The following is a 57,671-nucleotide window of genomic DNA, read 5'->3' as shown; positions in this document are numbered from 1 at the left end:
GCGTCTATGCGCTTCGTCGCGCCTCCATGGCGAACGCTTCGCTTTCGATCTCGATGAAAAGCCGCCCGACCGTGCCGACCGACCGGTAGAATTTGGCGGCTTTCGCGCTTTCGAGATCGCCGAAGATACGCGCGGCCCACGGCTCGACATGGCGTTCGAAGAAGTGCTGCTCTTCACCGCCTGAAATACTGAAGCGATTGCTGGCAAAGCCGCTCATCATCTCGCATATGCTGCCGAGATGATCCTCAGGTTCGCAATGGCCATCGGCGCGCGCGATGCCGAAGCGGATCATGTCGCCGCGCAGGCGCGCAAGCGGCCGCTCGTTGAGGAAACCGGTGAGGTAATAGGACGCGTAGGGAAGAAGCTCGCCGCGTCCCACGCCGATAAACAGCTCGAAATATTCGCGCTTGACCGCCTCCGGGGAGGTCGATGCCGCTGCCTGCGCAAGTGCATTGTGGGCGCGGCCAAGCGGCGTATCGCCGTTGTCTTGCAAGCATGAAAGCCGAGAGAGTTGGCTGCTATCGGGCGGCGTGACCAAAAGCGAGGCGAGAAGGGCGTATTCGTCCGACCGGGCCTTGTCGATGTCGTCGAGAACAGTCGTCGTGCTTACGCCGAAGATCGAAGCATTCGCTTCATCCGACCGTTCTCGTGCCTGACCTAAAGGCAAGTCTGGGTTCATTGTCTGACCTTGACTGCGTTGCCTGCGATTGGGTCACCCATAGTAACCAGACAGCCAGTGAATGCAACAGTCCGGTCTTGCAGGCTATTGCATATGGCTGCATATGACGTCTCTTTGCTATTCTTACCCTCCCTAAATGCCTTCGGCGAATGCCGGTCAGCGCGGCATCGCCCCGCCATGGCGGGGCCGGGCGAAGGGCTCGGGAAGCTGGAATGAACTGCTCCCATCCAGCAAAGGCGGGCGTGCCTCTCCTTCGACCGACAAGCTGACATCTGCTCCCGCGACGACAGGTAGTGGCTCCGCTCCAGGCATCTCATCCGAAGGCGGTCGCTCCGCCGGCGAAACCTCCGACTCCTCGATGGTGGGCGCCGCATCACTGGGTTGTTCCTGCGACGCACCGGCTCCCTGTGCGGCTTCGACCGGTTTCGTAGCGGTATCGATGGCACGCGCCGCTTTCGACAGGAAACCGACGACGGTTTCCTTCGCGTCGAGCGGGCCGAACCCTGCCATCGAGCCTGGCTGGTTGAAGTCCCAGGCATATTCCGATGGGCCGACATAGTCGCGGATTCCAGGGTCGAGCGACCATATCCTGCGCAGGGCAGCCCGCTTCAGCGCCATGGGCACGCCCTTTTTCAGGAAAGCCATAACGTCGCTTTCGGCCGTCAGGTCTTCGACGCGCGGAAGGGACTCCACCACCTCCGCGTCAAGCTCCTCTGCTTCCGTCTCGGACAGGTTGGATTCTGGAACGGGCGTGTCGTCCCCTGCGGCGATCTCGCCTGATGCGTGCTCCGCGTCTTGGGGCGGGGGCGCTTCATCGAGCCGTGTGGACAGTTTGCGGCGCGACCAGCGGGCAAGAATATTGTCGTCGCCACCGGTCATTCCTCGTCGTCCCTGTGATCTGGACCAGGACCTCGCCTGGCCATGGCTTCCGGGTCTGCCCGGTCACGCTTGCGCTTGACGAACGGCCGTTCGACGTGATGCGCCTCCACGAATGCGGCAAGGCGTTGCTGTATCTCGACCGGCATGGGAACGGCATCGACAATGTCCGTGTCGGTCGCCGTCAGCGCCTCGGCTTCGGATGAATCCGCGGTCACCAGACGCACCACGACGCCGGGAGCCGCATCTGTGTGCCGGAGCGCGATCCAGAGGCTGGGCCGTTGCGAACGCAGATTTTCCCTGTACATCGTCGTGTCCGTCCCGAAGAATTCGATCGCGAACGTTCCCGCATAATACCGTACAAGCTTAGCCGTCTGTTCCAGGACCGTCCATGGCGTCGCGGCCGGCGCGCCTAACAGCACTGCGACAGGCACCCAGGCGTGATCGACCCACGGGTTGTCCAGAGTCCGCCGCTCAACGACGACACCGACCTCAGCCGTTTCCCGTACCATGCAGCGCTCCTAGCTCGCAGACGCCGTGGCGCGAAGCGGCAGGCCGACGATGAGATTTTGCGGCTTCATGCGGATCGTTCGGTCGGGCGTCATCGCCAGAATCAGCCAGATCGGCTGCGACCCCACTTCCGGGATGACTTCGCCAATGTCGGAAAAACTGAGCCGAAATAGCGCTATGATATGCTCCGCCGTCTCGGGGTCGAGTTCCTCGCCTCGCCACAGCGCATTGCCGATGCGCGTCGCCTCGGCGTCCAGGCCGACGAACCACGCCCAGTTGTCGTCCTCTATCCGCTCGACCGGTTCGATCGTCACCTCAACGGCGAGCAGATGCCGTATCCAGGCTTGCATCGCAGCAGCGATGGCGAGCCGTGCCGCGCTGTCGGCCGGCCCGAGACGGAGCACCATGTCGAAGGCGTCGCTTCTGCCGAAATAGCTGCCGGCATTTTCCTCCTCGAGGATATCGAGTTCGGTAACGGCTGGCCCGCCGAGCATGCTCAAGAGCGGCGAGGCGTGGCGGTTCTGCTCGTGAACCTCTATGGTTTCCGCATCGGCAAGCAGCAGCGCTCCTTCGTGGAAGCTTGCCCGCTGCGTGCGATAGAACAGTTCGGCCGCACGCAGCACAGCGGGTTCGTTTATGCCGTCGAGCGCATTGCGCAGCACCACCTGTGCAAGCTGGTTCATGAAAAGCGGAGGCGTGTCGGCCGCCGAACCGCGCACCAGTTGCAGATAGGCGGCTTCAAGCGAGGGCGCGGCGATAAGCCGATCACGGAAGGCGATCATAAAGGCCCAGTTCTCCCGTGCGTCCGGGTCGTCCAGCGCGTCAATCTCGCTCTGCCCGACCGGACGGCGCGGATGATGCATCAGAAGTTCATGGTGGAGCCGAAGTTCCGCTTCGCACGCCTCTTCCGGCGGAAGCAGTTCCGACCGCGCCAGATAAGCCTTGAGGAAGGCATCGGTCAAAACAAGCCGGCCTGCCTCATCCCGATCAAGGAGATGGTGGCCCGAAGAAATCCAGAAGTCCTTCACTTAGTGCTTTCCCGCCAACGCCCGGATATCGAGTTCTTCCATGGGACCGTCTTCCTCGTCGATCTCGATGACGCGGAATGCCGTCGCCATATCGAGCCGGCCCACCTTCTGATGAAGGGTACGAAACGACTCCCGGATGCCAGTCTGCTCGCTGGCGCGGTGGAGGGCAAGCAGGGTGTTAGGCGGGTGATCGCAAAGCGATTGCGCAAAAGCGACTTCTTCTTCAGCGGCCGAGCGTGCGGTATCGAGATCGGGCGCCCCGCAATGCGCGACTAGCTGTTCGGCCAGGCGCTCGACTGCCGCCGCGCGTTCCTGCGCGCTTACCTCGGTCACGACCGCGAGGGTGGACCAGCCGAAGCTGTCGATGCCGAGGAAGCCGGCGCGAAAAGCCTGTCGTTCCTTGCCGGTGAGGGTTTCGGGGTCGGTGTTGAAGAAAAGGAATGTGCCGGTTACCGCCCATTCGCCCGGTTCAGCGGCGCGCGAATAGACGAACGTATCGGAAGGGTCGAGGCGAATGGTGCGTGGCAGTTTCAAAGCCATGGCATTTCCGTCGCGGGATCGAGCCAGGAGCAGGACGCAAGCGCCTCCGCCAGATTTTGCCTTGTGGCGGGTACCTGACCGGGTTTCGCCTGAACCAGCCGATCCCCGTTGTCGGCGATCCGCGCATCATGCCCCCCCGGCGACACGCGGTCCAGCCAGCGCCTGGCCAGCGGCGCAAAGCCGGTCTCCTTCCATTCGTCGAACCCGACCATCAGGTGGCGCGAAAAGCTGGCGACGATCCCGCCGGCGTCGATGGCTTCGAAGCCCAGTTCGTCGAGCGCGCCGAACAGCGGCCGCAGACCAGCCTCGTCGATGCGGACGGCCGAAGTGCGGATCATGGCCGAGAAGACGAGCCAGGCCGGTATCTCGACCTCGCCCGTTCCCTCAGGCCAGCCCAGCCGTCCACCGCCAACCAGAACCCCGTCGACGCGGATGGCGTCCGGCCAGTCGAAGGAGACAGGGCGCGACGGCGGCGCATGCGTGGCGAGCGCATCGGCCAGCGCGTTCATGCCGGCATAGATGGCCAGGCGCGCCTGCGCGAGCGGGATTTCGGGCTCCAGAACGACCGCGAATTCGACCAGGTCCTGGCGTCGCACCCAGACCAGTGTTCCTGCCCCCCGTTCTTCGGCAATGGCGCAAGCATGCGCGAAAGCGTTGCCGGATTCGCGCAACGTGATGAGGCTGTACGGCGGCGGCAGGTCGATAGGGTCGTCTGTCACCGAAGCGTGCTGAAACATGATGCCGGTCCATTTCTGATGACGGCGGGCCTTTTGTCCTTATAATGCGTCCCGGGTGGAGACGCTACCGCAGTTGGCGTCGCCGCGATGCGGGGAGGAAAGCCATGAACCCGGACAAACCACGCACGGTCTTCGTTTGCTCCTGTGAACGCAGCATGCCGGACTTCGGCGACAGCGTGGCCCGTGGATGCGCGAGCGCCCAGGTCCAATCCGGAAATCAGTTCTGCGGCGCCGAACTCGAACGCGTCAAAAGCGCGTTGAGCGCAGGCGAAGCCGTTACGATTGCCTGCACACAGCAAGCGCCGCTTTTCCTTGAGGTCGCCCAGGATGTCGGCTTTGCGGGCGAGCTTGCTCTTGCCAACATCCGTGAGACGGCAGGCTGGTCGAAGCAAGGCGCATCCGCCGGGCCGAAGGCAGCGGCACTCGTGGCGATGGCGGCGGAACCGGTCAATTCGCCGGCGCAAATTACGCTTGCCAGCAACGGCGTCGTGCTCGTGTATGGCCGGGACGACGCGGCGATCGAAGCTGGACGGCAACTTGCCGACACGATGGATGTCACGGTACTGCTGACCCGGCCGGACGATGTTGTACCCAACCGCGTGTGGGATTTCCCTGTCGTTCAGGGCACGATCCGCAATGCGCGCGGGCATCTGGGCGCCTTCGAACTGACGATCGACAACTTCGCGATTCCGTCGCCGTCGTCGCGCGAGCGCCTGCGCTTCGGCGTACCGCGCGATGGCGCGCTATCGGAAGCGGAAGTAATTCTCGACCTTTCTGGCAACGCTCCCCTGTTTCCGGCCCACGAACTGCGCGCCGGCTATCTCAGGGCTGATCCGGCTGACCGCGCCGGCCTCGCTGCCGCGATCGCCAAGGCCACCGGTTTCGTCGGGGAATTCGACAAGCCCCGCTACATCGAGTTTTCCGCCGATCTGTGTGCCCATTCGCGCTCGCATATCACCGGCTGTACGCGTTGCCTCGACCTGTGCCCGACGGGTGCGATCACGCCCGCCGGCGACCATGTCGCGATCGATGCGGATGTCTGCGCCGGTTGTGGCAGTTGCGCGGCCGTGTGTCCGACCGGGGCCGCTGCCTACGCATTCCCGGATGCGCAAGCCCAACTCCGGCGGCTGCGCACGCTGCTGCTCACCTTTCGAGAAGCAGGTGGCAGTAATCCGATTGTGCTGTTTCATGATGGCGATCATGGCGAACCGCTCATCGATGCGCTGGCGCGCTTCGGCCCGGGGCTGCCCGCCAATGTGCTGCCGGTCGCCGTAAACGAAATAACGCAATTGGGGGTCGAAGCGTGGACCGCGCCCGTCGCCTGGGGGGCGGTGGCGGTCAGGGCGCTCGCTTCGTCGAAGGCCAAACACGACCTGACTGGCCTCGCCAGAAACGTCACCATCGCCAATCTTCTTGGAAAAGCACTGGGTTACGGAGAAGATGTCTGCGGCGTGATCGAAGCGGACGATCCCAATATTCTGGAAGCGGCGCTGGGCCAGATGACACCGGATGCGCCCCAACGAAAGCCCGCGACCTTCCTGCCGCTCGGTGACAAACGCAGCCTGCTGAAAAGTTCGGTGATCGAACTGTACGAGGCCGCACCAACACCGGTAGCGCGCACAGGATTACCGGTGGACGCGCCGTTTGGCGGGCTCGACGTCAATGTCGAAGCCTGCACGCTGTGCCTTTCATGCGTGTCGGCCTGTCCAACGGGCGCGCTTTCCGACAGCGAGGAAAAGCCGGCCCTGTATTTTACCGAGAGCGCCTGCGTCCAGTGCGGGCTCTGCGCCTCGACTTGCCCGGAAAAGGCCATCACGCTCGAGCCACAACTGGACTTCCAAGCCTGGAAAGCGCCGCGCCGGGTGGTCAAGCAGGAAGAGCCCTTCCATTGCATCCGCTGCGACACGCCGTTCGGGACGAAAAGCACCGTCGAGCGCATCGTGGCCAAGCTGGAAGGCAAGCACTGGATGTTTGCCGGCGAGAATGCAAGGCGGCTCGACGTCGTGCGCATGTGCGATAACTGTCGTGTCGAAGCGGTCATGACCGAAGGTTTCGACCCTTACGAAGCGTCAAGCCGCCCAGCTCCGCGAACGACAGAGGATTATTTGCGGGCGCGCGACGGGTCGGCAAACAAACTGGTCTGAGTTCAGCGGTAGCGGGTTTCGGCCTGCAAACAATTACTGGGGTAGCGGATCGTGAGCATCGCTTTGATTGCACGCCAGGCTGTTCCATGCTCGACTGGCGGCGGCATCCGTTGCAGGAACGAGCCTGCCGGATCGGCCTTACCCGTTCATGTGTTCGAGGCAGTGCTATGATCAAGAATATGGAAACCGATCCCTTCAACGTCTCCATGCGCAAGTTCCTCAAGCAGGTCGGCGTGACCTCGCAGCAGGCGATCGAGAAAGCGGTGGAGCAAAAAGGCCTGAAAGGACAAGGGAAGCTGGTCGTGAAAGCCGTCATCACGTCGGAACCCGCCGGCCTGCATCATGTCGTGGAAGGCGAGATCGATCTCGAATGAGACGAGAGATACCGTTACACCCCGCCTATTTGTAGAACCGGATCTTCCCAGCTGGGCTGGTATCATACCCTGTAAGTTCGACCGCACGGTCGGCGAAGGCCTGTTGCGGCAGGAAATCCAGTAGCGCCTGGAATGACGGCTGGAAATAGGTCCGCTGCCGCAGGAGCAGGTCGAAATTCTCCCACAGCAGCGGCACGAACTCCAGGCCGGCGATGTGTGCGGCGGCGCGCGTGGCGATACCGCAATCCGCCCGGCCGGTCCGCACCGCGGCTGCAAGGTCGGGACCGGTAAGGCAAGGCGGCTCAAGGCGGTTGAGATCGCCATGGGTCGCACCGGCTTCTGTCAAAAGCAGCGTAAGCAGCATATCCGCCCCGGCACCGCGTTGCCGACCGGCCATCCTGGCACCGCTTGCCAGTACGTCATTCAGGCTGTCGAGCGATCTGGGATTGCCCGGAGGCAGCAACAGGCCTTGCTCGCGGCGGACGAAGCCGACCAGTACCGCGTCGTAAAGCCTTGGCATGGCGGCCACCGCCGCGACATTCGCATCGACGGCCTCGCCATGGAAATGGATCGCGGCGGCAACGACCTCTCCCCGCAGCAGCCGCGCAACACCGCCTTCGGTGCCCTCGGCTAGCGTGGCAAGCCCCGAGCCTGACTGGCGAAGGCTCCATTCGAGCATGTCATCCTGGCTCCCCCCGACGATGGGTGGCGGTTCGAGCGGGACCATTCCTGCAGGCCGCGCCAATCCCGACATGACCCAGCGGTCGAGTTCATGGCGTGGAAACAGCCATTTGCCCGTCACCTTGCTGCATGGAATGCGCTCCTCCGCGACGAGTTCGTAGAGCTTGCGCTCTCCCAGGCGAAGATAGTCGGCGGCTTCAGATGTCGTCAGAAGCTTCATCCTGCATTTATATGCATATTTAGGCTTTGATTCAACAATTTGACTTTGATGGAAGAAACACAGGAAAAAGGGAAAAGCGGGCGAAGTGATTTATGTCGGAAACCATCAGTGCGTGGCACCTCATCGCGTCCGGTGATGCGACTTTGTTCGCGATCGTCAGGCTGTCGCTGGCTGTCAGCCTGACGGCCGTCGCCGCCGCGGTGGTCGTCGGCCTGCCGCTCGGCGCCATTCTCGCGCTGACCCGATTTCCCGGCCGCGCGGCAATCGTCGTGGTGTTGAACGGCTTCATGGGTCTGCCGCCCGTCGTGGTCGGCCTGACCGTCTATCTGCTGCTATCGCGATCCGGGCCGCTGGGAGAGTTCGGCCTTCTGTTCACGCCGGCCGCCATGGTCATAGCGCAGGCATTGCTGGTTCTGCCGATCATTGCCGCGCTGACACGCCAGACGGTCGAGGACCTATGGCTCGAATACCGCGAGGAACTGAGCGCGATGGGGGTAGGACAGGCCAGCCGGGTCGCGACGCTTCTCTGGGACAGCCGCTTCAGCCTCGTCACCGCCTTGCTTGCAGGCTTCGGCAGGGCTGCCGCCGAAGTCGGTACGGTGATGATCGTCGGCGGCAATATCGACGGCTTTACCCGGACCATGACCACCACGATCGCGCTTGAAACCTCCAAGGGAAATCTTTCCCTTGCGATGGGGCTCGGCCTCATCCTGATATTCCTCATCCTGCTGATCAATGCGGCGGCCTGGGGCGTGCGGTTGTGGGCCGTGGAAAGGGCCGGTTAGCGATGCGCGCCACCGCAAGCGATCTTCCCCTTGCTTTCGACGACGTGTCGCTGAGCGCCGGCGCGACGACCATACTCGACCGCATAAGCCTGACCATCGGGCCGGGAGCGCCAACCCTTGTTGTCGGCCCTAACGGATCGGGAAAGACGTCGCTGCTGCGGCTGTGCATGGGCTTACTCGGGCCCTCGCGGGGCGCGGTGACGTGGGGTGGGCGGATGGATACCGGCCCCGGACGCCGAGCGATCCTTTTTCAGAAGCCGGTGATGTTGCGGCGTTCGGCTGCCGCGAACATCGCCTATGGACTGGCCCACGCCGGTTGCCCGCGCGGCTTGCGTGCCGGGCGCACGCAGGAATTGCTCGATAGTGTCGGCCTGCGGGATCTCGCTTCGAGGCCCGCGCGCCGCTTGTCGGGCGGCGAGCAGCAAAGGCTGGCGCTCGCCCGTGCCTTGGCGCGACAGCCGGAAGTTCTTCTACTCGATGAACCGACGGCCAGCCTGGACCCCGCGGCCACGCGATTCGTCGAGGAAATCGTGCTGGCGGCGGCTCAGTCGGGCACCAAGATCGTCATGGCCTCGCACGATCTTGGGCAGGTGCGCAGGCTTGCTGGAGATGTCGTGTTCCTGGTCCGGGGCGGCCTCGTCGAGCATGCCGATGCCGCCGATTTCCTGGACCGCCCCGCAACGCCGCAAGCCGCGGCTTTCGTCCGCGGCGACCTCGTCCTTTGATTGACCTGAACGGAGATTGAAATGCTGAACCGCCGCCGATTGTTATCAATCCTTGGAATGCTTGTTATGCTGGCAGGTGCTGCGCCAGCGCTGGCCGAGGGCGAGTCGATCGTCGCCGCATCGACGACGTCCACGCAGGATTCGGGCCTGTTCGATCACATTCTGCCGCTGTTCGAGAAGAAGACCGGCATCGAGGTCAAGGTCGTGGCGCAGGGCACCGGTCAGGCGCTCGACACCGCGCGCCGTGGCGATGCCGACGTGGTGTTCGTCCATGCCAAGGCACAGGAAGAAAAATTCCTCGAGGAAGGCTTCGGCGTCAAGCGCTTCGACGTGATGTACAACGACTTCGTGCTGATCGGGCCGAAAAGCGACCCGGCCAGCATCGGCGGCACGAAGGACATCGCGGCCGCTCTGGTCGCCATCGAAACCAAGCAAGCGCCGTTCGTCTCGCGCGGCGACAGGTCGGGCACCCATTCCGCCGAACTCAAACTGTGGAAGGCCGCCGGCGTCGACATCGAGACGGCGAAAGGGCCGTGGTACAAGGATATCGGGCAGGGCATGGGCGCCGCCCTCAACACGGCATCCGCCATGAACGCCTACGTCCTTTCCGATCGTGGCACCTGGCTGTCGTTCAAGAATCGCGGCGATCTGGCCGTTATGGTCGAGGGCGACAAGCGGCTGTTCAACCAGTATGGCGTCATGCTGGTGAACCCGGAAAAGCACCCGAACGTCAAGGTGAAAGCCGGGCAGGCGTTTGTCGACTGGTTGATCTCGCCGGACGGCCAGAAGGCGATCGGCGCCTACAAGATCGACGGCCAGCAACTTTTCTTCCCGAACACAAGCGGCGAGCGCTCCTGACGTCTGTTGCAATGCGGTCGGCATCTGTCCCATTATCGGGCATGATGCCGACTCCTCCCCCGACCGGTGTGCTGATAAGCCTGGAAGCAGCGCGCACAGCCCTTCTCGACGACCTCGCGCCGGCCGCTCCCCGCTTTGTACCACTCGACCAGGCACTTGGTCGCATCGCTGCCGAGATGCCAGCGGTCGCACCGGCGCAGCCTGCGCGTGACATTGCCGCCACGGACGGCTGGGCATGTCGCGCCCTTGAGCTTACGGGGGCATCTGCCTATTCGCCCGTGGGGCTTGCGGACGCCCCGGCGTGGGTGGAAATCGGCGATGTCATGCCGCCAGGTTGCGACTGCGTGCTCCATGCCGATATGGTCGATTTTGTTGGCCCGATGGCCCAGGCTGTCGGCGAAGCCGCACCCGGCAAGGGCGTGCGCCGCACGGGCGAGGACATGGCGGCATGCCGCTCGCCGACGCTTGAAGGACGGTTGATCTGCGCCACCGACCTGCTGGTCGCGCGCAAGGTGGGGCTTGGCCAGCTTGCCGTTCGCAGTCCGCGCGTCCGCGTGATCGATGTCGCTGCTAGCGACTACGGGACGTTTTCGAAGCGGCTTGTCACGGAGTGTCTGACGGCCTCGAACGCGACAATTGCGGCGATAGAGATCACGGCGCGCGATGCCGCCTCGATTGCTGCTGCGCTTACTGACGAGGATTGCGATGTGCTTCTCCTGATTGGAGGCACTGGCGAAGGCCGCACCGATGTGACTGCCGAAGCGCTTGCGCTTCGCGGTGCCTTGATTGCGCATCGGGTTGCCGTGCGGCCCGGCGGAAGCACGGCGATCGGGCGGTTCGGCAACACGCCATTGGTCGCTTTGGCCGGCTCGCCCGACCAAGCCTTCGCGGGTTTTCTTGCCCTCGTCCAGCCGGTCCTTGACCGTTTGTCGGGTCGGTGCGAGCGGACGGGCACCATCCTGCCGCTCTCGCGCAAGATTTCGTCCACGGTCGGGATCAGCGAGGTCGTCCTGCTCGGCAGAGAACAGGATATGTGGACGCCACTTGCCATCGGCGACTTTTCGCTGGAAGCCATGCGGCTTGCCGATGCCTGGCTTGCAGTGCCGGGCGATAGCGAGGGATATCCCGTCGGCACACCCATCGCTGCCATGCCGCTCCGCAATTCGAACTGAACTGGCCGTCATGATGAAGTCTCCGCCTCCAATCCCGCAGAACGCCGGGCAGGAACAGTTTCTGACGATATTGTCACGCGAAGAAGCCCTGGCGCGCTTTGAAGCCGCGCTGTTTCCTCGGCCGGTACCAGCCGAGGAACGGGCTTTGGCCGACACGCTCGGTCGGGCGCTTGCACAAGACGTAACGGCACAGGTCGATGTTCCCCCATTCGACCGTTCTAACGTCGACGGATTTGCGGTGCGCGCAGCAGACTTGGCCGCCGCTTCCGAACTGCAACCCGTTCGGCTGACGCTCAACGGGGAGACGATTGCCTGCGGCCACGTCCCGCAACTCCCGGTTCTGCCAGGAACCGCCACCGCTATCGCTACCGGCGGGCCGCTGCCGCGCGGTGCCGACGCGATCGTCATGGTAGAGCATACCCACCCGATGGAGGCGGAGGGCATCGAAGTGGGGCGTGCCGTCTTGCCCGGACAATTCATCTCCGGCGCCGGCTCGGACATGGCGCGCGGCGAGGTCGTGCTGCGGGCCGGGACGGTAATCGGCGCGCGCGAGATAGGAATGCTGGCTGCCTGCGGAACCGCACAGGTGACGGTGGCTCGCAAACTGCGCGTGGCGGTCCTCTCCACAGGCGATGAACTCGTGCAACCGGGCGAGCCGCTGCGGCCGGCCGGCATTTACGATGCCAACGGGCCTATCATCAGCGCGGCGATCACCGAGAACGGGGGCGATGCCCATTTTCTCGGGGCGTTTGCGGACGACGAAGCCAGGCTCGAGAAGGCGATGCGCGCGGCACTCGCAGCCCATGACGTGCTGATTCTGTCCGGCGGCACCTCAAAGGGGGCCGGAGATGTCAGCTATCGTATCATCAGCCGCCTCGGAGAGCCGGGCATCATCGCCCACGGCGTTGCGCTCAAGCCCGGAAAACCACTTTGCCTGGCGGTGTGCGACGGCAAGCCGGTCATCATTCTGCCGGGGTTCCCGACCTCGGCGATGTTCACCTTCCACGACATGGTGGTGCCCGTATTGCGGCGCATGGCGGGGCTGCCGCCGCGTATAGATGCGCAGGTGAGTGCGCGGCTTCCTTTGCGCGTCGCGTCCGAACTCGGGCGCACAGAATTCGTCATGGTCTCGCTGGTGCAAGGACGCGATGGGCTTACGGCCTATACGACCGGCAAGGGCTCGGGCGCCATCACCTCCTTCGCCCAGGCCGATGGTTTCATCCGCATCGAAGCCCTGGCCGATCACCTGCCGGCGGGCAAGAAAGTGCCGGTGACCCTATTCACGCCGCAGGTGCGCGTGCCCGATCTCGTTGTCATTGGCAGTCATTGCACCGGCCTTGACCTGGTCATAGGAAAACTCTCGCGCGACGGGGTTTCAGTGCGTTCGCTGGCTGTCGGCAGCCTGGGCGGCCTTGCCGCCGCCAAACGCGGTGAGTGCGATCTTGCACCGATCCATCTCTTCGATCCGGCAACGCAGGCCTACAACACGCCGTTCCTCAGCGATGGCGTCGAACTCGTGCCGGGCTGGCGGCGCATGCAGGGTCTCGTATTCCGTCCCGGCGACGAGCGCTTCGAGGGCCGCAGCATAGAGGAGGCGGTGCAAGCGGCTCTAGCCGATCCCGAATGCATGATGGTCAATCGCAACCAGGGCGCCGGCACGCGCATCCTAATCGACCAATTGCTCGGCCCTTCACGCCCCGATGGCTACTGGAACCAACCGCGCTCGCACAATGCCGTCGCTGCCGCGGTCGTCCAGAAGCGCGCCGACTGGGGCGTCACGATAGAGCCGGTGGCGCATGCGGCCGGGCTCGGTTTCATACCGCTGATGCAGGAACACTATGATTTCGCGCTGGTTTCGGACCGCAAGGAGCAGCCGGCGGTGCAGGCATTCCTTGCCGCCTTGGTGTCGCCCGACATGAAGGAAGCGCTGGAGCGGGCGGGGTTCGGTCGGGCCATTTAACGATCGGCCAACAGCGCTGCAAGTCGCTCGGTTCGGCCAGGTTGCCCAGGATTCCGGCATAGGCCGAATAAAGGTGTTGGTTGACGACAGGTTTGCAAGGTGGGCATCATGTCTTTGACCATGACAACGACCATACTCGACCTTACGGGCCTGAAATGCCCTTTACCGGCGTTGAAAACCCGCAAGGCTCTCAAGGGATTGAACCCAGGCGAGCGGCTGGAGGTGCATTGCACGGATCCGCTGGCGATCATTGATATCCCGAATTTGCTCGATGAAATGGGCGAGAGCCTTCAATCGACGAAACGCGACGGCGATCGCTTGGTGTTCCTGATCGAGAAAATACAGGCAGCGACAACATGACAGGGTTGCACAACGGCCTCCTGCGGCGTTTTGATGCTAAGCGATAGGACTCTCGCTGGTCGTGTAATGAATATATCTTGCCTCATGTTCAACACCCTGGCCCGTGCGAAATGTCTTTAAAGGAAACGGGCGTTTCGCTCGGGGGAGATCAGGACATGACGATGCAGGAAAGGCGGCGGAAAGATCGCGGCCCCAAAGGGCGGCCGCTGGACGATTCCGCCCTCGGCGAGATTCAGGGTCTTTTGACCAACCGGGAGCGGCGGCGCGACCTTTTGATTGAGTTCCTGCACCTGATTCAGGACCGCTATGGGCATCTGTCGGCGCGGCATTTGCGAGCGCTGGCGCACGAGATGAAGCTGGCGCAGGCCGAAATCTATGAGGTCGCCTCTTTCTACGATCATTTCGATGTAATCAAGGAAGGCGAAACGCCGCCGCCGGCGCTCACCATCCGGGTCTGCGATTCGGTAAGTTGCATGCTGGCCGGAGCCGAGACGCTGGTCGCCGCTTTGCAGAAGGGCGCGGATCCATCCGCGGTGCGCGTGGTGCGTGCACCTTGCATGGGCCGATGCGCGGGCGCGCCTGCTGCCCGCATCGGCGACAGAGAGGTTGACCGCGCCACGGTTGAGGGCCTGCTCAAGATGGCGGCAACTGGCGACACCGGGGTGAAAGTACCGACCTATACCGGGCTTGCGGCCTATCGCGCCGAAGGCGGCTACCAACTGCTTGAGCAGATGCGCAAGGGCGAAGTGACAGCCGACGCGCTGATGGAAACCATGCAGAGCGCCGGCCTGCGCGGCCTTGGCGGAGCAGGTTTCCCGGCCGGCAAGAAATGGGAGTTCGTGCGCTCCTATGCCGGGCCGCGGCTGATGTCGATCAATGGCGACGAGGGCGAACCGGGCACGTTCAAGGACCGTATCTATCTGGAGCGCGATCCGCACCGTACCCTGGAAGGCGCGCTGGTCGCCGCCCATGCTGTCGAGGCCGAACGCATCTATTTCTACATGCGCGACGAATATCCGGCGGTGCTGCATATATTACGCACCGAGATCGCCGCGCTGGAAGCGGCCGGCATTGCCGAGCCGGGCTTTATCGAGCTTCGCCGTGGTGCCGGCGCTTATATCTGCGGCGAGGAAAGCGCGATGCTGGAGTCGATCGAGGGCAAACGCGGCCTGCCGCGCAACCGCCCGCCCTATATCGCCGAGGTCGGCCTGTTCGGCCGCCCGACGCTCAACCACAATATCGAAACGCTTTGGTGGATCCGCGACATCGTCGAAAAGGGCGCCGAATGGTTTGCCGGCCTCGGCAAGCCCGGCCATCCGGGCATCCGCTCGTGGTCGGTTTCGGGCCGCGTGAAGAACCCCGGCGTCAAGATGGCGCCGGCCGGCATCACCGTGCGCGAACTGATTGAGGAACATTGCGGCGGCATGGAAGACGGCCACACCTTCAAGGCCTATCTGCCAGGAGGCGCTTCGGGCGGTATCCTGCCGGCTTCGATGGGCGATATCCCGCTCGATTTCGGCGGCGAACTGGCCAAGCAAGGCGCGTTTGTCGGCTCGCATGCCATTGTCGTGTTCTCCGATCACGACAGCGCCAAGGCAGCAACGCTCAACCTGCTTAAGTTCTTCAAGCATGAGAGTTGCGGCCAGTGCACGCCCTGTCGCGAGGGTACCGGCAAGATGGTGGCGCTGTTGCAGAAGGACGGCGCACTTGACGAGACCGCTCTGCGCGACCTCGAATCCGTGATGCGCGATGCGTCCATCTGCGGCCTGGGCCAGGCCGCGCCAAACCCGGTCAACCACCTGTTGACGCACTTCCGTGAGGAGCTCTGAGATGGCGGGCACAATCCAATTCACCCTTGACGGTAAACCGGTCACGGCTGCCGAAGCCGAAACAATCTGGGACGTTGCCAAGCGCGAAGGCAATGAAATCCCGCATCTGTGCCACGTCAACATGCCGGGCTACCGCACCGACGGCAATTGCCGCGCCTGCATGGTGGACATCGAAGGCGAGCGCGTTCTGGCTGCCTCCTGCATCCGCAAGCCGACCAAGGGCATGGTGGTCAAGACCGACACCGAGCGCGCGGAAAAATCGCGCGAAATGGTATTCGAGTTGCTCGCCAGCAATATGCGTCCGGCCAATGACGGTCCCGACAACCAGTCGGCGTTCTGGCAATGGGCCTCATCGATGGGGATTTCGGGCAGCAGCCGCTATCCGTCCAAATTCGACGCCGCCGAAGTGGCCGAGTTCGATATTTCCAACCCGGCCATTGCCGTCAATCTCGACGCCTGCATCGCCTGTGGCGCCTGCGTGCGCGCCTGCCGCGAGGTGCAGGTCAACGACGTGATCGGCATGGCCGATCGCGGTGGCCACACCGTCCCCGTCTTCGACATGCATGACCCGATGGGGCTCTCCACCTGCGTCACCTGCGGCGAATGCGTGCAGGCCTGCCCGACGGGCGCGCTCTATGAAAAGACGCTGATGGACCCCGCCGCCAAGACCCGCGCCATTCAGGCGTTCGACAGGGTCGTGGATTCAGTGTGTCCGTTCTGCGGCGTCGGCTGCCAGACCAAGGTTGCGGTCAAGGACAACAGGATCGTCCAGGTCGATGGCCGCAACGGTCCGGCCAACGAAAACCGCCTGTGCGTAAAGGGCCGCTTCGGTTTCGACTATGCCATGTCTCCCGATCGCCTGACCAAGCCACTGATCCGCCGCGACGACGCGCCCAAGGCCGGCGACATCGACCTGCGCAACGTCGACCCGTTGACCGTGTTCCGCGAGGCAACATGGGAGGAAGCGCTGGAACGTGCCACCGGCGGCCTGAAGAAAATCCTCAAGGAAGATGGCGGCCAGGCGCTGGCCGGCTTCGGTTCGGCCAAGGGCTCCAACGAGGAGGCTTATCTGTTCCAGAAATTCGTCCGCCTGGGTTTCGGCACCAACAATATCGATCACTGCACCCGGCTTTGCCATGCCTCCTCCGTCGCCGCTCTCATGGAAGGCGTCGGCTCCGGCGCGGTCTCCGCACCGTTCATGGATGCCATGAAAGCCGATTGCGTCATCATCATCGGCGCTCGCCCGACCACCAACCATCCGGTCGCGGCGACCTATTTCAAGCAGGCGGTCAAGAAGGGCCTCAAGCTGATCATCATGGATCCGCGCGGTCAGGACCTGATGCGCCACGCCACCCATTTCCTGCAGTTCACGGCGGGTAGCGACGTGGCTATGCTGAACGCGCTTTTGCATGTGATCGTGGAAGAAAAGCTCTATGACGAGCAATATATCCAGGCCAACGTGACCGGCTTCGAAGCGCTCAAGAAGAAGGTCAAGGATTTTTCGCCGGAAGCCATGGCGCCGGTTTGCGGCATCGATGCCTCGGTGCTGCGCGAGGTGGCGCGCACCTATGCCAAGTCCGAGCGCTCGATGATCTTCTGGGGCATGGGCGTTTCGCAGCACACCCACGGCACCGATAATTCGCGCTGCCTGATCGCGCTGGCGCTGATTACTGGCCAGGTCGGGCGTCCCGGCACCGGCCTGCATCCGCTGCGCGGCCAAAACAATGTCCAGGGCGCGTCCGACGCCGGCCTGATCCCGATGTACTATCCCGACTACAGGTCGGTGGAGAACGTCGATATCCGCAGCGAGTACGAGAACTTCTGGGGGCAGACGCTCGACCCCAAGCGCGGCCTCACCGTGGTGGAGATCATTGACGCCATCCATGCGGGCGAGATCAAGGGCATGTATGTCATGGGCGAAAATCCGGCCATGTCCGACCCGGATCAGATTCATGCCCGCGCTGCCCTTGCCAAGCTCGACCATCTGGTGGTGCAGGATATTTTCATGACGGAAACCGCCTGGCATGCCGACGTGATTTTGCCGGCTTCGGCGCACGCCGAGAAACTTGGCACCTACACCAACACCAACCGACAGGTGCAGATCGGCCGCCCGGCGCTCGATCTGCCCGGCGAGGCCCGCCAGGATCTCGACATCATCATTGAACTCGCCCGCGGCATGGGTCTCGACTGGAACTACAGCCATGTCTCGGAGGTCTATACCGAGATGGCGCATGTCATGCCCTCGCTGGCCAACATCTCCTGGGAGCGCATCGAACGCGAAGAATCGGTCATCTATCCGGCGGATGGTCCGGGCGTGCCCGGCAACGAGATTGTCTTTACCTCCGGCTTCCCGACCTCGGACGGGCGCGGCCGCATCGTGCCGGCCGACCTTTCGCCGCCTGCCGAAGTGCCGGACGAGCAGTATCCGCTGGTGCTGACCACCGGACGCATGCTCGAACACTGGCACACCGGGGCCATGACAAGGCGCGCCGGGGTACTCAACGCCATCGAGCCCTATGGCATAGCCGCGATGAACCCCTACGAGATCAAACGGCAGGGTCTTGGCGTCGGCGACATCGTTCAGGTCGAGACCCGCCGAGGTTCCGTCGAGGCGATCCTGCGCGCCGACCGCGAGGTCGCAGACGGTATGGTCTTCATGCCCTTTTGTTTCAACGAAAGCCCGGCCAACAGGCTCACCAACCCGATGCTCGACCCCTACGGCAAAATCCCCGAGTTCAAATATTGCGCCGCGCGAATTATGTCGGCAGCAAAGGCGGTCGAAGCTGCCGAATGACAGCGTTGTGAAAACGTTCCCGGCGGATGCCTGAAAGCCGCCGGGACAGTCGAAGTTCGTGCGGCGTGAATGCCTCGATGAACTGGTTGACCGCGCTCCACGGTGCCGTCATCGGTTTTGTTACCACGGCTTAATGGGTACGCAGAGAGGCCTGCTACGCGGCCATTATGCGGCAAGAATTTCGAACTTCTCGCGCTCAGCCGTTGGCCACGGTCCACCGCTGGGTCGTTCATTTCGCGCCGTTACTGCTTGAACGCTTCAACCGGAGAAAACGTCCGGTCACCGGCAAGTGGATGAAACTTATGTCCTGGTGTGTGGTCGCCGGATGTATCTTTACCGCGCCGTCGACAGCGTGGGCGACACGGTCGAGTTCTTCTTCAGCGAGAAGCGTGACCTGCCGGCTGCCAAACGCTTTATCCGCAAAGCGCTGAAACGTCATGGCCGACCAGATAGCATCGTCATTGACGGTAGCCAGACGAACCGGGAAGCAATCATTGCCTGCGATGGCGAGAGCCTGCTTCGAGACCAACCGCCACGGCTACTGAAGCCGATCCGCATCCGGCAGAGCCAATACCTCAATAACCGGATTGAACAGGACCATCGACGCGTCAAGCACCGGATACGTTCCATGCTTGGCTTCAAATCGACCACCTGCGCTGCGATTATCCTGTGCGGCATTGAAATGGTTCACATGATGCGGAAACGACAGGCGAGGTACGCGCACAATCCCGCACCGTCACTTGTCGAACGGTTCGAAATCCTGGCTGCGTGAAAACTGAGCAGGAAGCCTTTCTGTGTCTCAATTCCGAGTTTGCGACAGGAGCCCCTCAGGGAACGCTGAATGTCGGCTTGAACCAGGCTGGCGCGAGGTTCTTTTCCAGGTCCAGCGAATTGACGTTCTTGCGATCGATCACTTCGACAGGCGGGCCAACATGGCGATAGACCAGCGTTCCCTCGATCGCCCGGATCGCCTGATCGATGGCTATGCGGCCCTGCAGCGAGGGCGAGTCCGTTGGCGCGGCGACGACCTTGTGCCGGTAGATCGCCCGAAACGTGCTGTGTGTGAAATAATCCGCCAGAACCTTCACCTGGTTGTCGCGGCCCTGCGCGCGCAATAGGCTGACGGCGGCGTCGGCGGTGAGAGCGCTGCCGACGATGTAGTCGATGTCGGGATGTTCCTCCAGCGTCTCCTCGAGCAGCAGGAGTTGGATCTCAAAGCCGGTGTCGCCCCATTTGACCGCCACGATCTCGGCGGAACTTTCCTTCAGGGCGCCCAGGAAGCCCGCTTCGACGAATTTGACCCAGCCCGCGCCCTTGGGGCCAGGAAACCACGCGACCTTGACCGGGCTCGACCCACGCGGGTGCTGGCGCGCCAGATAGTTGCCGACCGAACGGCCCATTTCTTCCCAGGAAACGCCGGCCTTCGCCGTTATACCGTCATCCTCGATATCGTTTACGGCGGCAATGACGGGGATACGCCGGGCGATTTCCTTGATCGTGGGCGTGAGGCCACTATACGATACCGTGCCGACGATAAGTACGTCGGCATCGACGCTGCATGTGCGAATTTGTTCGATCTGCGTTTCGAGATTGGGGTAGCCGCCAGCTTCGACGACCGTCAGCCTGACGCCGGTTGCCCTGGCCTGCTCGACCATGCCGTAATTGACGCTGGCCCAATAGGAGTCTTTCAGGTGAGGATAGGCGGCGCAGATACGCCATGGTTTGGCGGCTTTGCGCACCGGCGTGTAGTCTATCGTGTGTGGCGCTTTGGAGTAATCGAATGCAGGCTGCCAGGAATCGAGACGCCAGGTTTCCGTGGACGTTCCGGCCTCGCTGTGTCCAGCCATGAACAGCAGGCAGGCAACGGCGAGCAGGCACAGGCGATGGGCGATTGATTTGGCGAGCCTCATTTGCATAAGGCTAGACATCTTGGGCGGATCGGGCAAACCATGATTGTGCGAAAGGCATTTCGCGGGCTTGGCATAGGCGGAAGGCTGTTCTTCGCCTTCTTGTGCATCACTGCGTTATCGCTTTCGTCGGGCGTGGCCGGCTGGCTGATCCTGCGCCATATCTCGCTGGCCCAGTCCATGGTCAATGCACAGGCCTTGCCGGCGGTCGGGGCCACCCAGCGAACCGCTGAGCTCAGCGCGCGGCTGGTCGCCATGGCCCCCGCGCTTACCGTGGTCCGCTCCCGCCCCGGCTTGCAGGTCGAGCAGGCCAAGCTCTCCAGCCTCGCTCTCGAGATAAGCCAGTCGCTCAAGGACGTCAGGCAATTGTCGATCGCCCCCGATTTGGTCGAGGAGTTCTCCAGGTCGGTGGAAAAGATGCTGGCCAATCTCAAAAGCCAGGAGGACCTTGTCCGTCGCCGCCTCGATCTGGAACGCGCCTATCGCGACAGGGCCGACAAGGCGGCCAATGCCGCACAGTCGATTTTCCTGCTCGCCGAGACGCTGGTATCCAATGCGTCGGCCGGGGCGTCCGCCGTTACGGCGAACCTCTACGATCTGATCGGCGATCCGGCGCGCAAGGAAGATGCCTACCGTGCCGTCGATCGTCTGATCGAACACGACATCTACCTGATGGAGCGGATGTATGAGTTGCGCCACCGCAGCGCCCAGATAAACCTGCTCATCAATCGCCTGACGCGGGCCCAGACGTCGGAGGAGATCAATGAAATAAGTGCCGTCTACCAAGGGAATCTGCGGGTTGTTCGCCGCAGGGTTTCAAGCATCGACGATCCGGTCCGGCGCGCACAGGCCAAAGACTTCCTCGCGGCGATAGAGACCTCGGCTGGCAACACTCCCGTCTCCGGGACCATTTTCGGGCACCGCGAGGATATGGTTGAACTCGCCGGCACGCTGGAAACGCTGACCCAGGCCAATAGCGATCTTTCGGTGAGCCTGAATGCGGTAGCCAGCAAGATTTTGAGGCAGGCGAGCGAATTCGCCGGTGCCACTGCCAGCCGTGCGGATAACGCGGTACAACTCGGCCTTTATGTGCTGCTGACTGCCCTGATCGGTGCGATCCTGGTTTCGGGGGCGATCGTCTGGTTTTACGTCGAACAAGGCTTGGTTCGCCGCTTGCGCGACCTTTCACGGGCCATGCAGCGGTTGACCGCCGGAGATCTCGCCGTCAGCGTGACGGAGACCGGCGAGGGTGAATTGAGGGCGATGGCCATCGCCGTCAATAGGTTCAGGGACGAATCGCAGCAGCGCCTGCGTCTGGAAAACGAGCGCGCGCGCATCACCGAGGAACTGCGGCGGCACCGCGAGGAGCTTCAACAACTGGTAGAGGAGCAGACCGAGCAGATCAGGCTGACCAATACGCGCCTGCGCCGGGAGGTCGTCGATCATGCCGAGGCGCGCGAACACGCCGAGCAGGCAAGCAATGCAAAGTCGGCCTTCCTCGCCACTATGAGCCATGAAATCCGCACGCCGATGACCGGCATGTTGGGGATGGTGAGTTTGCTGGCGGATTCGGAACTTGATCCGGGGCAGCGCAAGCAACTGTCCATTCTGGCCAGTTCCGGCGAGGCGTTGCTGGGTATCCTCAACGCCATTCTGGACTATTCGAAGATCGAATCGGGAACGGTCGTGGTCGAGCCGGTCGATTTTGCGCTCGGGTCCCTGATGGAGGGTATCGCGGCCCTGATGCAGCCGACCGCCGCCGAAAAGGGGCTCGACCTGACGCTTGATCTCGACTGCCGGCTGGCGCCTCTTCATCATGCCGACGTGGGCAAGATACGCCAGATCATCTTCAATCTGGTCAGCAACGCGATCAAGTTCACGGACAAGGGCGGCCTGCGGGTCGCGGTGGAACTCGAAAGCGCGCGCGAGGCTTCTCAAATGGTGCGCGTGACGGTTGCCGATACCGGCATCGGCATTGCCGCCGACCATCTGGACGACGTGTTCCAGCCGTTTCTGCAAGTAGACGCTTCCATTACCCGGCGCTTTCGCGGCACCGGGCTGGGTCTTGCCATCAGCCGGCATCTCGCCAACCTGATTGGCGCGGACCTCACGCTCACTTCGGAGATCGGCCGCGGCAGCATGTTCACCCTCACCATGCCGCTGCAAGCGGCAACTGGCGCGCTGCCGCAGGCAACCGACGGACCCGGCCGAGAGGGGCGCAGCGCTTCGCCTCGAAACATTCTCCTCGTTGAAGATGACGATGCCACGCGGCTGGTTGCCCAAACCATCCTGTCGAAAGCCGGGCACTGCGTGAAATCCGTCGGATCTGGCCATCTCGCCCTAGAGGCGCTGGCGGCGTTTAGCCCTGACATCGTGGTCATGGACATCAGCCTTCCGGACATGAACGGAATGGAGACGGCAAAGCGCCTGCGCATCGCCTCGAACCGTCCGGGGTTGCCGGTCATCGCGATGTCGGCACATGTCTTCAAGGAAGACGTGGAACGGCATCTGCGCTCCGGCATGGATGCTTTCGTCGCCAAGCCGATCGATCGCGAGCGGCTGCTGGAAGCGATTGCGGCGCTGTCGGGCGAACCGCCTTCCCCGGCACCCGTCGCCGCCGCGCTGGATGCGTCGATCTACGCGGCCGATATCGACGCCCTAGGCATCGAAACCGTCAGGCGCTTGCAGGACATAGCCCGCGACAGCCTTCCGCGCCGGTTCCGCTTGATGGGCGAAGCCTTGCGGGTCGAGGATCGGCAGGCGCTCCGGGACCTGGCCCACTCGACACGCAGCGCGGCGGGCTCGATCGGCTTCCTGCGGCTTTTGCAGAGTGCCGAGGCGCTTGAGACAGGATGTGCCCGGCGTCCAATTCCGCAACTTGGCCGGATGGTTGCCGATTGCGAGGAGGCTTTCGCAGAGGGCGTGCGGCAGTGGGAGGAACTGGCTACCCAACCCACGGAAACTGACGGAGCAGTCGGGACCTGCTAGGCTGCGTTCGCTGCGAAAAAGTAGCCTTCGCCGTGAGACGTGACGATGATCCGGGGAGAGCGGGGATTGTCCTTGAGCTTCTTGCGCACGCGTCGCACGATCACGTCGACGGTCCTGTCGCTCGGGTCCCAGTCCCTTCCTGAAATTTCATGCAGCAATCGCTCGCGCGAAAGCACCTGGCCGGGATTGGAGGTCAGGGCGGCCAGCAGTCTGAATTCGGCGCGCGTCATCTCGACATAGACGCCGTCCTCGGCCCGCAAGGTGCGGCGCGAGACATCCAGCGCCCAGCCGTCGAAACAACGCAGGCCCGACGCGCCGCCGCTATGCCGGTTGTGGCCGAGGCGGCGCAGGAGGCCTTTCACGCGGGCAAGAAGCTCACGGTGCTCGACCGGCTTGGTCACATAGTCGTCGGCTCCGATCTCCAGCCCGACGATCCGGTCGATGGTGTCGGTCCTTCCGGTGACGAGAATGATGCCGGCATTCGAGTGCTCGCGCTGTTCGCGCGTCAGTTTCAACCCGTCTTCCCCTGGCAGGTTGATATCGATCAGCAGGAGATCGGCCGGATGGCGCTCGATGATGGCACGCATCTGGCCGCCATCGGCGGCTTCGCTGACGAGATAGCCTTCGGCCGCAAAATAGCTGGCGAGCTTGGACCGCGTCACCGGGTCGTCTTCGACGACGACGATATGATGTTGAACCGGCATGGTGCATCTCTCCCCGACACGCCTGTTAACATATTTTCACAAACCAGACCATAGATTTTACTTAGCCACCGACACCGGTTCACGAGTCCCGGTTATGGTTGCAGGGCTGGGAATGAAACGGACATCCACTGATCCTGGCTGTCCTGCTTGCCGGCGAAGAGGAGCAACAAAATAAGTGGGGAGAACTCGGTGAAGAAACTTATCCGGTCCACATGCCTGGCGACAGCTTTCACGCTGCTTGCGGGGGCGGCATTTGCGGAAGATTCCACGGACGTCATCAAGATTCCGACGCACAACTGGTCAAGCCAGATCGTCGGCGCGCACATTTTCGGCAAGCTTTTGGAGAAGACCGGCGCAACTGTGGAGTATGTATCCTCCGACAGCCAGGTCGTTTACACGGCCATCTGCGAAGGCGATATCCATCTCGCCAACGAAGTATGGGAAGGCGCTTACGGCGTTGCCTTCCAGAAGGTCGTGGATGAAGGCTGCGTCATCGACGCCGGGACTCACGACGCCAAGACCCGCGAAGAATGGTGGTATCCAAGCTATGTCGAGGAAATCTGCCCCGGCCTGCCCGCCTGGGAAGCCCTGAACGCCTGCGCGGAAAAGTTCTCGACGGCCGAAACCAGCCCGAAGGGGCGATTCCTCGGCGGCCCCGTCGACTGGCTGAAGCACGACGAAGAACGGGTCAAGGCGCTCGGCATAAACTTCGAAGTGGTCAATGCCGGTTCGGCGGCCGCTCTGTGGGCGGAACTCGACTCTGCCGAGAAGCGCAAGGAGCCCATCGTCCTTTTCAACTGGACGCCTAACTTCATCGAAGCGCTCTATGAGGGCAAGTTTGTGGAGTTCCCGGCCTTCGATCCCAAGTGCAAGGACGATCCGTCCTGGGGCACCAACAAGGACTTGGCCTACGACTGCGGAAATCCGAAGGACGGCTATCTGAAGATCGGCGTCTGGAAGGAATTCCCCAACAAATGGCCCAAGGCCTACGCGGTTCTTCAGAAGATCAACTTCACCAATATGGACGTCGCCGTTCAGGCCAAACTTGCCGACATCGACAACATGGAGCCGGCTGCTGCCGCCGACAAATGGCTGGCCGACAATGAAAGCCGCTGGAAGGTGTGGCTGGAGGCGGCCAACTAAGGCCACGCCAGCATCGCTCCCATCGGGGCGCCGGCATCCGCGTGCCGGCGCTCCGTTTGGACATACGCCATGAGCCGTCGCCATCGACAGCGGAGACCGTGATGACCGAAGCCAAGATTTCATGCCGCAATCTCTGGAAGCTTTACGGGGGCGACCCCAAGGGCCTGTTGCGGCAGCATGGCGGCAAGCCGTCGGCGGAAGCCATTCGCGCCAGCGGTTATGTGTCGGCCGTGCAGGACGTGTCGCTCGACATCATGCCCGGCCAGATCCTGGTGGTCATGGGGCTGTCGGGATCGGGGAAGTCGACGCTGTTGCGCTGTCTCGCCCGGCTCGTGGAGCCAACGGCCGGCGAGGTGATCTTCGAGGGCAAGAACCTGCTCGCGGCCTCCGACGCCGAAATGATTGAACTTCGCCGGCACAAGATGGGAATGGTTTTCCAGAATTTCGGCCTGCTTCCGCACCGCACCGTGCTCGAGAACGTGGCGTTTCCGCTTCAGGTGCAGGGGATGGGCCGGCAGCAACGCGAAGCGCGCGCGCGCGAGGTCGTGGAACTGGTCGGCCTGCACGGCCGCGAATCCTACTACCCTCGCGAACTCTCCGGCGGCCAGCAGCAGCGCGTCGGCATCGCCCGGTCGCTCGCCGTCGGACCGGACGTCTGGTTCCTCGACGAACCTTTCTCCGCTCTCGATCCCTTGATCCGCCGCGAAATGCAGGACGAGTTCCTGCGCCTTCAGCAGATGCTCGCCAAGACCATCCTCTTCATCACCCACGATTTCAGCGAGGCCATCCGCGTTGCCGATCGCATCGCGGTCATGAAGGACGGCGTGGTTGAGCAGATAGGCACTGCCGAGGAAATCGTCACGCGGCCCGCGACGCCTTATGTGGCGGAGTTCACCCGCGAGGTTCCGCGCGACCAGTTCCTGTCTGTCGCATCCGTCATGGCGCCCGCGACGGGACGGGCGCCGCAGCCCGGCGCGCTCCAGAGCCGGACCCGGCTGGTGAATGTCGCGCGCCAGGTCCTTTCCTGCGATGAGCCGATCGACGTCGTCGACGAACAGGGCGTGCTGGTCGGCGCCCTGGGCAGGCCAGCCGTCATCGATGCCCTTTACGGCAAGGAAATGCATCCGTGACTGCGTTGGCCGCCCCCGCCTCGCGCGCGATAGGCGAAGCCAACCGAATGGCCGGCCTTGCCAAACTGGCGATCGTCGTCCTGCCATTCGTCACTATCCTGCTGCTGATACCGCTTCTGCCCGGTTGGGCGATCCAGGTTCCGGCGGGCTGGGCAATCCCCTTCATCGACTGGATGAACGCGGCTTTCGATCAGATGCGCCGCTACGAGATTCTGGGCCTGTTCACGGTCAGGGATGTCACCCGCGCGGTGGCGGAGGTGATCAACTGGCCGTTGGTGTTCATGGAAGGGCTGCTGGCCACCGGCTTTCCCAAATTCGGCCTGCCGCCGCTGCCGTGGATCATGATCGCCGGGCTGGCGGGTATATTGGGATGGCACCTGAAGGGAGCAGCACTTGGGGTGCTTTCTGCCGGCGGGGTCGTCTATATGGCGATCTTCGGCAAATGGGAGCTTTCGATGATCACCCTGTCGGTGGTGCTTGTCGCAGTGCCTATCGCTGCGATCATCGGCATGGGCCTCGGCATCGTCGCGGTTAAGAAAAAGTGGTTTGAAGGGCTGCTCGTACCGTTCCTGAACGTCATGCAGTCACTGCCGCACTTCTCCTACCTGATACCGATTGCGATCTTCATCGGGGTGGGACACAAAGCGGGAGCGATCGCGACCATCGCTTTTGCCGTCCCGCCGATGGCGCGGCTTACCATCCTGGGCCTCCGGGGTATTCCCGAGGAAATCCGCGAAGCCGGCAGGATGGCCGGCTGCACCCGGCTGCAAATGCTGTTCATGGTCGAGATACCGGCGGCCAGGCAGGCCCTGCTGGTCGGTATCAACCAGGTCATCATGCAGTGCCTGGCCATGGTGGTCATCGCCGCTTTCGTGGGAGCGAGGGGGCTCGGCCAGGACCTGCTCTTCCGCTTGCAATCGCTCAAGGTCGGGCAGGCGCTGGAAAGCGGCATTGCAATCGTGCTGATGGCGATCGTGCTCGACCAACTTAGCCGGGCCGCCGCCTACAAGCAGCCGGCACGGCCGGTCCCCGGTCCGTTCTGGAAACGCTATCCGCATCTGACGCTGACCGTCGCCCTTATTCTTGCAACGGCCGCGCTCGCCTTTCTGGTGCCTTATGCCCGGACATGGCCGGCTGACCTGACGATAAGCACGGCACCGATCTGGGAGGCGATGATCGACTGGTTCACGACCACGTTCTACGCTCCGCTGCAGTTCTTCCGCGATGGGGTGCTGCTTTACGTGCTGATCCCGACCCGGGATCTTTTCCAGCATATTCCGTGGACGGCGCTGGTCGCGTTGGTGGCGATCGCCGGATGGTCGCTGGGCGGTGCCCGGCTTGCGCTGGTCGTTTCCGGGTTCATCCTGTTCGTCGCCTTCGCCGGGTTCTGGGACCGATCGATGATCACCGCCTATATGGTCACGGTCGCCTTGGCGGTCTGCCTGCTGGTCGGTCTGCCGCTGGGCATATGGGCATCGCGCAGCGCGAGGCGCGCGCAAATCGTCAACGGCTTGTGCGACACCCTGCAAACGTTCCCGTCGTTCATCTACCTGATCCCCGTGATCATGCTGTTCAAGGTGGGGGACGTCGCCGCCATTTCGGCGGTCGTGATCTACGCCATGATCCCGATCGTTCGCTATACCATCTTCGGCCTGCGCAACGTGCCCGCCGAGATCATCGAGGCCGGCATCACGTCGGGATGCACGAAGCGGCAGCTCCTGTGGAGCATCCGCATGCCGCTGGCCATTCCCGAAATCATGCTCGGCATCAATCAGACGATCATGTTCGCGCTGTTCATGGTCATTATCGCGGCCTTCATCGGGACCAAGGATCTCGGCCAGGAAATTTTCCGCGCGCTGACCTTCAACGACGCCGGCAAGGGGCTGGTGCTCGGCCTGTGCGTGGCGTTCATGGGCCTGACGGCCGATCAGTTGATTACCGCATGGGCGACGAAACGAAAGCGCCTGCTAGGCCTCGCGTGAGGAAATGGCTGACGGCTGGAAGGCACTGAGGATTGACCTCGCAATCCAAGCGCCCGATGAAGTGGTTGAGTTGCTGGGACCATATAAGGTCGTAGCCGTCGCGCTGGACCAATGCCACTAGCCGACAAGGTGGATCGCAATTCAGCAGGATAGAGCAGCCCGGTAGCTCGCATGGCTCATAACCTAGACCACATGTTCGCCTGAGACTGGGCACGTCCGTCTCGTAATGTGTGGAGGCGAGATCGCCGACACCCCCGCGGCGCTGTTCAGCATCGCAAAGCAGCCGCTTAAAATGCCAACCCAGATGAGCCAGAGCCTCCGCTAAATCGGTCCGTCTAAAGTCTCAAAAACTCTGACGACGAACACTGGAATTGCTCAACACCGATCTTTCGGAGTCACCTGCGACAAAAAGCTTGACGTCAGCAGAGAACGAGTGGATTTTATCCATGGGAAAAAAACAAGACTAACAGGAAAGTGGGCCGCCGCCACCAAGCGCGGAGAAGCCTTGCAACCAATGGGGGATGTGATGAGCGCACACACGGACGTCGCGGCTGTTGGCAGCGGCGACATTCTGCATCGAACGATCAACTGGCACGGTGCTTTCTGGGTGGCGAGCGGCGTGCCTGCCTTGGTCCTCTTCTCGATCGGCGGCATCGCCGGGACCACCGGCACGCTGGCGTTCGTTATCTGGATGGCATCGATCTGCCTCGGCCTGATCCAATCTTTCACCTACGCCGAGATCGCCGGGCTTTTTCCGTCCAAGTCAGGCGGCGCTTCGGTTTACGGCGCGACCGCCTGGCTGCGCTATTCCAAATTCATCGCGCCGCTTTCGGTGTGGTGCAACTGGCTGGCGTGGACGCCGGTCCTGTCGCTGGGCTGCTCCATCGCCGCGGCCTACATCCTCAATGCGCTGGCTCCGATCCCGCTGATCACGGAAGCGACGCCGGACGTCGTCCAGTATCTTGCCGCCAATACCGGTGCCAGTGTGGCTGATGCCATCGCCGCCGTAACGGCAGGCGCCACGCCGGCCATCCGCACATGGACGGCTTTCCAGGGTTCGCTTGGGCCGGTCAGTTTCTCGCTCAACTCGGTGTTCTGGATCGGCGTCGTGCTGATGCTGATCACCTTCGCCATCCAGCATCGGGGCATCCTCGGCACCGCAAGTGTCCAGAAATATATCGGCCTGCTCGTCATCATCCCGATGCTGATCGTCGGCATCGTGCCGATACTTACCGGCCAGATCAACTGGGCGAACTACACGCCGCTGGTGCCGCTTGCTGAAGCCTATTCGCCGGGAGCCGGCACATGGAGCATATCGGGCTGGACGCTGGTGTTCGGCGGCATGTTCATCGCGGCATGGTCGGCTTACGCCTTCGAAACCGCGATCTGCTACACCAGTGAATTCAAAGACCCTGGCCGCGATACCGTACGGGCTATCCTGTATTCGGGCTTGCTGTGTCTTATTCTCTACACGCTGGTGCCATTCACCTTCCAGGGCGTCCTCGGGCTGAACGGCATGCTGGCGGACCCGATCGTCGACGGCTCCGGCGTAGCGCAGGCTATGGCGCAGATGGTCGGCGGCGGCGGCTTCGTCACCAGCGTCATGGTCATGCTGATGATCCTCGCCCTGATGCTTGCGATCATGACGGCGATGGCCGGCTCCTCGCGCACACTTTATCAGGGCTCCGTCGACGGCTGGCTGCCGCGCTACCTTTCCCACGTCAACACACACGGCGCGCCTACCCGCGCTATGTGGACCGACCTTGTCTTCAATCTCTTCCTGCTGGCTATCGCCGCAGCCGACGCGACGAGCTACTTCTTCATCCTCGCCGTTTCGAATTGCGGTTACATCATCTTCAACTTCCTCAACCTGAACTCCGGCTGGATCCATCGTATGGACAATGGCCACATCAAGCGGCCGTGGCGCGCGCCGACCTTCATGATCGCCATCGGCGCCATCCTGTCCTATGTGAACGCCATGTTCATGGGGGCCGGAGCCAAGGTGTGGAACCCCTGGGCGCTATGGGCCGGCCTGATTGCGGCTTCCCTGATCATTCCGGTGTTCTATTATCGGCACTACATCCAGGATGGCGGGAAGTTCCCGGAACATATGCTGGACGATCTCGGTATCCGCCAGGCGGATCTCACCACCAGAAAGGCGGGTATCCTGCCTTATCTGACGCTAGTCGGCGGCTTGGCGGTCGTGCTTTTTGCGAACTGGTTCTTCGTCATCTGAACCAATGGCCTGGGTAATGAAAAAAGGCCGGCGCACGCGCCGGCCTTTTTTCTGTTCGAAGCTTTGTCGTGAAAAGACGAGGCCCGACACATGCCGGGTGCGAAACTGCTCGAACAGCCTGCGGTACACATGCGTCATTGTGTCGAATCGACATGTATGCCTGATGGGCAACAAAGTTTCTTGTAATTCAAGCGACCGTCTGTAGAATGGATAGGCCGGGATACGCGATGTGTCAGGTCACCAATCCCACAGATCGCCCGGCGAGTTGGAGGAGACGACTGATGGCGGATGTTTTGCCCGTGCTTCACCAGGGCCATGCCTCGATCATGCTGCATGAAGCTTTTCACGAAGCGCTGGAGATAGTGGCGGACTGGCCGCGCGACGGGATCGAGCCGACGATAGCCATCGAAGGCAATATCGTGCCGGTGACTGCCATTTTCTCCAGATTGGCGGAATGCACCGATATCATGCCGCAGCGGACCCGGGATGCCCTCAGGGCAGCGGCCCGGTCGATGATCGGCATTCCCCAACTCGCGGAAGAGGATATATATGCGCCGGGCGCGATCCGCATGCTTTCACTGTGCCGTGAGCGGCTGGTCTCGTTTGCGGCATCCGATTATCGGGTGCTGGCCATGCACCAAGCGTAGAAGGTCACGGCATGGTTGGCCGAAACAGAGGAGGGTAATGGAATGACAGCACTGGCGCCGAGAACGCGATCGCTCTACGAGATGGTCGGCTCGGAACAGGGGCTCGATCAACTGGTTCAGGCATTCTACGACATTATCGAGCAGGATCCAGAAGCACACGAACTGCATCTGCTGCATCTTCGAGGGCATGGCGTCGCCCATTCCCGTATCGAGCAATTCGACTATCTGTCAGGGTTTCTGGGCGGCCCGCGCCATTATTTGCAAAGACATGGCCATACGCGCTTGCGCGAGATCCACGAATACATCCCGATCGATCAGAAGATGCGCGACGTTTGGCTGGACTGTATGCGCAAAGCCATTGTCCGCACCGCGATCCCCGCCGAGACGGCTGATGTTCTCATGGCGCACCTGACGCACGCCGCCGACACGACCATCAACATGTAGCCGGGCAGGGCACCTAGATCGCCGTGTGCCCTATCGGGCGCACAAAGGACGATCTAATACTTTGAGTGAGCATCGGAATAATCCGAAAACCGGATTCCACTTTTCGGTCCGATGCTCTAGATAAGGCATCGCGTTTGGCCATGCCGTATTTGGCCTTGGCCACTGGGCGGATGGCCTCGTCGAGGATGGCTTGGGCGCGCTTCTCGCCGATCTCGCGGACCATTCCCTCATAGATGGGAGCGATGATGGCGGCTTCGATCCTGCGGCGCTGCAGGATGCCGATTTCGCCTTCGAGGGCCTGATTTTTGATGGCCGGGGTGTTCATGCTCGTCTGCCTTTATGCCTATCCTGCAAGCCGCGAACGGTAGCCGGATTTCGCGTAAGGTCACCGAATTTCCGGCACCTCGACGCCATATTCGGCCGAAGCATCGAAGATCGTGTGCCACAGGCTGCCGGCGAAGCTCGCAAAGACCAGCAGGTTGAAAACCGGCGAGCCGTCGGCGGCATCCGCCGAACGCCACAGATTGACCGTCGTGTGATCGATCGAAGTGGTCGCTGCCGCGCCGACCGGGAAGGTGTCGTTGTGAAAATCGAGCGACGATATCTTGGCCAGCGTCTTTCGAGCGTCGGTGCCGGAAATACGGATCAGCGCCCGGCCGTCGGATTGGTCGGACAGCGAAGCGATGCCCTTGAACGTGTCATGCAGCCGGTCCAGCGGCAAAATCGCGCCCTGGCGTGGCGATAGCGCCATGACCTGATCGGGTCCTGACCAGATGATCGTTATGTCCTTGCCGGCCACCGCCTTGGGCGCGGATGGGGCGGCAACGCCGAAATCCGCCTTGATGGCCTTGGCCGTCGCGGCCCATTTCCCGCGCCGGGCGAAGATGAGGACGAGGTCGAAAGCGCGCACCTCCGACAGGGTGATCCCCGGCTTTTGCGTGGCGGCGCCGTAGCGGCCGGCAATGGCGGCATGCTGCAACGGAGAGCGGACGGTCCAGGTGAAATCAGCCACGCTGACGGCCTCCTTCCGGGTCGTAGAAAACCGGGCTGCAGATTTCGACTTCGTAATCTTCGCCGCGCAACGGGTCGTGGGCGCGAACGACCTCGCCAATGCGCTCGCGGCCATGCTCGACCAGCCCGAGGCCGATCCACTGGTTCAGCATCGGCGAGTGGCAGACGGAAGTGACGTAGCCCTGATCCGTATCCGGACCGACCGGCGCGCCCTTGGGAATGATGTGGGCGCCCGAGCGCAGCCGCCGCGTCGTGTCGACCGGCTTGAGACCAACCACGACCTGACGGTTCATTGCCACCAGCGCTTCGCGCTCGGCCATGACGCGGCCGATGAAATCCTTTTTCTTCGACACCATCTTGCCGAGGCCAAGATCGCCAGCGGTCGTCGTGCCGTTGAGTTCGGGGCCGGCGACATGGCCCTTTTCGACACGCATGACACCCAGCGCCTCGGTGCCGTAGGGGATCACGCCGAACGGTGCGCCGGCAATCATCAGATTGGCCGCCATGGCTTCGCCGTAGCGGGCCGGAACCGAAATCTCGAAGGCCATCTCGCCGGAGAAGGAGATGCGGAACAGCCTGGCCCTCAAGCCGCCGCGCAACGCGACCTCACGCGCGGCCATGAAGGGGAAGCCTTCGTTGGACAGGTCCTCGGAAGGGTTGACGATGGCGCGCAGCAGGTCGCGGGTCTTGGGCCCGGCAATCGAGAATTGCGCCCACTGGTCGGTGCACGAGGTCAGCTGCACGTCGAGTTCCGGCCACAGCACCTGCCGGCAGAATTCGAGATGCTGCATCACCGGGCCGGCCTTGGCGGTGGTGGTGGTCAGAAAATAGTGATCTTCCCTCAGCCGTGAGGTGGTGCCGTCGTCCATGACGATGCCGTCCTCGCGCAGCATCAGGCCATAGCGCGCCTTGCCGACAGCGAGCGACGAAAAGGCGTTGACATAGACGCGGTCGAGGAAAATCGCGGCGTCGCGCCCCATGACGTCGATCTTGCCGAGCGTCGAGACGTCGCAGAAACCGACACCGTTGCGCACCGCCAGTACCTCGCGGTTGACGGATGTCAGCCAGTCGGTTTCGCCGGCTAACGGATACCACTGTGCGCGCTTCCACAGGCCGGTATCGACAAACACCGCACCGCGCGTCGCAGCCCAATGATGCGACGGCGTCAGCCGCGTGGCATGAAACGCCTCGTCGCGGTGATGGCCGGCTAGCGCGCCGATCGCCACCGGCACCTGCGGCGGGCGGTAGATCGTCGTACCTGTCTGCGGGATCGAGCGCTTGGTGAGTTCGGCCATGATCGCCAGACCGGTGACATTCGAATTCTTGCCCTGGTCGGTGGCCATGCCAAGCGTCGTGTAGCGCTTGAGATGTTCGACCGACTCGAAGCCTTCCCGCTGCGCCAGCGCGATATCGGACGCCGTCACGTCGTGCTGGAAATCGACAAAAGCCTTGTGCTTGCCTGCGACATGCCAGAGCGGCGCGACGGAAATGCTCTCGTCGGCAGCGCTCGGCGCTTCTCCTGCATTGCCGGTACGACTGCACTCCGAAGCCGCTGAAATTCCGGCCTGGTGGCCGTTGCGCAAGCAGGCGGAGAGTGAAAAATCGCCATTGGCCGCACCCACAGAGGTCATTCCGGGGGGAGAGTCGTCCGGCACGAAGGCGGCGATGTCTTCGCGCCATCTAGGCCGGCCGCGATGATGCGAAGACAGGCCGACGGAAGGATTCCAGCCGCCCGACATGGCAAGCACATCGGCTGCGACTTCAGCGCGGTTGCCGTTTGCCAGCGCGACTTCGATGGCGCTTACGCCCTTGGCGCCGCCGTGAACGTCGGCTACGGTGCCATGATGCATGGCAAAACCGCCGCTCTGCGCCAACGCGCGGCAGCGGTCCGGCACAGTGGCGCGCGAATCTACGACTGCCGCGATCTCGATGCCGGCTCGCATGGCCGTCTCCACCGTTTTCCAGCCGTCATCATTGTTGGTGAACAGCGCCAGTCGCTTGCCCGGTGCCGCCGCGAACCGCTCGATATAGGTGCGCACTGCCGACGCCATCATCACGCCGGGTCGATCGTTGCCGGAAAAGACGATCGGGCGCTCGACCGCGCCGGCCGCGACCACGCTGCGCTTGGCGATAATGCGCCACAGACGTTGCCGGACCTGATGTGCCGGCGGCTCGGCAAGGTGATCGTTTACCCGCTCCAGCGCGGCATAGATTCCGCCATCATAGACGCCGAAGACCGATGTCCGGGTCATGATGCGGACGTTCGGCAAGGACTTCAGTTCAGCCAGCGTCGCGACACGCCAGACGCTCGCCGGCGTGCCGTCAATCTCGCCGCCGTCCGAATTCAATCGGCCGCCGGGTACGGGGTCTTCTTCCGCCAGGATAACGCGGGCGCCAGTGCGGCCTGCGGCAAGGGCAGCAGCCAGTCCGGTCGGCCCCGCCCCGACGACCAGCACGTCGCAATGCGCCCATGCCTTGTCGTAGTGGTCAGGATCGGGGACGCCGCTGGTCATGCCGAGACCGGCGGCACGGCGGATGGCGGGTTCGTAGAGCTTTTCCCAGAATTTCGCCGGCCACATGAAAGTCTTGTAGTAGAAGCCGGCAACGAAGATGGGCGACAGTAGCGAATTGACCGCCATCACGTCGAAGCCGAGCGAAGGCCAGCGGTTCTGGCTTTGCGCGATCAGGCCGTCATACAGCTCGATCGTGGTCGCCTTGGTGTTGGCTTCCTTGCGCGCGCCGCTGCGCAACTCGACCAGCGCGTTCGGCTCCTCCGGCCCGGCGGTCAGGATGCCGCGCGGACGGTGATATTTGAACGAGCGGCCAACCAGCTTGACGCCATTGGCGACCAGCGCCGAGGCCAGCGTGTCGCCGGCAAAGCCTGTCATCGCCGCACCGTCGAAGGTGAAGTTGACCGGCGCGTTGCGGTCGATCAGCCCGCCTTTGGCGAGGCGATTGGATTGTGCTGCCATTATTTTGAACCCGCCTTGGCCGCGCCTGCACCGGGCGCAGCCCGGATGGCCGAGATTTCGTGCGACAGCGTATTGCGCTCGACGACGAGCCACGAGCGGCAGCCGCCGCCGTGATACCAGTATTCGCTCATCTCGCCGGCGACGTTGTCGCGCAGGTAGACATAGTCATAAAAGGCAGCCACTTCCGCCGTCGCATCGGTGGTGGCGTCCCGTGCGACCATGGCCGGGCGCTTCGGCTTGGCATCCCCCAGATAGGTGAATTCGCCGTTCTCCCGCTCGCCGCAAAATGGGCATGCAATACGCATTCCTGATCAGCCTTCAGTGCAAATTCGGTTGGGCGCCCTGGCCCTTCTCATCGATCATGGCGCCACGCTCAAAACGGTCGAGGCGGAAGCGCTTGGCTTCCTCATGCGGCGTATCCGTCGCCAGAAGATGCGCGAATACCAGGCCTGATGCGGGTGTCGCCTTGAAGCCGCCATAGCACCAGCCGGCGTTGAGATAGAGCCCGTCGACCGGCGTCTTATCGATGATCGGAGTGCCGTCCATCGACATGTCCATCAGGCCGCCCCATTGGCGCAGGAGGCGTACGCGGCCGATCATCGGCATCAGCGCCATGCCGCCTTCGCACACGTCTTCCATCGTAGGCATGTTGCCGCGCTGGGCATAGGAATTGTAGCCGTCGAGATCGCCGCCGAAGACCAGCCCGCCCTTGTCGGACTGGCTGACGTAGAAATGCCCCGCGCCGAAGGTGACGACCCCGGGAATGAGCGGCTTGACCGCTTCCGATACGAAGGCCTGCAATACATGGCTTTCGATCGGCAGGCGCATGCCGGCCATCGCCGCGACGCGCGACGAACTGCCGGCGACCGCCATGCCGACCTTGCCGGCGCCGATCTTTCCACGGCTCGTCTCGACGCCGGTGACCTTGCCGTTCTGGTCGCGGGTGAAGCCGGTGACCTCGCAGTTCTGGATGACATCGACGCCGAGCCGATCGCCGGCATGGGCATAGCCCCACACGACGGCGTCGTGGCGCGCGGTGCCGCCGCGGCGCTGCATCAGCCCGCCCTGGATGGGAAAGCGCGCGTTCTCGAAATTGAGGAACGGCATCATCTTGCGGATCTGCGCCTGATCCAGTAATTCGGCGTCGATGCCGTTGATGCGCATGGTGTTGCCGCGCCGGGCGAAGGCGTCGCGCTGGGCATCGGAGTGGTACAGATTGACGATGCCGCGCTGGCTGACCATCGTATTGTAGTTGAGGTCCTGCTCCATGCTCTCCCACAGCTTCATCGACAATTCGTAGAAGCCGGTATTGCCGGGCAGCATGTAGTTGGAGCGGATGATGGTGGTGTTGCGGCCGGCATTGCCGCCGCCAATCCAGCCCTTTTCCAGCACCGCAACGTTACGGATGCCGTATTTTTCGGCCAGGAAATAGGCGGTGGCGAGGCCATGCCCGCCGCCGCCGATGATGACCACGTCGTAGTGCGGCTTGGGAGCGGGGTCACGCCAGGTGCGCGGCCAGTTCCGATGCCCGGACAGGGCTGCGCGCGCCAGGGAGAAGATCGAATATTTCATCGTGATTTTTCCGCAGCGCGGGCCGCCGTCAGACGTCCAGGGTATTGTCGCGTTCCCACTGGGTGAAGTGCGAGGCGTAGGCGTTCCATTCTCTCATCTTGAGCTTGACGAAGGCGTCGACAAGTTCCGTACCGAGCATCTCCTTGAACTCCGTACTTGCTTCCAGAAGCCGCAGGGCATCCAGGAGATTGAGCGGAAGCCTCGGCGCATCCTTGATGGTGTGGCCGTCCTCATACATGTTGATGTCGCTGCGCGGGCCCGGATCGAGCTTGTCGCGAATACCGGCGAGACCAGCCGCGAGAATGACGGCCTGCATCAGGTACGGGTTGGCGGCGCCGTCGGGAAGGCGCAGTTCGAAACGCCCGGGGCCGGGGACGCGCACCATGTGGCTGCGGTTGTTGCCGGTCCAGGTCACTGCATTCGGCGCCCAGGTCGCACCGGAGGTGGTGCGCGGGGCATTGATGCGCTTGTAGGAATTGACGGTGGGGCAAATGATCGCCGTCATCGCCGGGGCGTATTTCATGATGCCGCCGAGGAAATGCATGCCCCGTTCGGATAGTCCGTCTGCCGAAGCATCGTCGGCAAAGACGTTCTTCTCGCCGGTCAGATCCCATGCCGAGATATGAGCATGGCAGCCATTGCCGGTCAGGCCGGGGAACGGCTTCGGCATGAATGTTGCGCGCACTCCGTGTCTTTCGGCGATGGTCTTGATCATGAATTTGAAGAAGGAATAACGGTCGGCCGTGATAAGCACGTCGTCGTAGCGCCAGTTCATCTCGAACTGGCCATTCGCATCCTCATGATCGTTCTGGTAGGGTTCCCAGCCGAGGTTGAGCATGGCGTCGCTCGCTTCGGCGATGATGTCAAAGCGGCGCATCAGCGCCTGCTGGTCATAGCACGGCTTGGGCAGGCGATCGTGTTCGTCTGCGATCATCATGCCGTCCGGGGTGGTCAGGAAAAACTCGGGCTCGACGCCTGTCTTGACGCGAATCCCTTGAGCCGCTGCCTCGGCAACGAGCCGCTTCAGCGTATTGCGAGGGGCCTGATCGACCTTCTTGCCGTCCATCACGCAGTCCGATGCCAGCCAGGCAACATCCGGCTTCCACGGCAACTGGATCACCGAATCGGGGTCCGGCACCGCCAGCATGTCGGAGTTGGCGGGCGTCATGTCCATGCCGCCGGCGAAACCGGCAAAGCCGGCTCCGTCTCTCTGCATGTCGGTGATGGCGCGCGTCGGCACAAGCTTGGCCCGTTGGTAGCCAAGCACGTCGGTGTAGGTAATCATGAAGAACTTGACGTCGCGCGCCTTGGCAAAGGCTGCCAGGTCGCTCTGCACGTTCGATTCCGGTTTGGTGTTGAATTCAGTTCCCAAGAATTGTTCCTCCCAATTCGAACGTTTTAAAAGGAGCCCTTGCCGGGAATCCAGTTTGTTCCCGCCAGCGGCACGCCGGCCATGGCGGCCGCCTCTATGGTCAGGGCACAGAGGTCCTCTGGCTCCAGATTGTGCAGATGGCTTTTGCCGCAAGCGCGCGCGATGGTCTGCGCCTCAAGCGTTATCACCTTCAGGTAGTTGGCCAACCGCCGGCCCGCTGCTATCGGGTCGACACGTTTCATCAATTCGGGGTCCTGTGTCGTGATGCCTGATGGGTCTTTTCCTTCATGCCAGTCGTCATAGGCGCCGGCATAGGTGCCGAGCTTCTGATATTCGGCCTCCCAGCGCGGATCGTTTTCGCCGAGGGCGACCAAGGCGGCGGTGCCAATCGACACGGCATCGGCACCCAGCGCCATCGCCTTGGCGACGTCGGCGCCGTTGCGGATACCGCCTGAGACGATGAGCTGAACCTTGCGGTGCATGCCCAGATCCTGCAGCGCCTGAACGGCCGGACGGACACAGGCGAGCGTCGGCTGGCCGACGTTTTCGATGAAGACTTCCTGCGTCGCCGCGGTTCCGCCCTGCATGCCGTCGAGGACCACGACGTCAGCTCCGGCTTTGACCGCCAGCGCCGTATCGTAATAGGGCCGTGCACCGCCGACCTTTACGTAGATCGGCTTTTCCCAGTCCGTTATCTCGCGGATTTCCAGGATCTTGATCTCGAGATCGTCCGGGCCGGTCCAGTCGGGATGGCGCGAGGCCGAGCGCTGGTCGATGCCCTTCGGCAAGGTGCGCATCTCGGCGACGCGGTCGGAAATCTTTTGGCCGAGCAGCATGCCGCCGCCGCCGGGCTTGGCGCCCTGTCCGACAACGACTTCGATGGCATCCGCGCGCCGCAGGTCGCGCGGATTCATGCCGTAACGCGACGGCAGGTACTGATAGACCAGCGTCTTGGAATGGCCGCGCTCTTCCTCCGTCATGCCGCCGTCGCCGGTCGTCGTCGACGTGCCGGAAAGGGTGGCGCCCCGGCCAAGCGCTTCCTTGGCGGGACCCGACAGCGAGCCGAAGCTCATGCCGGCGATGGTGATCGGGATTTTGAGTTCGATGGGCTTCTTGGCGAAGCGCGCGCCGAGCACGACGCTGGTTTCGCATTTCTCGCGGTAGCCTTCGAGCGGATAGCGCGAAATCGAGGCTCCGAGAAACAACAGATCGTCGAAATTGGGGACCTTGCGCTTGGCTCCGGCACCGCGGATGTCATAGATGCCGGTGGCGGCGGCGCGGCGGATTTCGGAAAGCGTGTACTCGTCGAAGGTCGCGGACCGGCGCGGCGTGGTCGGGGGATTCTGGTAAGTCATGCTGTTCTGCCCTCAATACGCGTCGGCGTTGTCTATATTGAAATTGTAGAGCGTGCGGGCCGACCCGTAGCGCGTGAATTCTTCCGGCTTGACGTCCTTGACGCCGGCGCGGTCGAGCAAATCCTGAACGATGGTGATGTGCTCGGGGCGCATTTCCTTCTTGATGCAATCGGCGCCGAGGCTGTGGACGCTGCCGCGCACGAACAGGCGCGCCTCATAGATCGAATCGCCCAGCGCATCGCCCGCATCGCCGAGAACGACGAGATTGCCCGACTGCGCCATGAACGCCGACATGTGCCCTATGTTGCCACGGACGACGATGTTGATGCCCTTCATCGAAATGCCGCAGCGCGACGAGGCGTTGCCTTCGATGACCAGCAAGCCGCCCCTGCCGGTTGCGCCGGCATACTGGCTGGCGTCGCCCTTGATGACGATGGCGCCCGACATCATGTTTTCGCCGACGCCCGGACCGGCCGAACCATGGACGGTGATGGTCGCCTCGCTGTTCATGCCGCCGCAATAATAGCCGACATTGCCTTTTACGTCGACGCTGATGGGCGCATCGACCCCGGCGGCGACCGCATGGCTGCCCTTGGGGTTCAGGACTTCCCAGGCGGTTTCGTTGGAACCGTCCTTGACGGCATGAAGCGCCTGATTGAGTTCGCGCAATGGCGCCTTCGCAAGGTCGAAGACCCGCATGCCCGAGGTCCTTTCCGTCACGTCGATGACATCATGTTTCACGGTTTCAGTGCTCCCAAAAATAGACGGTGGAGGGTTCAGGCTCCCAGACCCTGGCGTCTTCGATGCCGGGCAGCTTCGCCAGAGCGCGATATTCCGTTCCGAACGCCACATACTGGTCCGTTTCGGCGAGAACCGCCGGCTTGCAGGCGATCGGGTCGCGCACCACGCCGAAGCCGTTCTTGGTGCCTACGACGAAGGTGAAGAAGCCGTCGAGATCGACAAGGCTCGATTCCAGCGCCTGACCAAGATCCTGGCCCTTGGCGATCTGCGAGGACAGATAGGCGGCGGCGACCTCGGTATCGTTCTCGGTTTCGAACTTCATGCCTTCGCGTTTCAGATTGCGGCGCACATTGTTGTGGTTGGAAAGCGAACCGTTATGAACGAGGCACTGATCCGGCCCGGTCGAGAACGGGTGCGCACCCATCGTCGTCACCGCCGATTCCGTCGCCATGCGGGTATGACCGATGCCGTGGGTGCCGGTCATCTTCGAGACTTCGAAGCGCTTGGCCACGTCCGCCGGCAGGCCGACTTCCTTGAAGATTTCAATCGCCTCGCCCATGCCCATGACGCGGGCGTTGGGGCGCAGCTCGACTATCGCATCGCGCGCCGCCGTCAGTTTTTCGCGCGGCACGTCGAAGACGGCATGGGTCGACTTGACCGTCATCTTGACCGGGGAGCCGATCTTCTTGCCGAGTTCGCTATCCAGCCCCGCGAAATCCTGTGCCGGCGATGGCGACTGGACCGTGATCCTGCCGTGATCCTTCTGGCCGGGACCGTAAATGGCGATGCCGGCGCTGTCCGGACCGCGATCGGTCAATGAAACAAGCATCTCCGAAAGCATGGCGCCCAGTTGGGGCTCCAGCGCCTTGTCTTTCAGGAACAATCCAACAATGCCACACATCGGCTTCCAACTCCTTCAATTGCCGGCTTAAGTGCTAGCAGTTTTACAAAACCACTTCAACTACCGTGAATTTTTTTTTCATGCTAGAAAACAAAAAGACAGGGTTCGTCACGTCGTCCAGAGAGGCTCTGCACGGCTGGGGCAGGGGGCTTTCGGGCAGGTTTGCAATTTACCTGCAATGAAATTTTTTGCATACCAGTATTGCGTGCGAGGATTTTTGAGGCAGTATGGCGACACCCTTTGCGGCTTCGCCCGGTCGGAGCGACAAAGACCAAGAAACAGGTAGGAGTGAGCATCATGACGGCATCCTGGCGGTTTTCGACATTGGCCGATCGCCATCGCGCCCTCGGGTCCAAGCTGGAAGACTGGAGCGGCATGGGCACGGCCTGGTCCTACGACAAGGACGCGAACGAGGAATACGTCGCGATCCGCACCAAGGCCGGCCTGATGGACGTGTCGGGCCTCAAGAAGGTGCACATCACCGGCCCGCATGCCGCGCATCTGATAGACCTTGCGACGACCCGCAACGTCGAGAAGATCATGCCCGGCCGTTCGGTCTATGCCTGCATGCTGAACGAGGCCGGCAAATTCACCGACGACTGCGTCATCTACCGTCTCGGGCCCAATAGCTGGATGGTCGTACACGGTTCCGGCACCGGCCACGAGGAATTGCAGCGCGCCGCTGTCGGCCGCGACGTCTCGATCCGTTTCGACGACAATCTTCACAATCTTTCCCTGCAGGGGCCGGTTGCGGTCGACTTTCTCGCCAAGCATGTGCCGGGCATCCGCGATCTCAACTACTTCCACCATATGCAGACGCAGCTTTTCGGCTTTCCCGTCATGATCTCGCGCACCGGCTATACCGGCGAGCGCGGCTATGAAATCTTCTGTCGTGGCCAGGATGCGGGGGCGATCTGGGACACGATCGTCAAGGAGGGCAAGAGCATGGGCATCATTCCGTGCCGCTTCACCACCCTCGACATGCTCCGCGTCGAAAGCTATCTGCTGTTCTACCCCTATGATAATTCGCAGAAATACCCCTTTGCCGACGAGGGGCCTGGCGATACACTGTGGGAACTGGGGCTGGACTTCACCGTCAGCCCCGGCAAGACCGGGTTCCGCGGCGCCGAGGAGCATTACCGCCTGAAGGGCAAGGAGCGCTTCAAGATCTTCGGTGTCCTTCTGGACGGCAAGGAGCCGGCCGACGAAGGCGCCAAAGTGTTCCGGAACGGCAAGAAGGTCGGCGTGGTAACCTGCGCGATGGTTTCGCCGCTCACCGGGAAATCCATGGGCATCGCCCGCCTGGATGTCGATTGCGCCGTGCAGGACACCCCGCTCGAAATCCACAACGGCAGCGGCACGATCAAGGCTTCGGCCCATACCCTGCCGTTCGATGACCCGAAGAAACTGAAACGGACTGCGAAAGGCTAACTTGGGAATGCCTGCAACGCCGATCATAAGCCGGCCGGTCTATGGAACGCTTTCGCCGCAGCCCGGCACGGACCACCTCTTCGTCGCCGACGCCGAAGGGGCGTCGGCCATCTTCGACATGGCGCAAAATGCACCTGCCGGCTTTTTCGATAATGCGCGCGTGATCTTCATTCCCGGAGATACCGGCTCGCACTATGGCGAGGCGTTGGCCGGGCTGAAGCCGGCGCAGTTCCATGAAAGCCCGTCCTTTGCCAGCGCGCTGCCGCGCCTGCGGCAGGTGTTGGCCAATGCCCATATGGGCATCCGGCTCTATTTGTCCGGCTCGGAAGGCCTGATCGGCCAGGCCATGCTCGCCGCGATTGAAGCAGGCATCAATCATCGTTCGATCCAAACCGAACATCGGGGCTCGCTGGCGCGGCGGGTGCAGTGCGTGCACTGCAAGGGCATTACCGAAAACGTGACAACACAGCCTGCTACCTGTTCGCATTGCGGCCTGCTGCTTTTGGTGCGGGATCATTATTCGCGGCGCTTCGCCGCTTTCCAGGGTGTCTGCATCAACGCCGAAGATCCGAGCGAAAACCCCTTGAAGGAAGAGGTTTTCAAATGAGCGCCAGCACCAACAAGATCATCGTCACCGTCACCGATGTCGTTCCGGTGACCAATCTGGTCAAGCGGTTCCATTTCCGCCGAAGCGAAGGCGGGCTGTTGCCGACATTTTCGGGCGGCGCGCATGTCGTCATCGAAATGCGCGAGGACGGTCAGACCCGACTCAACCCCTATTCTCTGATGAGTTCGCCGCTCGACACCACCGACTATACGATCAGTGTCAGGCGCGACGACCAGGGGCGCGGCGGCTCGCTGTTCATGCACAGTCAGGTCAAGCCCGGCTTACGCATGGTCATCAGCAACCCGGTCAATTTGTTTTCACTCGATCTCAGGGCAAAAAAGCACCTGATGATTGCCGGCGGCATCGGCATCACGCCCTTCATGGCGCAGATCGCGCAGCTTTCCCGCAATGGCGGTAATTTCGACTTGCATTACTGCAGCCGTGGGCACACGCATGGCGCTTACGCCGAGATGCTGCGTGAGCGTCATGGCGATCGGATAAACCTCTACTACAGCGAGGAAAAGAGCCGTCTTGACCTCGACAGGCTGCTTTCCACCCAGCCGGTCGGCACCCATCTCTATGTGTGTGGGCCGATGCGCATGATCGATGCCGTGCTGACGACCGCCAGGGCGCTTGGCTGGCCGGACGAAGCCTTGCATTTTGAGCATTTCACCGCGCCGCAGAACGGGGCGCCCTTCGACGTCAACCTTGCGGTAAGCGGCAAGCAGATCCATGTCGGCGAACAGCAGAGCCTGCTTGAAGCGATCGAGGCGGCAGGGGTCAACCCGCCCTATCTTTGCCGGGGTGGCGTCTGTGGCCAGTGCGAAACCAGCGTCATCTCCTATGACGGAAAATTCGTGCACAACGACCATTTCCTGTCGGAAGAGGAACATCGCAGCGGCAAGAAGATCATGCCGTGCGTCTCGCGGTTCGAGGGAAAATCCCTTGTCCTGGAGCGCTAGCAGGTTGACTGGATTTAGCCTGGCGGGTGGGTCAGGCTATTTGAAAATGCCGGAGCGTGCTCCATTTCCGGATGGGTGCAAGGCGCTCCGGCGTATCGGGAGGAAACCATGACGATCAATTTCAGGCAGGAAACGTTTCGCGACGATTTCTCGTTCAAGAACAGCCCCGAGCAGGTCCGGCGCTTTCCGTTTCCCTTCCATGAAGACGGCTACATGTATTCGGTCAATATAGAACCGCATGTAAGGAGCAGCAACAAGGATAGCGTCTTCGGGCACCTTTTCGACGTTGACGAACATTATGTCTCGGAGATGCACGACCGCGCGCTGGTGCTTGCCGAAGACCCGCTACGCTGCCAATCGCTTCCGCACATGACACTGGCCGGCTGGGACACGCTGGAACTGCTGATGACGGAGATGGCGCGAGACTATCCGGAGTATTTCACGCTAACGCGGGACGACGACCAGTGGCATTGGATCAACCGGCCGCTCGACATCGACCAACGCTTTACCTTCGGGGACACCTCGACGCTGCCTTATGGCCCGTTGGAATATATAACGCGGCAGAGCCAGGGCGATTTCGCCGTGCTCGACCAGCGTGAGGGCAATCTGTGGATGGATGCCGGCATGATCACCACTCAGGCCGACTGGTCGCTGGATTTCGATATCGGCATGAATTTCTTCGAATGGCATGCACCGGTGCCGCTGGCCCATGAAATGGGCGTGTTCACGCGCGCGCTAAAATTCCTGATGGCCATGCAGCAGGGCCAGCCGGCACGCCGCCTCAACTGGACGATGACGATCAACCCTCGCCTCGACACAAGCCCCGAAAATTATCACAAATGGGGCACGGACCGGATGACGGTCACGCCGGAGAATGTGGGCGAGAAGGTGCATCTTCGCGTCGAAGTGCAGATGTTCTTCCGCCTGCCACGTTCCAACGGCATGCTGTTTCCGATCCGCTGCTACCTGATCAAGATGGACGAACTGGTGACGTCGCCGAAATGGGCACGCCGCTTCCACCGGGTTTTGCGCGACGTGCCGAGCGAATTGGCCGAGTACAAGGGGCTGATGCGCTACCGGCCGACCGTGGTCGAATGGCTGTCCAAACATGACGACGGCGCGCCGACTTCATCGGGGTATGGGCCGGATTAGAAGCGGATCAAAGCAACATCCGATTTTCGGCTAAATCCGATGCTCGACCAAAGAATTCCTGACACGGCTCAAACCTGTCCGCCGCCCTGGCGGTAAGAGATGATCGACAGGTAGCGCATCGGCAGTTTTGTCAGTTCATGTGGGCCGTGCGGGGCATCGGCATCGAAAAACAGGCTGTCGCCGGGCATCATCCGATAGAGATTGCTACCGTGGCGGTACACGACCTCGCCTTCCAGCATGTAGAGAAACTCCATCCCGTCGTGCTGGAACGTCGGAAATACGTCCGAATCTTCCGTCAGCGTAATGAGATAAGGTTCGACGACGACGCCGGCCGTATTGGAACCGATATGACCGAGAAGCGTGTACTGGTGTCCGGCCCGGGTGCCGCGTCGTTCGACATCGACCCCTTCGCCCGCCTTCACGAAGACAGCGTTGCGATCTTCCTCGAATCGTCGCAAAAACGCCGTTACCGGAACACCAAGCGCCCGCGACAGCGATTGCAGCGTCGTCAGCGACGGCGAGGTATTGCCGTTCTCGATCTTCGAAAGCATGCCGAGAGAAATGTTGGTGGCGGCGGCAAGGTCTGCAACCGTGATGCCGAGTTTCTTGCGAAATGCGCGAACTTCGTGGCCGATTGCGACTTCCAGCACCTTTTCCCTGGTGTCGCGGACGGCATGAGGGTCCTGGGTCAGGGGTTTAGGGCTGGCCTTGCTCGCAGCAATCGCGGCAGGAGGTTCTTGCTCATCCGTCGCTGATTTTTTCAATTTCGCCACCGCCAACACCCCTACCGTCCTTGTGGTCGATATTTCACCTTGGTAAACATAATAGCCATGTGGTTCAAGTCCGCCGGCTTTCGGGAGCAAGGCGCGGGCGCAGCAAGGCTAGAGTTTCAGGTTTTGAAGGAAGCGTATCCGGCGTTTTCGAAGTAGTTGCTGCATTCGGCTAGTTCGCTTGAGGACACGAGGTGGCCGGGCGATGTCACTTTAACTAGAGTGCGGAATCGTGGGGTTTATTTTGTCTCCGCAGAATTCAAACCCTGGTTCCCGTAACGGCTTTCCACTCCGCGATCGCGTGGATGCGGTGAAGGCGGCTTTGGAATGCGGAGCGTTGTGAATGGGGTGGAAGGAAGATGTTTCGGATGACGGGGAAGATCAAGACGAGCGCTGAAGGCTTCCCGGTGATTGAAAGCGCTGCATCGTTCGCTCCCGCTTTCGCAGCGGCACATGTGAATTCTCGGCGCGGTTGTTTGGGCTCCTTTCTGACCCAGGTCAAACGTAGCCAATTGACTGTCAGTCGATCGCTACTGACCATATGTGGTAAGAAGATTATCCGACGGAGCAGCTTTTCTGGCGCATTCATCCCATCCGTTCAGAGGCATAGCTTCCTGGGCTTGCAGGGAAAATAATCGTCTTATTGCCACTTACGAAAACGCGCCGGTGAATGTGAGCATGAATTGCCCGGGCCAGAACCTGGGCTTCTACATCGCGACCAAGGCTCACATAATCATCTGGGGACTGGGCATGTGTAATACGGACCGTATCTTGCTCGATGATTGGGCCTTCATCGAGGTCTGGCGTGACATAGTGTGCTGTGGCGCCGATCAATTTTACACCGCGTTCAAAAGCCTGCTGGTATGGGCTTGCACCTTTGAATGATGGCAGGAAGGAGTGGTGAATATTGATCACTCGACCCGCCATCTTCCGGCATACTGCATCCGAAAGAATCTGCATATATCTGGCCAGCACCACAAGTTCAGCTCCACTGTCCTGGATCGCGGTTAAAAGACGGGCCTCCGCGTCGGGCTTATTGTCTTTCGTTACTTTAATGTGGTGAAACGGGATATCGTGATTTACGACGACTTTTTGATAGGTGAGATGATTGGAGACAACGCCCACTATTTCAATTGGGAGAGCTCCGATGCGCCATCTGTATAGCAAGTCATTTAAGCAGTGGCCGAAATTTGATACCATCAACAGCACCTTGGTGCGTTCTGCGGCCGCGAAGATTTTCCATTCCATTCCAAAGTCATTGGCAACAACTGCGAATCCTTTGCTCAATTCATCACTTTCGACCCCCGTTTCCGAACGAAAGGTAATGCGAGCAAAGAATGTACCGGTCAGTTCATCGTCGAATTGCGAGGAATCGGTGATGTTGCATCCTTGTGAGGCAAGATAGCCGGAGATACCGGCAACAATGCCTCGGCGGGATTCACATTGGACGGTCAGAATATAATGTGACACAAAAACACTCCGTTTCGGCTGGATTCCATGTGTTTCGACTTTGGATGGTCGATTCTGGTTTAGCTGCGCGGCCTGATCTTACCCGGATCGTAATGCGCGAACGGCACGATCGTCGCTGGCAGCCGTTTCGAGTGGCCGTCCAGTTTGCCTATCTCCACTTCGGTTCCCAGTTGCGAATGCATGATGTCGACCCGCGCCAGCGCGATGGTCTTGCCGAGCAACGGCGAGCGCATGGCCGAAGTCACCTGACCGATCTGGGCGCGGCCGACATGGATGCAGTCGCCATGGCCGACGGCGACATTGGCGTCGATGTCGAGACCGACCAGTTTGCGGGTCGGGTTTTCCTTGCGCCGGATCAGGGCTTCGCGGCCAACGAAATCGTCTGTTTTCGACTTGAGCGGCACGGTGAAGCCGATGCCGGCCTCGAACGGATCGGTCTGGTCGGAAAACTCATAGCCGGCAAAGATCAAGCCGGATTCGATGCGCAGCATGTCGAGGGCGAGCAAGCCCATCGGCTTCAAGCCATGCGGCTGGCCGGCATCCCATACTGCGTCGAACACCGTCTCGGCATCGCGCGGATGGCACCACACTTCGTAGCCCAATTCGCCGGTATAGCCGGTGCGCGACACTACGATGGGGGCGCCGTTGGCACCGCCAATGCGGCCGATGGTGAAGCGGAACCACTCCAACTCGTCCAGCGCTGGCTGAGTGGGCGGCGTCCAGACAACTTCCTTGAGGATGGCGCGGCTGTTCGGCCCCTGCACGGCAATGTTGTGCATCTGGTCGGTCGAGGACCGCACCAGCACCTTCAACCCGAGCTTCTGCGCCGTCTCGCGCAGCCATTCGCCCGAATAGTCGTCGCCGCCGATCCAGCGGAAATTGTCATGGCCCAGACGCAGCAGCGTGCCATCGTCGATCATGCCGCCGTGCTCGTAGCACATCGCACTGTAGACAACCTGGCCGACGCCGAGTTTCTTGACATCGCGCGTCAGCGTATATTGCAGCAACGCCTCGGAATCGGGGCCGGTGATCTCGAACTTCCGGAGCGCCGACAAATCCATCACCACCGCCTTCTCGCGGCAGCCCCAGTATTCCTCGATCGGCCCTTCCTTGGCGAAATCGTTCGCCAGCCAGTAGCCCTTGTATTCGATGAAGTTGCGGGTGTGCTTGGCAAAGCTGGAATGGAAAGCGGTTTCACGGGTCATTTTTGGCTCGGAATCTGGAGTAACGCGTCTGGCTATCGCCCGCGAGAATTTGTGCTGGCCCGAATAGGTCCGCACATGGATGTCGGTCAGGTCCCAGCCATTCGCCGGCGTCGTGTCGTCCGGGCAGGCCGAGGAGACGCACACGATATCGGTCAGGGCCCGCAGCAGCACATAGTCGCCCGGCCTCGACCACGGCTCGTCCGAATACATCACGCCGTGCGCATCGATGCCGGTATTGAAGAAGAAGTTGACCGCCATCCAGCCGGCGCGGGCACTGACACCGTGGTCGGCCAGCGCGCGGTTGAAATTTTCCGAACAGTTAGCATGGCCCGGATAGCCGATATCGTCGTAATATTTGGCGTAGCAGGCGAGAGCGAAGGCGTCGTGGCGTCCGCAGGTGTCCTGCACCACTTCCACCAGCGGCTCGAAATCCTGATCGTAATATTTGGCGTGCAGGCCGGGCATCGGATAGGCATGGCCCATCAGCGAGCGCGTCGCCGTGACGTCCAGCGCCAGGTCGCGGCCCTTGTCGAGCTTGCGCGCCGAAAAGCACTGGAAGTCAGTGCATTGGCGGCCGTCTACGTCGATGATCTGGAGGTAGTCGCCTGCCTTGACGAAATAGGATTCGGCAGTCTTCGACTTTACCCTCAGGTCGAGCAACGGGTCGGCAAGCGGGTCGGCGAGGTCGGACCGGCCGCGCATACGCGGCCGTGCCCGCTGCACCGTCAGCACCAGCGGCGTCGTTGTATCGTGGCCATCGATTCTCATCGGGCCGCCGGGCGCCGCCGCAATCAGGACACCGTTGCGGGTGGCTGTGAACGTTTGTTCCACGCCTGCGGGCGTCTCGGCATCGAAAAAGCGGATCGCCTCGGCCCCGGCAAGCTGAAGGCGTCGGAGTTCCAGTCCATAGCGAAAACCGCGCAGGCTTTCGTCGCCAGCCAGCAGCAGCGCCTTCAGCCCGGCCGCGTTGGAATTGGATTTCGCCCCCAGCACGCCGGCATCGCTGCGGCCCGCACCGTCGAAAGCGACCAGTTCGCATGGCTGCCCGCCCTCGGCATTGCGCACCGCAATCCGGTCTCCAGCCTCGATCTCGACCAACACCGCGCCCGCTCCGGCAACGTGGTAGCGCTCCATCCCCGGAACCAGCATTCCAGGGCGCAGGACCAGACTCGGGCGCGGAGGCCCAAGCGTAATCACCGGATAGTCCGTCAAAGGCATGATATCCTCGGGTAAGAATTTTTCCTGTACGTCAAATTTCTTGCGTGACAAGAATACCCTCTTCCTCGTGCGGTAGCAAGCTTTGCCACAGGCGTAAAGCGTACCAATCGAGCGTCCATTATATCTGCACCTCGTCATATACGCTTGCATCGCATCGCCGGTTGACAGGTCGATCAAACCAATTAATGTCACTGCCAGTGAAATTTATTTAGCACTAGAGAAGTCTGGGAGGACTTGAATGGCGGGGAGAGTAGCTGTCATTGGCGCGGGGCCATCGGGGCTTGCCCAACTCAGGGCCTTTCAGTCCGCCGCGAGCAAGGGCGCCGCGATTCCCGAAGTCGTATGCTTCGAAAAGCAGTCGGACTGGGGTGGCTTGTGGAATTATACCTGGCGTACCGGCACCGACGAGTATGGCGACCCAGTCCATGGCAGCATGTACCGCTATCTGTGGTCGAACGGCCCGAAGGAATGCCTGGAATTCGCCGACTACACGTTTGAAGAGCACTTTGGCCGCCCGATAGCTTCCTATCCGCCTCGCGCGGTGCTGTGGGACTACATCAAGGGCCGTGTCGAAAAGGCCGATGTCCGCAAATGGGTCCGCTTCGACAGCGCCGTGCGCATGGTTACCTATTCCGACACCAGCGGGAAATTCACGGTATCCGTTTATGACCGCATCAAGGACGAGGTCTATTCCGAGGAATTCGACCATGTGGTGGTGGCGTCGGGGCATTTCTCGTCGCCGAACGTGCCGTATTTCGACGGAATCGACAAGTTTGGTGGGCGCGTCATGCACTCGCACGACTTCCGCGACGCCCTTGAATTCAAGGACAAGGATATTCTGCTGATCGGCCGCAGCTATTCGGCCGAGGATGTCGGCTCCCAGTGCTACAAATACGGCGCGCGCTTCATCGCCAACAGCTATCGATCGAAGCCCATGGGCTTCAAATGGCCGAAAAACTGGGAAGAAAAGCCGCTGCTGATGCGGGTGGACGGCAAGACCTGCCATTTCAAGGACGGAACGTCACGCGACTTCGACGCCATCATCCTATGCACCGGCTATCTGCACTATTTCCCGTTCCTGACTGAGGATCTGCGGTTGAAGACCGCCAACCGCATGTGGGTCCAGAGCCTCTACAAGGGCGTAGTCTGGGACAAGAACCCGAAGCTATTCTACCTCGGCATGCAGGACCAGTTCTACACATTCAACATGTTCGACGCGCAGGCCTGGTACACGCGCGACCTCATCCTCGGCCGCATCAAGCAGCCTTCAAAAGCGGAAATGCAGGCCGACAGCCAGAAATGGGCAGACCGCGAGGCAACGCTCGAGGATGCCGAGCAGGCCATCTGGTTCCAGGGCGACTACACCAAGGAACTGATCGAGGCGACCGACTATCCGACCTTCGATATCGATGCGGTCAACCAGACGTTCATGGAGTGGGAACACCACAAGATGGACGACATCATGGGCTTCCGCAACCACAGCTATCGGTCGCTGCTGACCGGCACCATGGCGCCGAAGCACCACACGCCGTGGCTGGAAGCGCTCGACGATTCACTGGAGGCCTATCTGGGAACGAAATAGGCTTGGCCGGTAGACGAGGAATCTCGCGCCGACTGACCTAAGCTGGCAATAGCTAAGGGAGGTCCTACTCTGTCCGATGCACCTATTCTTGAACTGCGCAACGTTACCCGCAAGTTCGGCGGTCTGACGGCGGTCAACGATCTGTCCTTTTCTGTCCGGCGCAACAGCATCCACGGTCTTATCGGCCCCAACGGCGCTGGCAAGACGACGACGTTCAGCCTAGTCAGCGGTTACTACAAGCCGACCAGCGGCAACATATTTTATGAAGGCCAGGATGTTTCGGGCCTCAAGACAAGCAAGCTCGCGCAGCGCGGGCTTATCCGGACTTTTCAGGGAACGACGTTGTTCCAGGAATTCAGCGTCATCGACAATGTGCGCGTCGGCTGCCACCGCAGCGCCGGCGCTAGCTTCCTTTCCCGCATCATCGGGTCGGACTCCGCGATCGAGTGTGCGGCCGAACGCAAGGCGCGCGCGGCGTTGGAGCTTTTCGATCTGGGTGCACTCGCCGACGAACCGGCGTCGAGCCTGCCACACGGCTATCAGCGCGCGCTGGGCATGGCGGTTGCGCTGGCGGCCGATCCCACGCTGATCCTGCTGGACGAACCCTTTACGGGGATGAACCCGGAAGAGACCAAGCGCATGATGGACCATGTAAGGCGGCTGCGTGACGAGCGCGACATCACCATCATGCTGGTCGAGCACGACATGCAAGCCGTCATGGGGCTGTGCGAGCGCATAACGGTAATGAGCTTCGGCCAATTCCTAACGGAGGGGTCGCCGCAGGAAGTGAGCACCGATCCGCGCGTCATCGAAGCCTATCTGGGGCGTAGCGAAGATGCTGCTTGAAGTCCGCAATCTGCATGTCCACTACCAGAAGGTCGCCGCCCTGAAGGGCATAGACCTGCAAGTGCCTTCGGGTGGCATCGTGACGATTATCGGCGCCAACGGCGCCGGCAAGAGCACGACGCTGCGGGCCATTTCAGGGCTGGCGAAGCCTTCGAAAGGCGAAATCCATTTCAATGGGGAGCGCATAGACAATCTACCGCCTGAAAAGATCGTGGCGCGCGGCATTGCCCATGTGCCGGAGGGCCGCCGCATTTTCCCGGACCTGAGCGTCGAGGAAAATCTGCGCATCGGCGCGTTTTTGCGAACCGACAAGGGCAGGATCGAAAACGATATCGACGGCATCTTCCAGCGCTTCCCACGGCTCAAGGAACGCCGCACGCAATGGGCCCGCACGCTTTCCGGCGGCGAGCAGCAGATGGTGGCAATCGGCAGGGCGCTGATGTCGGGGCCGAAGCTGCTTCTGCTCGACGAGCCCTCGATGGGCCTGTCGCCGGTTCTGGTCCAGGAAATGGTCCGGATCGTGGCCGACATCGCCGAAACGGGCGTGCCCGTGGTTCTGGTGGAACAGAATGCCGGACTGGCGCTCCGGCTAGCGTCCTACGCCTATGTCCTCGAGATCGGAACCGTCGCGATCGAGGGTAAGGCAGCGGATCTGAGGGCCGACGACCATGTCAGGAGGGCTTATCTCGGTGCGTGAAGAATGGAGTTTTTCCGAGCTGATCGCCGCCGGATGGCGCGAGGCCGATCTCGAATGGGAACGCCTGAACGAGGTGGCGCTGTCCTGTCTTGCGGAAGGCCGCACGGAAGAAGCCCGCTCGAATTTCGCCGGCGCGCTGCGGCTGGCCCGCAACGACTTCGCTGCCGGCGATCCGAGGATCGCGGCGAGCCTCACCAATCAGGCGGCGGCGCTGGAGAGCGTCGATGGCCATGCGAACACCGCTCAGATCAGGGCTGCGGCAGCGCAGGCCTGGGCCGCCTGCGACGGCTGGATCGAGAAAATGACGGCGCCGCGGACCGCGCGGTCTTCGCTCTTCCATCTGCGCATGGAGCGGCTGCATCGGCCCGCCTATGAGGAGCGCTGGCGCGTCAAGGGCCGCGAACTGCTTGCCGGCGTTCGCCAGGAAGTCGTTTCGTCAGACACGTTCGAGTTTGTCGGGCTGCAGGAGGCCACCGCCCGCTTGGCGCGCTGGCACAGGGAGCGCCCGGTAACGCTGAGCGACCCGAGAAAATTGATGGCGGCAGTCATCCTCCTGGGCGCGCGGGAAAAGTTGGCCGACGCCCGCGGTGAAGCAAGGGAGCATGAGGCCGGGTCGCTTCGGTGAAGGTACGGGGATGAAGAAATGGAGGCGCAACAGTCGGACCGGCGCATTCCCAAACAAGGTAGGGTCGACAACGGGAACAGGCCGGACGGGGACACTTCTCCGACGGGCTATTCGCTCAGCGGAGGAAATGTCATGAAATCTGCATCCAATATCACGCTTAATCGAAGATCACTTTTGGCTGGCGCGGCAAGCGCAGCACTTTTGCCGGTCATCTCCATGCCGAAGGTGGCCTTTGCGCAGGAAGACGTCATCAAGATCGGCTTCATGGCGCCCTTGACAGGCCCCGTCGCGGCGTGGGGCAAGCCCGGCCTCGATGGCTGCAAAATCTGGGCGGACTGGGCCAATGCGGCTGGCGGCATCGACATCGGCGGCAAGGCGCACAAGATCGAGTTCGCTTCCTATGACGACGAGGACGACGCCGGCAAGGCGCGCACCGGCGCCACCCAGTTGATCCGCGAAAACAACGTCAAATTCATCATGATGCTGGGTGGCAATTCCTGGCCCGGCGTGGAGGAGATCGCCGCCCGTCAGGGCATGATGGTCTCGACCCTGCTGCCGAGCGACCTTACGCCCGACACCAAAACTCTCATCGCGCCGTGTGAGGTGCACCCGATCTACAACGTCACCGGCGTGGACTGGCTCGCGGACAACAGGCCGGAACTCAAGACGGCCGTCATCTGCGCGCAGGACGACGCGCTGGGCAAGCCGTCGGTGGCGACTTATCTCGCGGCCTTCGAGGCCAGGGGCATCAAGATGGCCAACGATCCGCTGTTCTTCGATCCCGCGACAACCGATTTCGCCCCAGTGATGACGCAGCTTCTGGAGAAAAAGCCCGACATACTGTGCCTCGACACCTGCTACGCCGACTACGTGCAGCCCTTGTGCGAGCAGGCATTCCAGCAAGGCTTCAAAGGCCAGATCATCTCCTGCACGCTGGACTTCTACCAGCGCATCGTCGAGCGGACCTCGAAGGAATTCATGGAAGGCGTTATCTTCCAGTTCCCCGACTTCGACGACAAGGCGCTCAACGACCCGCGCATCAACTTCAAGAAGCCGAACGAATTCTACGCCGAATACGTCAAGCGCTACGGCGCCACCGAGTGGTCGGCCGTTTCGTGGGAATACGCCTCGATCATGGAACTGTGGGCGGATGCAGCCCATCGCGCCGGCAGTGCCGAACCCGGCGACGTGCTCACCGCCATGAAGGAAGGCGGCAAGGGCAAGCATGCGTTCGGCGAGGCGCGCTGGTGGGGCAAGGAACTGTTCGGCATCGACAATGCGCTGGTCGGCGACTGGCCGGTCGTCGTCATCCGCGACGGCAAGGCGACGATCGCCGAGTTCCGCTCGATCCCCGACTGGTGGGACAAGAACGGGCCGCTGCTGATCAAGCACATGACCGATCTCGGCCAGATGTGGAGCCAGCGCACCTGACACAAATGCGCTGCCGGACCCCATCCGGCCCGGCAGCATCCTCCAAAAAAACCGCTAGCTATCGAACTGGATAGACCATGCCGGATTTTCTCCTGCAGACTGTTTTCAATGCATCTTACGCCGCCAGCTATATGGCCCTGATCGCGGTCGGGCTGGTGCTGATCTTCGGCGTTATGGGCGTCATCAACTTCGCCCACGGTGAACTTTACATGGCGGGTGCCTATGGGATCGTCTTCTTCTACGCTTGGCTCGGCCTGCCGTTCTTCGTGGCTGTGGCTCTGGGGCTGGTGTTTGTCGGCTGCCTCGGGATATTGATGGAACTGGCCCTGTTCAGGCCGCTGCGAACCAATCCGCTGGGCGGGCTGATCGCGTCGATCGGCTTCCTGTTGATCCTGCAAAACCTCGCCGTGCTTGGTTTCGGCCTGCGCAACCAGAATGTGCCATCGGTTTCCCAAGGGCGTATCACGGTCGGCGGGGCGTTCCTGACCTATGAGCGCCTGTCCGTGATCCTTGTTACTGTGGCGCTTTTGACGGCGCTGTGGCTATTCCTGCGGCGAAGCAAATTCGGATGGGCGCTGAGAGCCTGCGCGCAGGATCGCGAAGCCGCTGCCCTTCAGGGCATCTCTATCAACCAGACCGCACGCTATGCGATGTTCATAGGGGCAGCCCTTGCCGGAGTCGCCGGTGCGATGACCGCGCCGCTGGTGGCGCCCTCGCCTTATATGGGCCATTCGGTGATCGTCACGGCGTTCATCATCATCATCGTGGGGGGTATCGGAAGCCTCGAAGGCGCCGTGGTGGCGGCCATCCTGTACGCTTTCGTCCACACTTTCGTGACGACGTTCTACGATGGCGTGATCGCCAATATCGTCGGCCTGCTGCTGATGCTGGCAGTGCTGGTGGTGAAGCCCCAGGGCCTGTTTGGAGTGCGCGAACGTGCCTGAAAAAACCACCATGGGCGGAGCCGGCCTGATCGGCATTCTCATCCTTGCCGCGCTGTTGATCGGCGTCCCGCATTTCGTCAGCTTTTCGCAGCAGGAACTGCTTGTCCTGCTCACCATCAACGTGCTCGTCGTAGTCAGCTACCGACTGCAGACCTTGACCGGCGAGTGGTCGTTGGCGCATGTCGTGATGATGGGCACCGGCGCCTACGCCAGCGCGCTCTTTGCGAAGAGTTTCGGCTTTCCCGTACCCCTGGCAATGCTGGCCGGCGCGGTGACGGCGGCGCTCGTAGCAATGGTTCTGAGCTTCCCCCTGTTTCGCATGAAGGGATTCTATTTCCTTATCGGCTCGTTTGCCGCGGGCGAGATATTGCGGCTGATCTGGAAGCGCTTCACCAATCCGTTCGGCGGGCCGAAAGGCATCCAGCGCATCCCCGGCCTTCCCGAAATCAATATAGGCTCCGTCCATATCGACTTCTACAACCCGGAAAATTACTACTATCTGGTCCTGATTGTCGTCCTGATCTCGCTATGGGTTCTGTATCGCGTCGAACAATCCCGGATAGGCCTGACTTTTCATGCGATCCACTGGCAAGACAAGCTGTCCGAATCGGTGGGCGTCGATGCGTTCCGCTACCGAATGCTGGCGTTCGTGATCGCCTCCTTCTTTGCCGGCCTGGCCGGTGCGCTCTATGCGCACTATCTCAGCACCGTCAATCCGAACCAGTTCGACGTGGACACCATGGTCTATGTCCTGATCTGGACGATCGTCGGCGGCACCAGCCGCTGGTATGGGCCGATCCTTGGCGTAGTCGCCTTGACCATCATCGATGAGGTCGTCCTGCGGGCGATCGGCGCCGACCAGATACGGCCGCTGCTTTATGGCGTGACTCTCATTCTCGCCATCCTGTTCCTACCAAACGGGCTGGAAAGCCTGGTCATCAAGGCCAATGATGCTCTGCGCGGACGCAAAGCGCCAGAGGCTCCGGATACACAGGCTGTCGTTCGGGATTAGAGCGCCGTGCGCCTAATTGGACGCACAAAGGACGTTTGCGCGGCGATAAACAAGGTGAGACCTAGTGGATTGATCGGGACGGAGGAGTCCTGTTTGGGATTCCCAACGTCGGTGCGACATGCGACATTGCGGGATGCGTACTGGTATCAGCATCGACGTTACGGCTTCGGACAGGGCTCGGCTTGAAGCGATCGTGGTTGCACGCAGTTCACCCCAGAAGGATCTTGTTGCAGGATCGGGCTTGCCGGGTAGTGAGGTTGTAGACGCCTGACGGGATCGCCTGAATGCCGCACAAGTTCAATGACGCCCTCCGCCAGATGCTCCCGAAGCAGCCGCACCGGG

At 61.8% G+C, this 57,671-nt stretch carries 50 protein-coding genes and 2 pseudogenes; 29 read left to right on the top strand and 23 right to left on the bottom strand.

The features are described 5' to 3' along the window. Nucleotides 1-4: 4 nt before the first annotated feature. The 6 genes from ACX3P1_RS20310 to ACX3P1_RS20285 all read right to left on the bottom strand — a co-directional run bounded on the left by ACX3P1_RS20310 (nt 5) and on the right by ACX3P1_RS20285 (nt 4,370). Nucleotides 5-679, bottom strand: coding sequence for a TorD/DmsD family molecular chaperone (locus ACX3P1_RS20310; RefSeq protein ID WP_459081406.1), 675 nt, complete (start codon nt 677-679; stop codon nt 5-7). Nucleotides 680-835: 156 nt separating this feature from the next. Continuing rightward, nucleotides 836-1,558 (bottom strand): DUF3306 domain-containing protein, encoded by a 723-nt coding sequence (locus ACX3P1_RS20305; protein ID WP_459081405.1) that lies wholly within the window; start codon nt 1,556-1,558, stop codon nt 836-838. Further along, nucleotides 1,555-2,067, bottom strand: a complete 513-nt coding sequence (locus ACX3P1_RS20300; protein ID WP_459081404.1) for a DUF3305 domain-containing protein — start codon at nt 2,065-2,067, stop codon at nt 1,555-1,557. Before ACX3P1_RS20300 ends, ACX3P1_RS20305 begins: the two co-directional genes overlap by 4 nt. Before the next feature lie 9 nt (nt 2,068-2,076). Next, a complete protein-coding gene (locus ACX3P1_RS20295; RefSeq protein ID WP_459081403.1) occupies nt 2,077-3,093 on the bottom strand; it encodes a DUF6352 family protein in 1,017 nt (338 codons plus the stop codon). Next, the gene (locus tag ACX3P1_RS20290) at nt 3,094-3,633 is read right to left on the bottom strand and encodes a DUF6505 family protein (protein ID WP_459081402.1); all 540 of its coding nucleotides are present in this window, start codon (nt 3,631-3,633) and stop codon (nt 3,094-3,096) included. Further along, nucleotides 3,624-4,370, bottom strand: a complete 747-nt coding sequence (locus ACX3P1_RS20285; protein ID WP_459081401.1) for a biotin/lipoate--protein ligase family protein — start codon at nt 4,368-4,370, stop codon at nt 3,624-3,626. Before ACX3P1_RS20285 ends, ACX3P1_RS20290 begins: the two co-directional genes overlap by 10 nt. 104 nt (nt 4,371-4,474) lie before the next feature. Here ACX3P1_RS20285 and ACX3P1_RS20280 point away from each other — a divergent pair, with 104 nt between their 5' ends. Then, on the top strand, nt 4,475-6,514 hold the full coding sequence (locus ACX3P1_RS20280; protein WP_459081400.1) for a 4Fe-4S binding protein: 2,040 nt from the start codon (nt 4,475-4,477) through the stop codon (nt 6,512-6,514). Nucleotides 6,515-6,681: 167 nt separating this feature from the next. Next, the gene (locus tag ACX3P1_RS20275) at nt 6,682-6,888 is read left to right on the top strand and encodes a DUF6494 family protein (protein ID WP_459081399.1); all 207 of its coding nucleotides are present in this window, start codon (nt 6,682-6,684) and stop codon (nt 6,886-6,888) included. 25 nt (nt 6,889-6,913) lie between these two features. Here ACX3P1_RS20275 and ACX3P1_RS20270 read toward each other — a convergent pair whose 3' ends face one another. Further along, on the bottom strand, nt 6,914-7,789 hold the full coding sequence (locus ACX3P1_RS20270; protein WP_459081398.1) for a substrate-binding domain-containing protein: 876 nt from the start codon (nt 7,787-7,789) through the stop codon (nt 6,914-6,916). 92 nt (nt 7,790-7,881) lie between these two features. Here ACX3P1_RS20270 and ACX3P1_RS20265 point away from each other — a divergent pair, with 92 nt between their 5' ends. From ACX3P1_RS20265 to ACX3P1_RS20225, 9 genes and pseudogenes are all read left to right on the top strand, one after another. Beyond that, nucleotides 7,882-8,574: an ABC transporter permease gene (locus ACX3P1_RS20265; RefSeq protein WP_459081397.1), complete on the top strand. Its 693-nt coding sequence runs from the start codon at nt 7,882-7,884 to the stop codon at nt 8,572-8,574. 2 nt (nt 8,575-8,576) lie between these two features. Next, complete coding sequence (locus ACX3P1_RS20260; protein ID WP_459081396.1) at nt 8,577-9,299, top strand: ATP-binding cassette domain-containing protein; 723 nt, start codon at nt 8,577-8,579, stop codon at nt 9,297-9,299. A gap of 21 nt (nt 9,300-9,320) precedes the next feature. Continuing rightward, nucleotides 9,321-10,157, top strand: coding sequence for an ABC transporter substrate-binding protein (locus ACX3P1_RS20255; protein WP_459081395.1), 837 nt, complete (start codon nt 9,321-9,323; stop codon nt 10,155-10,157). A gap of 41 nt (nt 10,158-10,198) precedes the next feature. Then, the gene (locus ACX3P1_RS20250) at nt 10,199-11,329 is read left to right on the top strand and encodes a molybdopterin-binding protein (RefSeq protein WP_459081394.1); all 1,131 of its coding nucleotides are present in this window, start codon (nt 10,199-10,201) and stop codon (nt 11,327-11,329) included. Nucleotides 11,330-11,339: 10 nt separating this feature from the next. Beyond that, nucleotides 11,340-13,289, top strand: a complete 1,950-nt coding sequence (locus tag ACX3P1_RS20245; RefSeq protein WP_459081393.1) for a molybdopterin biosynthesis protein — start codon at nt 11,340-11,342, stop codon at nt 13,287-13,289. A gap of 120 nt (nt 13,290-13,409) precedes the next feature. After that, nucleotides 13,410-13,649, top strand: a complete 240-nt coding sequence (locus ACX3P1_RS20240) for a sulfurtransferase TusA family protein (RefSeq protein WP_459081422.1) — start codon at nt 13,410-13,412, stop codon at nt 13,647-13,649. A gap of 155 nt (nt 13,650-13,804) precedes the next feature. Then, complete coding sequence (locus ACX3P1_RS20235; protein WP_459081392.1) at nt 13,805-15,478, top strand: NAD(P)H-dependent oxidoreductase subunit E; 1,674 nt, start codon at nt 13,805-13,807, stop codon at nt 15,476-15,478. A 1-nt stretch (nt 15,479) separates the two neighbouring features. After that, the gene (fdhF, locus tag ACX3P1_RS20230) at nt 15,480-18,272 is read left to right on the top strand and encodes a formate dehydrogenase subunit alpha (RefSeq protein WP_459081391.1); all 2,793 of its coding nucleotides are present in this window, start codon (nt 15,480-15,482) and stop codon (nt 18,270-18,272) included. A gap of 206 nt (nt 18,273-18,478) precedes the next feature. Then, nucleotides 18,479-19,044, top strand: a pseudogene (locus ACX3P1_RS20225) (IS6 family transposase); the annotation flags it as partial. Between the two features lie 55 nt (nt 19,045-19,099). Here ACX3P1_RS20225 and torT read toward each other — a convergent pair. Continuing rightward, nucleotides 19,100-20,188, bottom strand: coding sequence for a TMAO reductase system periplasmic protein TorT (gene torT / locus ACX3P1_RS20220; RefSeq protein ID WP_459081390.1), 1,089 nt, complete (start codon nt 20,186-20,188; stop codon nt 19,100-19,102). Nucleotides 20,189-20,221: 33 nt separating this feature from the next. Here torT and torS point away from each other — a divergent pair, with 33 nt between their 5' ends. Next, nucleotides 20,222-23,167, top strand: coding sequence for a TMAO reductase system sensor histidine kinase/response regulator TorS (gene torS, locus ACX3P1_RS20215; protein ID WP_459081389.1), 2,946 nt, complete (start codon nt 20,222-20,224; stop codon nt 23,165-23,167). On the opposite strand, the gene torR is transcribed toward torS, so the two are convergent. Next, nucleotides 23,164-23,871: a two-component system response regulator TorR gene (gene torR / locus ACX3P1_RS20210; protein ID WP_459081388.1), complete on the bottom strand. Its 708-nt coding sequence runs from the start codon at nt 23,869-23,871 to the stop codon at nt 23,164-23,166. The two genes, torS and torR, sit on opposite strands and share 4 nt — an antisense overlap. 189 nt (nt 23,872-24,060) lie before the next feature. Here torR and ACX3P1_RS20205 point away from each other — a divergent pair, with 189 nt between their 5' ends. The 6 genes from ACX3P1_RS20205 (at nt 24,061) to ACX3P1_RS20180 (ending at nt 31,453) form a co-directional block, all read left to right on the top strand. Beyond that, nucleotides 24,061-25,014 (top strand): ABC transporter substrate-binding protein, encoded by a 954-nt coding sequence (locus ACX3P1_RS20205; protein ID WP_459081387.1) that lies wholly within the window; start codon nt 24,061-24,063, stop codon nt 25,012-25,014. A gap of 101 nt (nt 25,015-25,115) precedes the next feature. Next, nucleotides 25,116-26,144, top strand: coding sequence for a quaternary amine ABC transporter ATP-binding protein (locus tag ACX3P1_RS20200; protein ID WP_459081386.1), 1,029 nt, complete (start codon nt 25,116-25,118; stop codon nt 26,142-26,144). After that, nucleotides 26,141-28,126: an ABC transporter permease gene (locus ACX3P1_RS20195; protein WP_459081385.1), complete on the top strand. Its 1,986-nt coding sequence runs from the start codon at nt 26,141-26,143 to the stop codon at nt 28,124-28,126. Before ACX3P1_RS20200 ends, ACX3P1_RS20195 begins: the two co-directional genes overlap by 4 nt. 526 nt (nt 28,127-28,652) lie before the next feature. Continuing rightward, nucleotides 28,653-30,362 (top strand): APC family permease, encoded by a 1,710-nt coding sequence (locus ACX3P1_RS20190; protein WP_459081384.1) that lies wholly within the window; start codon nt 28,653-28,655, stop codon nt 30,360-30,362. Nucleotides 30,363-30,643: 281 nt separating this feature from the next. Next, complete coding sequence (locus ACX3P1_RS20185; RefSeq protein ID WP_459081383.1) at nt 30,644-31,009, top strand: BRA0787 family protein; 366 nt, start codon at nt 30,644-30,646, stop codon at nt 31,007-31,009. A gap of 42 nt (nt 31,010-31,051) precedes the next feature. Next, nucleotides 31,052-31,453 (top strand): group II truncated hemoglobin, encoded by a 402-nt coding sequence (locus ACX3P1_RS20180; RefSeq protein WP_459081382.1) that lies wholly within the window; start codon nt 31,052-31,054, stop codon nt 31,451-31,453. A 13-nt stretch (nt 31,454-31,466) separates the two neighbouring features. Here the strand turns inward: ACX3P1_RS20180 and ACX3P1_RS20175 are convergent, their stop codons facing one another. The 9 genes from ACX3P1_RS20175 to ACX3P1_RS20135 all read right to left on the bottom strand — a co-directional run bounded on the left by ACX3P1_RS20175 (nt 31,467) and on the right by ACX3P1_RS20135 (nt 41,377). Next, nucleotides 31,467-31,778: a hypothetical protein gene (locus ACX3P1_RS20175; RefSeq protein ID WP_459081381.1), complete on the bottom strand. Its 312-nt coding sequence runs from the start codon at nt 31,776-31,778 to the stop codon at nt 31,467-31,469. A gap of 60 nt (nt 31,779-31,838) precedes the next feature. After that, a complete protein-coding gene (locus tag ACX3P1_RS20170; protein WP_459081380.1) occupies nt 31,839-32,465 on the bottom strand; it encodes a sarcosine oxidase subunit gamma in 627 nt (208 codons plus the stop codon). After that, on the bottom strand, nt 32,458-35,436 hold the full coding sequence (locus ACX3P1_RS20165; protein WP_459081379.1) for a sarcosine oxidase subunit alpha family protein: 2,979 nt from the start codon (nt 35,434-35,436) through the stop codon (nt 32,458-32,460). The genes ACX3P1_RS20170 and ACX3P1_RS20165 overlap by 8 nt, the downstream gene beginning before the upstream one ends. Further along, on the bottom strand, nt 35,436-35,741 hold the full coding sequence (locus ACX3P1_RS20160) for a sarcosine oxidase subunit delta (protein ID WP_459081378.1): 306 nt from the start codon (nt 35,739-35,741) through the stop codon (nt 35,436-35,438). Before ACX3P1_RS20160 ends, ACX3P1_RS20165 begins: the two co-directional genes overlap by 1 nt. Before the next feature lie 13 nt (nt 35,742-35,754). Further along, nucleotides 35,755-37,008, bottom strand: coding sequence for a sarcosine oxidase subunit beta family protein (locus ACX3P1_RS20155; protein WP_459081377.1), 1,254 nt, complete (start codon nt 37,006-37,008; stop codon nt 35,755-35,757). 28 nt (nt 37,009-37,036) lie between these two features. After that, on the bottom strand, nt 37,037-38,344 hold the full coding sequence (gene glnT, locus ACX3P1_RS20150; RefSeq protein ID WP_459081421.1) for a type III glutamate--ammonia ligase: 1,308 nt from the start codon (nt 38,342-38,344) through the stop codon (nt 37,037-37,039). 62 nt (nt 38,345-38,406) lie between these two features. Next, nucleotides 38,407-39,735: an FMN-binding glutamate synthase family protein gene (locus ACX3P1_RS20145; RefSeq protein ID WP_459081376.1), complete on the bottom strand. Its 1,329-nt coding sequence runs from the start codon at nt 39,733-39,735 to the stop codon at nt 38,407-38,409. A gap of 12 nt (nt 39,736-39,747) precedes the next feature. Continuing rightward, nucleotides 39,748-40,434: a GltB/FmdC/FwdC-like GXGXG domain-containing protein gene (locus tag ACX3P1_RS20140; protein ID WP_459081420.1), complete on the bottom strand. Its 687-nt coding sequence runs from the start codon at nt 40,432-40,434 to the stop codon at nt 39,748-39,750. A gap of 46 nt (nt 40,435-40,480) precedes the next feature. Then, nucleotides 40,481-41,377 (bottom strand): class II glutamine amidotransferase, encoded by an 897-nt coding sequence (locus ACX3P1_RS20135; protein WP_459081375.1) that lies wholly within the window; start codon nt 41,375-41,377, stop codon nt 40,481-40,483. Between the two features lie 297 nt (nt 41,378-41,674). On the opposite strand from ACX3P1_RS20135, the gene ACX3P1_RS20130 reads away from it, so the two are divergent. The 4 genes from ACX3P1_RS20130 (at nt 41,675) to ACX3P1_RS20115 (ending at nt 45,529) form a co-directional block, all read left to right on the top strand. Next, nucleotides 41,675-42,808 carry an aminomethyltransferase family protein gene (locus tag ACX3P1_RS20130; RefSeq protein WP_459081374.1) on the top strand — a complete coding sequence of 378 codons (1,134 nt, stop codon included), beginning with the start codon at nt 41,675-41,677 and terminating at the stop codon, nt 42,806-42,808. Nucleotides 42,809-42,815: 7 nt separating this feature from the next. Further along, complete coding sequence (locus ACX3P1_RS20125) at nt 42,816-43,415, top strand: dimethylamine monooxygenase subunit DmmA family protein (RefSeq protein ID WP_459081373.1); 600 nt, start codon at nt 42,816-42,818, stop codon at nt 43,413-43,415. After that, nucleotides 43,412-44,377 (top strand): PDR/VanB family oxidoreductase, encoded by a 966-nt coding sequence (locus ACX3P1_RS20120; RefSeq protein WP_459081372.1) that lies wholly within the window; start codon nt 43,412-43,414, stop codon nt 44,375-44,377. The genes ACX3P1_RS20125 and ACX3P1_RS20120 overlap by 4 nt, the downstream gene beginning before the upstream one ends. 108 nt (nt 44,378-44,485) lie before the next feature. Then, nucleotides 44,486-45,529 (top strand): heme-dependent oxidative N-demethylase family protein, encoded by a 1,044-nt coding sequence (locus tag ACX3P1_RS20115; protein WP_459081371.1) that lies wholly within the window; start codon nt 44,486-44,488, stop codon nt 45,527-45,529. 68 nt (nt 45,530-45,597) lie between these two features. Here ACX3P1_RS20115 and ACX3P1_RS20110 read toward each other — a convergent pair whose 3' ends face one another. The 4 genes and pseudogenes from ACX3P1_RS20110 to ACX3P1_RS20095 form a co-directional block, all read right to left on the bottom strand. Next, nucleotides 45,598-46,251, bottom strand: coding sequence for a helix-turn-helix domain-containing protein (locus ACX3P1_RS20110; protein WP_459081419.1), 654 nt, complete (start codon nt 46,249-46,251; stop codon nt 45,598-45,600). A 307-nt stretch (nt 46,252-46,558) separates the two neighbouring features. Further along, a pseudogene (locus tag ACX3P1_RS20105) lies at nt 46,559-46,791 on the bottom strand (IS6 family transposase); the annotation flags it as partial. Nucleotides 46,792-46,884: 93 nt separating this feature from the next. Beyond that, nucleotides 46,885-47,769: a formyltetrahydrofolate deformylase gene (gene purU / locus ACX3P1_RS20100; protein ID WP_459081370.1), complete on the bottom strand. Its 885-nt coding sequence runs from the start codon at nt 47,767-47,769 to the stop codon at nt 46,885-46,887. A gap of 59 nt (nt 47,770-47,828) precedes the next feature. Next, entirely contained in the window at nt 47,829-50,192 is a 2,364-nt protein-coding gene (locus ACX3P1_RS20095; RefSeq protein WP_459081369.1) for a DUF1989 domain-containing protein, read from the bottom strand. A 238-nt stretch (nt 50,193-50,430) separates the two neighbouring features. Here ACX3P1_RS20095 and ACX3P1_RS20090 point away from each other — a divergent pair, with 238 nt between their 5' ends. The 7 genes from ACX3P1_RS20090 to ACX3P1_RS20060 all read left to right on the top strand — a co-directional run bounded on the left by ACX3P1_RS20090 (nt 50,431) and on the right by ACX3P1_RS20060 (nt 57,329). Then, entirely contained in the window at nt 50,431-51,774 is a 1,344-nt protein-coding gene (locus ACX3P1_RS20090) for an NAD(P)-binding domain-containing protein (RefSeq protein ID WP_459081368.1), read from the top strand. Between the two features lie 42 nt (nt 51,775-51,816). Beyond that, nucleotides 51,817-52,620 carry an ABC transporter ATP-binding protein gene (locus ACX3P1_RS20085; RefSeq protein ID WP_459081418.1) on the top strand — a complete coding sequence of 268 codons (804 nt, stop codon included), beginning with the start codon at nt 51,817-51,819 and terminating at the stop codon, nt 52,618-52,620. Beyond that, entirely contained in the window at nt 52,613-53,317 is a 705-nt protein-coding gene (locus tag ACX3P1_RS20080; RefSeq protein WP_459081417.1) for an ABC transporter ATP-binding protein, read from the top strand. Before ACX3P1_RS20085 ends, ACX3P1_RS20080 begins: the two co-directional genes overlap by 8 nt. Beyond that, nucleotides 53,310-53,942 (top strand): hypothetical protein, encoded by a 633-nt coding sequence (locus tag ACX3P1_RS20075; protein ID WP_459081367.1) that lies wholly within the window; start codon nt 53,310-53,312, stop codon nt 53,940-53,942. Before ACX3P1_RS20080 ends, ACX3P1_RS20075 begins: the two co-directional genes overlap by 8 nt. Nucleotides 53,943-54,074: 132 nt before the next feature. Continuing rightward, on the top strand, nt 54,075-55,373 hold the full coding sequence (locus tag ACX3P1_RS20070) for an ABC transporter substrate-binding protein (RefSeq protein WP_459081366.1): 1,299 nt from the start codon (nt 54,075-54,077) through the stop codon (nt 55,371-55,373). 77 nt (nt 55,374-55,450) lie between these two features. After that, complete coding sequence (locus tag ACX3P1_RS20065; protein ID WP_459081365.1) at nt 55,451-56,317, top strand: branched-chain amino acid ABC transporter permease; 867 nt, start codon at nt 55,451-55,453, stop codon at nt 56,315-56,317. Then, a complete protein-coding gene (locus tag ACX3P1_RS20060) occupies nt 56,310-57,329 on the top strand; it encodes a branched-chain amino acid ABC transporter permease (RefSeq protein ID WP_459081364.1) in 1,020 nt (339 codons plus the stop codon). Before ACX3P1_RS20065 ends, ACX3P1_RS20060 begins: the two co-directional genes overlap by 8 nt. A gap of 158 nt (nt 57,330-57,487) precedes the next feature. Here the strand turns inward: ACX3P1_RS20060 and ACX3P1_RS20055 are convergent. Then, nucleotides 57,488-57,671 (bottom strand): hypothetical protein (locus ACX3P1_RS20055; protein WP_459081423.1); only part of this gene is annotated, 184 nt, incomplete at its 5' end.

Source organism: Mesorhizobium sp. A623 (assembly GCF_054489405.1).
This window is presented reverse-complemented; position numbering and strand designations above follow the sequence as displayed.

Bases quoted from the DNA above. Each gene is read 5' to 3' on its own strand.
- ACX3P1_RS20310 (WP_459081406.1), bottom strand. From the start codon at position 679: ATGAACCCAGACTTGCCTTTAGGTCAGGCACGAGAACGGTCGGATGAA.
- ACX3P1_RS20305 (WP_459081405.1), bottom strand. From the start codon at position 1,558: ATGACCGGTGGCGACGACAATATTCTTGCCCGCTGGTCGCGCCGCAAA.
- ACX3P1_RS20300 (WP_459081404.1), bottom strand. From the start codon at position 2,067: ATGGTACGGGAAACGGCTGAGGTCGGTGTCGTCGTTGAGCGGCGGACT.
- ACX3P1_RS20290 (WP_459081402.1), bottom strand. From the start codon at position 3,633: ATGGCTTTGAAACTGCCACGCACCATTCGCCTCGACCCTTCCGATACG.
- ACX3P1_RS20285 (WP_459081401.1), bottom strand. From the start codon at position 4,370: ATGTTTCAGCACGCTTCGGTGACAGACGACCCTATCGACCTGCCGCCG.
- ACX3P1_RS20280 (WP_459081400.1), top strand. From the start codon at position 4,475: ATGAACCCGGACAAACCACGCACGGTCTTCGTTTGCTCCTGTGAACGC.
- ACX3P1_RS20275 (WP_459081399.1), top strand. From the start codon at position 6,682: ATGATCAAGAATATGGAAACCGATCCCTTCAACGTCTCCATGCGCAAG.
- ACX3P1_RS20270 (WP_459081398.1), bottom strand. From the start codon at position 7,789: ATGAAGCTTCTGACGACATCTGAAGCCGCCGACTATCTTCGCCTGGGA.
- ACX3P1_RS20265 (WP_459081397.1), top strand. From the start codon at position 7,882: ATGTCGGAAACCATCAGTGCGTGGCACCTCATCGCGTCCGGTGATGCG.
- ACX3P1_RS20260 (WP_459081396.1), top strand. From the start codon at position 8,577: ATGCGCGCCACCGCAAGCGATCTTCCCCTTGCTTTCGACGACGTGTCG.
- ACX3P1_RS20255 (WP_459081395.1), top strand. From the start codon at position 9,321: ATGCTGAACCGCCGCCGATTGTTATCAATCCTTGGAATGCTTGTTATG.
- ACX3P1_RS20250 (WP_459081394.1), top strand. From the start codon at position 10,199: ATGATGCCGACTCCTCCCCCGACCGGTGTGCTGATAAGCCTGGAAGCA.
- ACX3P1_RS20245 (WP_459081393.1), top strand. From the start codon at position 11,340: ATGATGAAGTCTCCGCCTCCAATCCCGCAGAACGCCGGGCAGGAACAG.
- ACX3P1_RS20240 (WP_459081422.1), top strand. From the start codon at position 13,410: ATGACAACGACCATACTCGACCTTACGGGCCTGAAATGCCCTTTACCG.
- ACX3P1_RS20235 (WP_459081392.1), top strand. From the start codon at position 13,805: ATGACGATGCAGGAAAGGCGGCGGAAAGATCGCGGCCCCAAAGGGCGG.
- fdhF (WP_459081391.1), top strand. From the start codon at position 15,480: ATGGCGGGCACAATCCAATTCACCCTTGACGGTAAACCGGTCACGGCT.
- torT (WP_459081390.1), bottom strand. From the start codon at position 20,188: ATGCAAATGAGGCTCGCCAAATCAATCGCCCATCGCCTGTGCCTGCTC.
- torS (WP_459081389.1), top strand. From the start codon at position 20,222: ATGATTGTGCGAAAGGCATTTCGCGGGCTTGGCATAGGCGGAAGGCTG.
- torR (WP_459081388.1), bottom strand. From the start codon at position 23,871: ATGCCGGTTCAACATCATATCGTCGTCGTCGAAGACGACCCGGTGACG.
- ACX3P1_RS20200 (WP_459081386.1), top strand. From the start codon at position 25,116: ATGACCGAAGCCAAGATTTCATGCCGCAATCTCTGGAAGCTTTACGGG.
- ACX3P1_RS20190 (WP_459081384.1), top strand. From the start codon at position 28,653: ATGAGCGCACACACGGACGTCGCGGCTGTTGGCAGCGGCGACATTCTG.
- ACX3P1_RS20185 (WP_459081383.1), top strand. From the start codon at position 30,644: ATGGCGGATGTTTTGCCCGTGCTTCACCAGGGCCATGCCTCGATCATG.
- ACX3P1_RS20180 (WP_459081382.1), top strand. From the start codon at position 31,052: ATGACAGCACTGGCGCCGAGAACGCGATCGCTCTACGAGATGGTCGGC.
- ACX3P1_RS20175 (WP_459081381.1), bottom strand. From the start codon at position 31,778: ATGAACACCCCGGCCATCAAAAATCAGGCCCTCGAAGGCGAAATCGGC.
- ACX3P1_RS20165 (WP_459081379.1), bottom strand. From the start codon at position 35,436: ATGGCAGCACAATCCAATCGCCTCGCCAAAGGCGGGCTGATCGACCGC.
- ACX3P1_RS20160 (WP_459081378.1), bottom strand. From the start codon at position 35,741: ATGCGTATTGCATGCCCATTTTGCGGCGAGCGGGAGAACGGCGAATTC.
- ACX3P1_RS20155 (WP_459081377.1), bottom strand. From the start codon at position 37,008: ATGAAATATTCGATCTTCTCCCTGGCGCGCGCAGCCCTGTCCGGGCAT.
- ACX3P1_RS20145 (WP_459081376.1), bottom strand. From the start codon at position 39,735: ATGACTTACCAGAATCCCCCGACCACGCCGCGCCGGTCCGCGACCTTC.
- ACX3P1_RS20140 (WP_459081420.1), bottom strand. From the start codon at position 40,434: ATGCGGGTCTTCGACCTTGCGAAGGCGCCATTGCGCGAACTCAATCAG.
- ACX3P1_RS20135 (WP_459081375.1), bottom strand. From the start codon at position 41,377: ATGTGTGGCATTGTTGGATTGTTCCTGAAAGACAAGGCGCTGGAGCCC.
- ACX3P1_RS20130 (WP_459081374.1), top strand. From the start codon at position 41,675: ATGACGGCATCCTGGCGGTTTTCGACATTGGCCGATCGCCATCGCGCC.
- ACX3P1_RS20125 (WP_459081373.1), top strand. From the start codon at position 42,816: ATGCCTGCAACGCCGATCATAAGCCGGCCGGTCTATGGAACGCTTTCG.
- ACX3P1_RS20120 (WP_459081372.1), top strand. From the start codon at position 43,412: ATGAGCGCCAGCACCAACAAGATCATCGTCACCGTCACCGATGTCGTT.
- ACX3P1_RS20115 (WP_459081371.1), top strand. From the start codon at position 44,486: ATGACGATCAATTTCAGGCAGGAAACGTTTCGCGACGATTTCTCGTTC.
- ACX3P1_RS20095 (WP_459081369.1), bottom strand. From the start codon at position 50,192: ATGCCTTTGACGGACTATCCGGTGATTACGCTTGGGCCTCCGCGCCCG.
- ACX3P1_RS20090 (WP_459081368.1), top strand. From the start codon at position 50,431: ATGGCGGGGAGAGTAGCTGTCATTGGCGCGGGGCCATCGGGGCTTGCC.
- ACX3P1_RS20070 (WP_459081366.1), top strand. From the start codon at position 54,075: ATGAAATCTGCATCCAATATCACGCTTAATCGAAGATCACTTTTGGCT.
- ACX3P1_RS20065 (WP_459081365.1), top strand. From the start codon at position 55,451: ATGCCGGATTTTCTCCTGCAGACTGTTTTCAATGCATCTTACGCCGCC.